42 protein-coding genes (1 of these 42 cut by a window edge) are annotated in these 52,503 nt (G+C 68.8%); 19 read left to right on the top strand and 23 right to left on the bottom strand.

The genetic code is table 11. From position 1 onward, the window contains the following. Window positions 1-66 precede the first annotated feature (66 nt). From ACE3TE_RS03370 to ACE3TE_RS03360, 3 genes are all read right to left on the bottom strand, one after another. The gene (locus tag ACE3TE_RS03370; RefSeq protein WP_374602171.1) at window positions 67-2,247 is read right to left on the bottom strand and encodes a S9 family peptidase; all 2,181 of its coding nucleotides are present in this window, start codon (window positions 2,245-2,247) and stop codon (window positions 67-69) included. Then, window positions 2,248-4,350, bottom strand: coding sequence for a prolyl oligopeptidase family protein (locus ACE3TE_RS03365; protein ID WP_374602169.1), 2,103 nt, complete (start codon window positions 4,348-4,350; stop codon window positions 2,248-2,250). It abuts the gene before it with no gap. Window positions 4,351-4,459: 109 nt separating this feature from the next. After that, entirely contained in the window at window positions 4,460-4,951 is a 492-nt protein-coding gene (locus tag ACE3TE_RS03360) for a GNAT family N-acetyltransferase (protein WP_374602167.1), read from the bottom strand. 66 nt (window positions 4,952-5,017) lie between these two features. Between ACE3TE_RS03360 and ACE3TE_RS03355 the strand changes: the two genes are divergently transcribed. Further along, on the top strand, window positions 5,018-6,517 hold the full coding sequence (locus tag ACE3TE_RS03355; protein ID WP_374602165.1) for a RimK family protein: 1,500 nt from the start codon (window positions 5,018-5,020) through the stop codon (window positions 6,515-6,517). 506 nt (window positions 6,518-7,023) lie between these two features. Continuing rightward, window positions 7,024-7,578, top strand: a complete 555-nt coding sequence (locus ACE3TE_RS03350; protein ID WP_374602163.1) for a lipocalin family protein — start codon at window positions 7,024-7,026, stop codon at window positions 7,576-7,578. A gap of 3 nt (window positions 7,579-7,581) precedes the next feature. On the opposite strand, the gene ACE3TE_RS03345 is transcribed toward ACE3TE_RS03350, so the two are convergent. Both ACE3TE_RS03345 and ACE3TE_RS03340 read right to left on the bottom strand, forming a co-directional pair. After that, window positions 7,582-8,547 (bottom strand): patatin-like phospholipase family protein, encoded by a 966-nt coding sequence (locus ACE3TE_RS03345; protein ID WP_374602161.1) that lies wholly within the window; start codon window positions 8,545-8,547, stop codon window positions 7,582-7,584. After that, entirely contained in the window at window positions 8,537-9,505 is a 969-nt protein-coding gene (locus tag ACE3TE_RS03340; RefSeq protein WP_374602159.1) for a helix-turn-helix transcriptional regulator, read from the bottom strand. The genes ACE3TE_RS03345 and ACE3TE_RS03340 overlap by 11 nt, the downstream gene beginning before the upstream one ends. Before the next feature lie 117 nt (window positions 9,506-9,622). Between ACE3TE_RS03340 and ACE3TE_RS03335 the strand changes: the two genes are divergently transcribed. From ACE3TE_RS03335 to ACE3TE_RS03320, 4 genes are read left to right on the top strand one after another with little or no spacing between them, the layout of a single operon-like run. Continuing rightward, a complete protein-coding gene (locus tag ACE3TE_RS03335; protein ID WP_374602157.1) occupies window positions 9,623-12,529 on the top strand; it encodes a molybdopterin oxidoreductase family protein in 2,907 nt (968 codons plus the stop codon). Between the two features lie 8 nt (window positions 12,530-12,537). After that, window positions 12,538-14,310, top strand: a complete 1,773-nt coding sequence (locus ACE3TE_RS03330) for an SLC13 family permease (RefSeq protein ID WP_374602155.1) — start codon at window positions 12,538-12,540, stop codon at window positions 14,308-14,310. Between the two features lies 1 nt (window position 14,311). Next, complete coding sequence (locus ACE3TE_RS03325; RefSeq protein ID WP_374602154.1) at window positions 14,312-15,070, top strand: 4Fe-4S dicluster domain-containing protein; 759 nt, start codon at window positions 14,312-14,314, stop codon at window positions 15,068-15,070. Between the two features lies 1 nt (window position 15,071). Further along, on the top strand, window positions 15,072-16,037 hold the full coding sequence (locus tag ACE3TE_RS03320; protein ID WP_374602152.1) for a dimethyl sulfoxide reductase anchor subunit family protein: 966 nt from the start codon (window positions 15,072-15,074) through the stop codon (window positions 16,035-16,037). A gap of 99 nt (window positions 16,038-16,136) precedes the next feature. Here the strand turns inward: ACE3TE_RS03320 and hemC are convergent, their stop codons facing one another. The 6 genes from hemC to ACE3TE_RS03290 form a co-directional block, all read right to left on the bottom strand. Continuing rightward, complete coding sequence (gene hemC, locus ACE3TE_RS03315) at window positions 16,137-17,045, bottom strand: hydroxymethylbilane synthase (RefSeq protein ID WP_374602150.1); 909 nt, start codon at window positions 17,043-17,045, stop codon at window positions 16,137-16,139. Between the two features lie 11 nt (window positions 17,046-17,056). Continuing rightward, window positions 17,057-17,788: a LytR/AlgR family response regulator transcription factor gene (locus ACE3TE_RS03310; RefSeq protein ID WP_374602148.1), complete on the bottom strand. Its 732-nt coding sequence runs from the start codon at window positions 17,786-17,788 to the stop codon at window positions 17,057-17,059. 31 nt (window positions 17,789-17,819) lie between these two features. Continuing rightward, complete coding sequence (locus tag ACE3TE_RS03305) at window positions 17,820-19,352, bottom strand: hypothetical protein (protein WP_374602146.1); 1,533 nt, start codon at window positions 19,350-19,352, stop codon at window positions 17,820-17,822. A 21-nt stretch (window positions 19,353-19,373) separates the two neighbouring features. Next, a complete protein-coding gene (locus tag ACE3TE_RS03300) occupies window positions 19,374-20,045 on the bottom strand; it encodes an alpha/beta hydrolase (protein ID WP_374602144.1) in 672 nt (223 codons plus the stop codon). Window positions 20,046-20,116: 71 nt separating this feature from the next. Beyond that, complete coding sequence (locus ACE3TE_RS03295) at window positions 20,117-20,290, bottom strand: hemin uptake protein HemP (RefSeq protein WP_374602142.1); 174 nt, start codon at window positions 20,288-20,290, stop codon at window positions 20,117-20,119. Window positions 20,291-20,360: 70 nt separating this feature from the next. Further along, complete coding sequence (locus ACE3TE_RS03290; RefSeq protein WP_374602140.1) at window positions 20,361-20,768, bottom strand: host attachment family protein; 408 nt, start codon at window positions 20,766-20,768, stop codon at window positions 20,361-20,363. A 135-nt stretch (window positions 20,769-20,903) separates the two neighbouring features. Here ACE3TE_RS03290 and ACE3TE_RS03285 point away from each other — a divergent pair, with 135 nt between their 5' ends. Further along, on the top strand, window positions 20,904-22,916 hold the full coding sequence (locus ACE3TE_RS03285; RefSeq protein ID WP_374602138.1) for an amidohydrolase family protein: 2,013 nt from the start codon (window positions 20,904-20,906) through the stop codon (window positions 22,914-22,916). 11 nt (window positions 22,917-22,927) lie between these two features. Here ACE3TE_RS03285 and ACE3TE_RS03280 read toward each other — a convergent pair whose 3' ends face one another. Genes ACE3TE_RS03280 through ACE3TE_RS03270 form a run of 3 tightly spaced genes read right to left on the bottom strand, consistent with a single transcriptional unit; the run spans window position 22,928 to window position 26,349 of the window. Beyond that, window positions 22,928-23,413 carry a DUF4124 domain-containing protein gene (locus tag ACE3TE_RS03280; RefSeq protein WP_374602136.1) on the bottom strand — a complete coding sequence of 162 codons (486 nt, stop codon included), beginning with the start codon at window positions 23,411-23,413 and terminating at the stop codon, window positions 22,928-22,930. Between the two features lie 35 nt (window positions 23,414-23,448). Next, entirely contained in the window at window positions 23,449-25,755 is a 2,307-nt protein-coding gene (locus ACE3TE_RS03275; protein WP_374602134.1) for a protein kinase, read from the bottom strand. Window positions 25,756-25,764: 9 nt separating this feature from the next. Further along, window positions 25,765-26,349, bottom strand: a complete 585-nt coding sequence (locus ACE3TE_RS03270) for an ECF-type sigma factor (protein ID WP_374602132.1) — start codon at window positions 26,347-26,349, stop codon at window positions 25,765-25,767. A gap of 180 nt (window positions 26,350-26,529) precedes the next feature. On the opposite strand from ACE3TE_RS03270, the gene ACE3TE_RS03265 reads away from it, so the two are divergent. The 3 genes from ACE3TE_RS03265 (at window position 26,530) to ACE3TE_RS03255 (ending at window position 29,607) form a co-directional block, all read left to right on the top strand. Beyond that, window positions 26,530-28,233 (top strand): VWA domain-containing protein, encoded by a 1,704-nt coding sequence (locus ACE3TE_RS03265; RefSeq protein ID WP_374602130.1) that lies wholly within the window; start codon window positions 26,530-26,532, stop codon window positions 28,231-28,233. Further along, entirely contained in the window at window positions 28,230-28,943 is a 714-nt protein-coding gene (locus ACE3TE_RS03260; RefSeq protein WP_374602129.1) for a hypothetical protein, read from the top strand. The genes ACE3TE_RS03265 and ACE3TE_RS03260 overlap by 4 nt, the downstream gene beginning before the upstream one ends. A gap of 67 nt (window positions 28,944-29,010) precedes the next feature. After that, complete coding sequence (locus ACE3TE_RS03255) at window positions 29,011-29,607, top strand: hypothetical protein (protein ID WP_374602127.1); 597 nt, start codon at window positions 29,011-29,013, stop codon at window positions 29,605-29,607. A 953-nt stretch (window positions 29,608-30,560) separates the two neighbouring features. Here ACE3TE_RS03255 and rpoD read toward each other — a convergent pair. Further along, the gene (gene rpoD, locus ACE3TE_RS03250; RefSeq protein ID WP_374602126.1) at window positions 30,561-32,417 is read right to left on the bottom strand and encodes an RNA polymerase sigma factor RpoD; all 1,857 of its coding nucleotides are present in this window, start codon (window positions 32,415-32,417) and stop codon (window positions 30,561-30,563) included. Window positions 32,418-32,514: 97 nt separating this feature from the next. Then, window positions 32,515-32,952 carry a D-aminoacyl-tRNA deacylase gene (dtd, locus tag ACE3TE_RS03245; protein WP_374602124.1) on the bottom strand — a complete coding sequence of 146 codons (438 nt, stop codon included), beginning with the start codon at window positions 32,950-32,952 and terminating at the stop codon, window positions 32,515-32,517. Window positions 32,953-33,027: 75 nt separating this feature from the next. On the opposite strand from dtd, the gene ACE3TE_RS03240 reads away from it, so the two are divergent. The 3 genes from ACE3TE_RS03240 to ACE3TE_RS03230 are packed head-to-tail and all read left to right on the top strand — an operon-like array spanning window position 33,028 to window position 35,961. Continuing rightward, a complete protein-coding gene (locus ACE3TE_RS03240) occupies window positions 33,028-33,948 on the top strand; it encodes a lipid A biosynthesis lauroyl acyltransferase (RefSeq protein ID WP_374602122.1) in 921 nt (306 codons plus the stop codon). Beyond that, window positions 33,945-34,463 carry a PH domain-containing protein gene (locus tag ACE3TE_RS03235; RefSeq protein WP_374602120.1) on the top strand — a complete coding sequence of 173 codons (519 nt, stop codon included), beginning with the start codon at window positions 33,945-33,947 and terminating at the stop codon, window positions 34,461-34,463. Before ACE3TE_RS03240 ends, ACE3TE_RS03235 begins: the two co-directional genes overlap by 4 nt. After that, window positions 34,447-35,961 (top strand): PH domain-containing protein, encoded by a 1,515-nt coding sequence (locus ACE3TE_RS03230; protein ID WP_374602119.1) that lies wholly within the window; start codon window positions 34,447-34,449, stop codon window positions 35,959-35,961. Before ACE3TE_RS03235 ends, ACE3TE_RS03230 begins: the two co-directional genes overlap by 17 nt. Here the strand turns inward: ACE3TE_RS03230 and ACE3TE_RS03225 are convergent. The 6 genes from ACE3TE_RS03225 to def all read right to left on the bottom strand — a co-directional run bounded on the left by ACE3TE_RS03225 (window position 35,936) and on the right by def (window position 43,327). Next, on the bottom strand, window positions 35,936-37,393 hold the full coding sequence (locus ACE3TE_RS03225) for a TrkH family potassium uptake protein (RefSeq protein ID WP_374602117.1): 1,458 nt from the start codon (window positions 37,391-37,393) through the stop codon (window positions 35,936-35,938). The two genes, ACE3TE_RS03230 and ACE3TE_RS03225, sit on opposite strands and share 26 nt — an antisense overlap. Beyond that, complete coding sequence (gene trkA, locus ACE3TE_RS03220; RefSeq protein WP_374602116.1) at window positions 37,390-38,769, bottom strand: Trk system potassium transporter TrkA; 1,380 nt, start codon at window positions 38,767-38,769, stop codon at window positions 37,390-37,392. Before trkA ends, ACE3TE_RS03225 begins: the two co-directional genes overlap by 4 nt. 6 nt (window positions 38,770-38,775) lie before the next feature. Next, on the bottom strand, window positions 38,776-40,467 hold the full coding sequence (locus ACE3TE_RS03215; RefSeq protein WP_374602114.1) for an ArnT family glycosyltransferase: 1,692 nt from the start codon (window positions 40,465-40,467) through the stop codon (window positions 38,776-38,778). Window positions 40,468-40,580: 113 nt separating this feature from the next. After that, complete coding sequence (gene rsmB / locus ACE3TE_RS03210; protein ID WP_374602112.1) at window positions 40,581-41,894, bottom strand: 16S rRNA (cytosine(967)-C(5))-methyltransferase RsmB; 1,314 nt, start codon at window positions 41,892-41,894, stop codon at window positions 40,581-40,583. Further along, window positions 41,891-42,811 (bottom strand): methionyl-tRNA formyltransferase, encoded by a 921-nt coding sequence (fmt, locus tag ACE3TE_RS03205; protein ID WP_374602267.1) that lies wholly within the window; start codon window positions 42,809-42,811, stop codon window positions 41,891-41,893. The genes rsmB and fmt overlap by 4 nt, the downstream gene beginning before the upstream one ends. 9 nt (window positions 42,812-42,820) lie before the next feature. Next, window positions 42,821-43,327 carry a peptide deformylase gene (gene def, locus ACE3TE_RS03200; protein WP_374602110.1) on the bottom strand — a complete coding sequence of 169 codons (507 nt, stop codon included), beginning with the start codon at window positions 43,325-43,327 and terminating at the stop codon, window positions 42,821-42,823. Window positions 43,328-43,497: 170 nt separating this feature from the next. Between def and ACE3TE_RS03195 the strand changes: the two genes are divergently transcribed. From ACE3TE_RS03195 to ACE3TE_RS03170, 6 genes are all read left to right on the top strand, one after another. Further along, window positions 43,498-44,571, top strand: a complete 1,074-nt coding sequence (locus ACE3TE_RS03195) for a LysM peptidoglycan-binding domain-containing protein (protein WP_374602108.1) — start codon at window positions 43,498-43,500, stop codon at window positions 44,569-44,571. A gap of 67 nt (window positions 44,572-44,638) precedes the next feature. Next, window positions 44,639-45,775: a DNA-processing protein DprA gene (gene dprA, locus ACE3TE_RS03190; protein ID WP_374602107.1), complete on the top strand. Its 1,137-nt coding sequence runs from the start codon at window positions 44,639-44,641 to the stop codon at window positions 45,773-45,775. A 36-nt stretch (window positions 45,776-45,811) separates the two neighbouring features. Then, window positions 45,812-46,285 (top strand): DUF494 family protein, encoded by a 474-nt coding sequence (locus tag ACE3TE_RS03185; RefSeq protein ID WP_374602105.1) that lies wholly within the window; start codon window positions 45,812-45,814, stop codon window positions 46,283-46,285. A gap of 91 nt (window positions 46,286-46,376) precedes the next feature. Further along, a complete protein-coding gene (locus tag ACE3TE_RS03180; RefSeq protein ID WP_374602103.1) occupies window positions 46,377-47,546 on the top strand; it encodes an RDD family protein in 1,170 nt (389 codons plus the stop codon). A 148-nt stretch (window positions 47,547-47,694) separates the two neighbouring features. After that, window positions 47,695-50,214 carry a DNA topoisomerase I gene (locus ACE3TE_RS03175; RefSeq protein WP_374602101.1) on the top strand — a complete coding sequence of 840 codons (2,520 nt, stop codon included), beginning with the start codon at window positions 47,695-47,697 and terminating at the stop codon, window positions 50,212-50,214. Window positions 50,215-50,313: 99 nt separating this feature from the next. Beyond that, a complete protein-coding gene (locus tag ACE3TE_RS03170; protein WP_374602099.1) occupies window positions 50,314-52,038 on the top strand; it encodes a serine protease in 1,725 nt (574 codons plus the stop codon). A gap of 81 nt (window positions 52,039-52,119) precedes the next feature. On the opposite strand, the gene ACE3TE_RS03165 is transcribed toward ACE3TE_RS03170, so the two are convergent. Then, a protein-coding gene (locus ACE3TE_RS03165) for an amidohydrolase family protein (RefSeq protein WP_374602098.1) crosses the window boundary here: on the bottom strand, window positions 52,120-52,503 show its 3' portion. The gene runs 1,200 nt beyond the window's last position; only the last 384 of its 1,584 coding nucleotides appear in the window; its start codon lies off the right edge, out of view; it ends in the stop codon at window positions 52,120-52,122.

Genomic DNA, 52,503 nt, shown 5'->3' with positions numbered 1-52,503 from the left:
TGGTGGGCCATGTTGGGGGTCTGTTAAAATTATCCATGTATATTTTACCCTGACCCCCTTCTTTTGCTAGCGGGCGGGAACACCGAGGTGGTGGAGGACGAAGGCGTACTCTTCGGCGCGTTCGCGATAGCGCTGGAAGCGGCCGGACTTGCCGCCGTGGCCGGCTTCCATGTTGGTGCGCAGCAGCAGCGGGTTGTCGCCGGTCTTGCGGTCGCGCAGGCGCGCCACCCATTTGGCCGGCTCGAAATACTGCACCTGGCTGTCCCACAGGCCGGTGGTCACCAGCATCGGAGGGTAAGCCTGCGCGCTGACCTGGTCGTAGGGCGAATACGACAGCATGTAGTCGTAGTAAACCGGGTCCTTGGGATTGCCCCACTCGTCGAACTCGTTGGTGGTCAGCGGGATCGATTCGTCAAGCATCGTCGTCACCACGTCCACGAAGGGCACGTGGGCCACGATGGCCGCGTACTTTTCCGGCGCCATGTTGGCGATCGCGCCCATCAACAGGCCGCCGGCGCTGCCGCCCATCGCGGCCACGCGGTCTTCGTGCGCATAGCCTTCCGCCACCAGGAAATCGGTGACGTCGATGAAGTCGGTGAAGGTGTTGACCTTCCTGAGCAGCTTTCCGTCTTCGTACCACTGCCGGCCCATTTCCTGGCCGCCGCGGATGTGCGCGACGGCGTAGACGACGCCGCGGTCCACCAGGCTGATCACGTTTTCGTTGAAGCGCGGGTCGCTGCTGCTGCCGTAGGACCCGTAGCTGTACAGGTACAGGGGCGCCGTGCCGTCCTTGCTGAAGCCCTTGCGGTACAGCACCGACACCGGCACCTTCGTGCCGTCGCGGGCGGTCGCCCACAGGCGCTCAGTGGCGTAGTTGGCCTTGTCGAAACCGCCCAGCACGGGCTGTTCCTTCAGAAGGCGACGCTCGCCGGTGCGGGTGTTGATCTCGTAGGTCGTCGCCGGCGTGGTGAGCGAGGTGTAGGTGTAGCGCAGCCAGTCGGTGTCCGGCTCGGCGTTCACGGACAGGCCCATGGCGTAGGCCTCCTCGTCGGCTTGCACGAACTCGTTGCGGCCGCCGTCCCAGTCGCGCAGGCGCAGGCGCTGCAGGCCACCGCTGCGCTCGGACACCACCACGAAGTCCTTGAACAGCGTCACGCCCGACACCAGCACCTCCGGCGAATGCGGGATCATCTCGCGCCACAGGTTTCGATCGCCCCAGGGCTGGCCGTCGGCCAGGCTCATGACCCGGAAATTGGTCGCGTCCCAGTTGGTGGTGATCACCCAGCGGCCGTTGAGGTGGTCGGCCTGGTATTCGAAGTCACGCTGGCGCGGGGCCAGCACCCTGAACTCGCCCGGCGCGTCCGCGTCGGTGCAGCGGGTCTCCGAGGACACCGTGCTGCTGACCGAGATGCACAGGTAGTCGTCCGACCGTGTGCGGCCGATGCCCATGTAGAAGGTGTCGTCCTTTTCTTCGTAGACGACCGTGTCGCTGGCCGCCGGCGTTCCCAGCACATGACGCTTCACGCGCTTGCTGAGCAGGGTCTTCGGGTCGTTTTCGATGTAGTAGAGCGTGCGGTTGTCATCGCCCCACATCAGTCCGTTGGACGCGCCGGTGATGCGGTCGGGCAGCACCTCCCCGCTTTCCAGGTCCTTCACCTGGACCACCATCTGCCTGCGGCCGACGTCGTCGTAGGTGAACGCGGCCAGGCGACCGTCCGGACTGACCTCGATGCGGGCGAACTGGAAGAAGCTCTTGCCCTCCGCCATCTGGTTGACGTCGAACATCACCTGCTCGGCCGCGTCCATGCTGCCCTTTCGGCGCGCGTGGATCGGATACTCCTTGCCGGTTTCGTAGCGTGTGTAATACCAGTAGCCGTCGCGCAGGTAGGGCACGCTGGCGTCGTCCTGCTTCACCCGGCCGACCAGTTCGTCGTACAGGCCGTCGCGCAGCGTCGCCAGCGGCGCCATGGCCTGATCGGTCCAGGCGTTTTCGGCCTTGAGGTAGGCCAGCATGTCGGCGTCCTTGCGGGTGTCGTCACGCAGCCAGTAATACTCGTCCTGGCGGGCGGCGCCGTGGGGGGCCGTCACCAGGAAGGGCCGCTTCTGCGCAACGGGCGCCGAAGCAATGGCCGGCGCGGCCGCCGGCACCGCGACGCCGGCCGGCGCCGGGGCCACGGTCGGCTGGCTGGCGCATCCCGCCAGTACGCATGACAGGAATAACGCGGAATACGCCAGCGGTCGCTTCATTTACTTGCCCTTGAACAGCTGCTGCTTGAGGAAGGTGTAGGCCAGCGCGCCCATGTACGCCGACTGGGCGTTGTTGGCGGCGCCGCCGTGGCCACCTTCGATGTTTTCGTAGTAGGTGACGTCGTGGCCCTGCTCCATCATGCGCGCCATCATCTTGCGGGCATGGCCGGGGTGCACGCGGTCGTCGCGGGTGGAGGTGGTGAACAGCACCGGCGGGTAGTCCACGCCCTTTTTCACGTTCTGGTAGGGCGAGTACCTGCGCAGGAATTCCCAGTCCGAGGGCACGTCCGGGTCACCGTATTCGGCCACCCAGGAAGCGCCGGCCAGCAGCTTGTCGTAGCGGTACATGTCCAGCAGCGGCACCTGGCAGACCACGGCGCCGAACAGCTCCGGGTACATCACCGTCATGTTGCCCATCAGCAGGCCACCGTTGCTGCCGCCCTGGATGCCCAGGCGTTCCGGACGGGTGACCTTGCGGGCGATCAGGTCCTGGGCCACGGCCGCGAAGTCCTCGTAGGCCTTGTTGCGGTTCTCGCGCAGGGCCGCCTGGTGCCAGCGCGGGCCGTACTCGCCGCCGCCGCGGATGTTGGCGACCACGTAGACGCCGCCGGCCGACAGCCAGTTCTTGCCGACGCTGGCCGAGTAGCTGGGCGTCAGCGAGACCTCGAAGCCGCCGTAGCCGTAAAGCAGGGTCGGGTTGTCGGCGTCGAGCTGCAGGGCCTTTTCCGACACCATGAAGTAGGGCACGCGAGTGCCGTCCTTGCTGGTCGCGAAATGCTGTTCGATGCGGTAGGGGGAGGCGTCGAAGAAGGCCGGCAGCTGCTTCAGGACTTCCGGCTTCTTGCCGATCTCGCCCATCAGCAGCGAGGTCGGGGTCAGGTAGTCGGCGACGGTCATGAAGTATTCGTTCGACTCATCCGAATCGACCGCGCCGATGCTGACGGTGCCGAACTCCGGCGCACCCACCAGCGGCTCGCGCTTCCATCCGTCCTTGTCCGGAGTCAGCACGTAGATGCGGTTCTTCACGTCCTCGAGGACGTTGATGAAGAAGTAGTCCTTGGTCGCACCCGAGCTGGCCAGCGAGCTGTTCTCGGTCGGCGCGAACACGACTTCGAAGTCGCGGCCGCCCTTCATGAAGTGATCGAAGTTGATCGCCAGCAGCGAACCGGCCGGATGGGTCTTGCCCTCAACTTCCCAGGGCTGGCGCAGCTCGACGGTGAGCCATTCGCGGAACACGCCCTTCTGCGAACCATCGGGCAGGTCGAGCTTGGCCAGCTCGCCGCCGTCCTTACGCAGGTAGAGTTCGTTGGTGTAGAAGGTCAGGCCGCGATAGACGAAATCGCGCTCCCAGCCGGGCGTGTCGTCGTGGTATGCGCCGACCGAAATGTCGGTCTTCGCGCCTTCGTAGACGACCTTCGCGTCGGCCATCGGCGTGCCGCGCTTCCATTCCTTCACCACGCGCGGGTAGCCCGAATCGGTCATCGAGCCATCGCCGAAGTCGGTGCTGACGTACACGGTGTCGATGTCGATCCAGCCGACGTTGCCCTTGGCCTCGGGGCGGCTGAAGCCGCCTTCGACGAAGGCCTTTTCGGAGACGTCGAACTCGCGGGTCACGGTGGCGTCGGCACCGCCGCGGGACAGGTCGACCAGGCAGCGGTCATAGTCCGGGCGCAGGCAGTCGGCGCCGCCCCAGACCCAGTTCACGCCCTCGGCCTTGCCCAGCGCATCGATGTCGAGCAGCACTTCCCACTTCGGATCGTCCTTGCGGTATTCGGCCAGCGTGGTGCGGCGCCAGACGCCCTGCGGGTTCTGCTTGTCGCGCCAGAAGTTGTAGTAGTACTCGCCCTGCTTGGAGACGTAGGGGATACGGGCGTCGGAATCGAGGATGTCCAGGATGTCCTTGCGCACCTTCTCGAAACCCGGGTCCTCGGCCAGCTGCTTTTCGGACACGGCATTGCGGGCGCGGACCCAGTCCAGGGCCTTTTCGCCCTCGACGTCCTCGAGCCACAGGTGGGGGTCGTTGTTCATGTCGGCAGGTTCGGCGGCGGAAGCATTCATGGAAAGGGCGCCGGCAACGAGCCAGGCAAGGGCGGTAATGCGCATCGGTATCCCCGTTGTTGAAGCGATCCTCGACGCTAACATGGCACCCCGTTAAGGGGCCGTAGGCCTGAAGTCATGCCCGGGATCAGTCGCGGCCGTAGCCGAAACCGGGTCAGGGGCACTTTCCGCCGCGCCGTGGGCGCGGCGGAAAGTGCACCTGACCCCTTTCGTAGCGCCAACCGGGGGTGCCGTCGTCGTAGTAGTCCGGCAGGGCCGCCACGCGGCGGTAGCCGGCGGCTTCGTAGAGGGCGGCAGCGGCGCGGTTGTCCTGGCGGACCTCAAGGCGCAGGCCGGTGCGGCCGGCGGCGTGGGCTTGGCGCTCGGCGTCAGCCAGCAGGCGGCGGCCGAGGCCTTGGCCGCGCGCGGCCGGGTCGACGGCGATCGAATACAGCCGGGCCCAGGCGCTGCCCTGGCGCAGCAGGACCAGGTGGTAGCCCAGGAGCCCGCCGGCAGCAACCGCCACCCTCAGGCGGGCCCGGGGATTTCCCAGGTGGTGCCGGAACTGGCGGGCGGAAAGCCGGTCGCCGGGGAAACGGGATTCCAGCGCCAGCAGGGCCGCGAGGTCGGCGGGACGGGCGTCTCGGAGCTTGGCGAGGGAGGACATGGCGGCAGTCTATCCAAGCGCAGGGGGAAGGCTCATGATTCGCGCCGTCGCCCCCAGCCTGCCGCCATGAGCCGCCTCGTCATCGTCGTTGAAAAGCCCTCGGACTGGGGCGCCTTCTATCCGTCCGACAACGTGGTGGCCGCCGCCGACTATCTGCGCGGGGAGGTCGCCGCCGACGGCGAACGCACGCAGGTGATCAACCTGTGCCGCAGCTACAAGTACATGGGCACGGGTTATTACGTGTCGCTGCTGGCCGAGGCCCGCGGGCACAAGGTGATCCCGAGCGTGCGCACCATCAACGACCTGCGCCGGCGCTCGCTGTACGGCATCGACATCGAGGACCTCAACACCCAGCTGGGCAAGTTCCTGCCCGAGGGCTCGCGCGACGCCAGCGACTTCGGGCTGCTGGTGTATTTCGGGCGCACGCATTACGCGCCGCTGGAAGACCTGGCCCAGCAGGTGTTCGAAACCTTCCCCTGCCCGGTGCTTCGCATCGAGTTCGAGCGCCAGCGGGTCTGGCAGATCGCCGCGATCAAGCCGGCCAGCCTGCACATGCTGTCGGACGACCAGGAAACCGCGTTCGCCGACGCGCTGGACGCCTTCAGCAAGAAGATGTGGCGCAAGCCGCGGGCGCGCCGCAAGTACCGCTACGACCTGGCGATGCTGCAGAACCCGGGCGAGGTGATGCCGCCCTCGAACAAAAAGGCCCTTAAGCACTTCATCGAAGCCGGCAAGGAGCTGGACATCGAGGTCGATCCGATCGGCCGGCGCGATTTCGCCCGGCTGGCCGAGTACGACGCGCTGTTCATCCGCGAAACCACGGCGGTGGACAACCATACCTACCGCTTCGCGCATCGCGCCGAGCGCGAGGACATGGTGGTCATCGACGACCCGCAGTCGATCCTGCGCTGCACGAACAAGATCTACCTGCACGACCGCCTCGGCAGCCGGAAACTGCCGACGCCGCGCACCGAAATCGTGTTCCGCGACGACGCCCGAAAACTGGCGGCCCTGCCCGACCTGCTGGGCCTGCCGCTGGTGCTGAAGATCCCGGACGGCAGTTTTTCCCGCGGCATCCACAAGGTTGAAACGCCGGAGCAGCTGAAGCTGGCGGCGGACCAGCTGTTCCAGCAGACCGCGCTGCTGCTGGCCCAAGAGTTCGTGCCGACCGAATTCGACTGGCGCATCGGCGTGCTCGACGGCGAACCGCTGTATGCCTGCCAGTACTTCATGTCGCGCGGGCACTGGCAGATCTACGACCACGCGCCGAAGCCAGGCAGCAAGCCGGGCGCGGTGCGTTCGGGCGGCTTCAGGACCCTGCCGGTGCGCGAGGCACCCTCGGAAGTGGTCCGCCTGGCCACGCGCGCCAGCAACGCCATCGGCAACGGCCTTTACGGGGTGGACCTGAAGGTGGTCAAGGACCGGACGGTGATCATCGAGGTCAACGACAATCCGAGCATCGATGCCGGCGTCGAGGATGCTTATCTGGGCGAGGACCTGTACCGAAGGATCATGGGGGAGTTTCTCAGGCGGCTTGAGCGGAAGAGGCTCGGCGTGCGCGACTAGACCGGGGAAATGGGGTCAGAGCACATTTCCCCGGCGGGGCCACGGGATTTGCCGTGACTGCCTGGGGAAATGTGGTCTGACCCCTGCGCCGGGAGACCGGGGTCAGAGCACACTTCCTCCCGGAATCCTTCGTGATCTTGTGAAAGAGCGAGAGGAAATGTGATCTGACCCCTCGGCGATGCAGCGTGAGCAGGGCCGCGGCAGGAGCCGCCGGCAGCCAGAAGGGCAGGAATCCGAAGGCGGACGCTCCGCCCGGCGCCAGCGGTAGCGCCAGCAGGGCCAGGGAAACCAGCGCCCCCAGCGCCAGCGCCTGCCAGAGCAGGCGCGACAGCACGGGGAATTCCGGTTCAGGGCGGATCGCGAGGGCTTTCAGGCGGGACATGGGGCGCTCCTGCGTTTGGCGTGGAGCCAGCTTCCCAAACGGATGTCTCACGGGCCGAGACGGGATTGACGCGCCCTTCGCCCGGCGCCCGATAGGCTGTTCCGACATTGAACGGAGCCACCCCATGCGCCGTCTCGCCCTGATCCTGCCGCTGCTGCTGCTGGCCGCCTGCGCCAGTACCGGAGGAACCATGCCGCCACTGACCACCGACGCCAACGTCAACCTCGAGCGCTACATGGGCCGCTGGTGGGTGATCGCCAACGTCCCCTACTTCGCCGAGCGCGGCAAGGTCGCCGCCGCCGACGTCTATACGCTGCGCGACGACGGCCGCATCACCAACACCTACGTCTACCGCAAGGATTTCGACCAGCCCGAGAAATCCATGAAAGGCGTCGCCGAAGTCGTGCCCGGCACCAACAACGCCCAGTGGCGCATCGCCTTCTTCTGGGGCCTGGTGAAGGCCGACTACCTGGTGATGGAAGTGGCGCCCGATTATTCTTGGGCGCTGATCGGCCATCCCAAGCGCGAGCTGGCCTGGATCTTTTCGCGCAGCCCGGAGATGGACGAGGCCCTGTACCAGGACCTGCGCCAGCGCTTCGCCACCTGGGGCTACGACCCGGAGACGATCCTGAAGGTGCCGCAGAAGGCCGACCAGGTCGGGCAGCCGGGTTTCCAGTAAGCCCTACAGGCCGGCCGCGTCGAGCGCCTTCTCGGCCACGGCGCGGCCTTCGTCGACCAGTTCGCGCGCGCGCCAGAACTCGTAGAAAGTCGCCGCTTCGCGGGACATCTGGATCAGCAGGTCCGGCGGATCCTGCGCCAGCTGCACGCGCGACATGTGCGCCTGCATGGTGTCGAGCGAACGCGACATCAGGTCCATCACGCCCCGGCTCTTTTCGTGCCCGCGGGCATGGCGCGAAGGCGTGACCGACGAGGCGATGCCGTCCCAGATCGACGCCATGCGCTCGCGCAGGCCAGCGCCGGCGCGCTCGTCGGCGGGTTCCTCGTCGTCCCCGTGGCTGGCGTGGATCTCCTCGTGCCGCGGCTCGAGCGCGGGATTCATCCACGGCACCGGTCCATTCACGTCGACGGCAATGACGCGGTCCACGCGCATCTGCCGGGTGGCGGCGATCGGCACCGGCGCCAGCAGGCCGCCGTCCACCAGTTCGCGGCCGTCGACGTGGGCGGGCGTGAAGATCATCGGAATCGCGATGGACGCGCGGATCGCATCGAACAACCGGCCGCGGGTCAGCCAGACCTCGCGCTGGCTGGCGAGGTCGGTGGCGACCGCGACGTAGGGCATCGGCAGCTCTTCGATGAGATGGTCGCCGACCAGTTCGCGCAGGGCGCCAATGACCCGGTCGCCGCGGATCAGGCCCGGATAGCCGTAGACGAAATCCAGCAGGCGCAGCACGTCGCCGCGCTGCAATCCCCGGGCCCAGTCGGAATACTCCTGCAGGCGACCGGCCGCGTAGATGCCGCCCACCAGCGAGCCCATCGACGCACCGGCGATGCCGGCGATCTCGTAGCCGCGCGCCTCGATCGCCTGGATGACGCCGACGTGGGCGATGCCCCGCGCGCCACCGGCGCCCAGCACCAGCGCGACGCGTTTCCCGCGCGGTGACGGCGGCCGCGAGGGCTCAGCGGTCATAGGCCGACAGCGCCAGCTGCAGCATCGTGCGCGCCTGCGCGCGCAGTGCCGGCGGCTCCATCACCTCGGCGTCGGCGCCATAGCGCATGACGTCCATCAGCAGCTCCTTGGCATTGCTGTAGGGCAGCTTCAGCTCGTAGCGGCCATCGGGCAGGAAGCGGCCTTCCTGCTTGGAATGCCAGTGTTCGTCGGCCACCCAGCGCGCGGCCTTGGGCGAGAACACCAGGGTGGCCATGCCCTTGGGCGCGCCGGAGAAGATGCCGTAGCTCGAGGCCAGGTGCTGGTTGAGCTCCTCGTCCGGGATGTCGCGCGCGGCCGGGTCGAGCAGGCGCGCGTGCTGCACGCGGTCGACGGAAAAGCTGCGCAGGCCTTCGCGGTCGTGGTCCCAGGCGTCGAGGTACCAGTTGTCCTTGTAGTGCGTGAGCCGCTGCGGCGAAACCTTGCGGTGGGTGCGCTCGTTGGTGGAGCGGGCCAGGTAGTCGAACTCAAGCTGCCGGCGCTCGAGCACGGCGCTGGCGACCAGGCGGAAGGCCAGTTCGTCGCGCCGGCGCACGCCCGAGGCGATGACGCGCACGCGCTCGACCGGCCAGCGCTTGCCGCCGGCCTGCTGGGCCAGCAGCGATTCGATGCGGCCCTTGAGCGGCGCGAGCGCGCTGGAAAGCACGCCCTGGCCGGTGCGGTCGAGCAGCTGGTGGGCGGCGAGCAGGGCGTGCAGTTCGTCGGAATTGAGCCACAGGCCGGGCAGCTCGAAGCGTTCGGCTTCCTTCTCGTCGTAGCGGATGCTGCCCTCGCCTTCACTCTCTACCGGTGCGCCCAGGGCGTCGCGCAGGAAGGCGATGTCGCGGTAGAGCGTGGCGCGGGAGCAGGCCAGCTCCTCCATCAGGCGCTTGATAGGCACCGGATAGCGGGCGGTCTTGAGGCTGCGGTGCAGGGCGAGGATGCGCTCGTAGCGGTCCATGGGGGTCGGGTCCGGCGGTTCGCGGCAAGGTCCCTAGGATGGCAGTTCCGGGCCCTGCCCCGCCACCGCGGCCGCCGCCCCTCGCACCCGCCGCCCGCGACCGGCACAATGCGCGCCATGCACGAGCCCGTCCTCGATCTGCAAAAGCCGGTGGGGGACCAGGTCCGCCAGACCACCTGCTACATGTGCGCCTGCCGCTGCGGGATCAACGTGCACCTGCGCGACAACAAGGTGCGCTACATCGAAGGCAACCCGGCGCACCCGGTGAACCGCGGCGTGCTGTGCGCGAAGGGTTCGGCCGGCATCATGCAGCACTACTCGCCGGCGCGGCTGGACAAGCCCCTGCTGCGGGTCGGCGAACGCGGCGAAAACAAGTTCCGCGAAATCGGGTGGGACGAGGCCCTGGAGCTGGCCGCCGGCTGGCTGCGCGAGACCCGCGCGAAGGACCCCGACCGCCTGGCTTTCTTCACCGGCCGCGACCAGAGCCAGGCCCTGACCGGCTGGTGGGCGCAGCAGTACGGCACGATCAACTACGCGGCGCACGGCGGCTTTTGTTCGGTGAACATGGCCGCCGGCGGCCTGTACACGCTGGGCGGCAGCTTCTGGGAATTCGGCGAGCCCGACTGGGAGCACAGCAAGTACCTGATGCTCTGGGGCGTGGCCGAAGACCACGATTCGAACCCGATCAAGCTGGGCCTGGGCCACATGAAGGGCCGCGGCGCCAAGGTCGTGGCGGTGAACCCGGTGCGCAGCGGCTACGGCGCGATCGCCGACGAGTGGGTGGGCATCCGGCCTGGCACCGACGGGCTGCTGGCCTTCGCGCTGATCCACGAACTGCTGAAGGCCGACAAGATCGACCTCGACTACCTGGTGCGCTACACGAATGCGCACTGGCTGGTGGTGCGCGACCCGGGCGGGGCCGAGGATGGCTTGTTTGCGCGGGATGAGCAGGGGCGCGGGCTGTGCTGGGACCGCCGGGCTGGTGTAGGAGCGCCTTCAGGCGCGAATCCCTTCTTGGCCGAAGGCCAAGGTAAAAGATTCGCGCCTGAAGGCGCTCCTACAGGGGCCGTCGCGGCGGCCGAAGCGACGGGAATTCAGCCCGCGGTGATCGGCGAGTTCACCCTGCCCGACGGCCGCAAGGCCGTGCCGGTCTTCCAGCTGGTCGCCGAACGCTACCTCGACCCGAAATACGCGCCCGACGCGGTGGCCGAACGCTGCGGCGTGCCGGCGGCCACGATCCGCCGGCTGGCCGCGGAGCTGGCCGCGGCCGCCTTCGACGACCCCGTGGTCATCGAACAGCCCTGGACCGACGTGCACGGCGTGCGCCACGAGCGCATGGTCGGCCGCGGCGTCTCCTTCCACGCGATGCGCGGCATCAGCGCGCATTCGAACGGCTTCCACACCTGCCGGGCACTGCACCTGCTGCAGCTGCTGCTGGGCGCGGTGGATACGCCGGGCAGTTTCCGCTACCAGCCGCCCTTCCCGCGGCCGATCCCGCCGGCGAACCGGCCCGGCAAGGCCCGCCAGGCCAACGGCACGCTCGATGCGGCGCCGCTGGGCTTCGTGCACGGCCCCGAAGACCTGCTGGTGGACGCCGACGGCCAGCCGCGGCGCATCGACCACGCCTATTCCTGGCGCTACCCGCTGGCCGTGCACGGCATGCTGCACACGGTGATCCGCAACGCCTGGGCGGCCGACCCGGCGCCGGTGGACGTGCTGTTCCTGTTCATGGCCAACATGAGCTGGAACTCGGCCATGAACACCGCCGAGACCATGCACTGGCTGACCGACAAGGACGAAGCCGGCGAGTACCGCATCCCGAAGATCATCTACTCCGACGCCTACGCCAGCGAGATGGTCGCCTACGCCGACCTGGTGCTGCCGGACACGACCTACCTCGAACGCTTCGACGCGATCTCGCTGCTCGACCGGCCGATTTCCGACGCCGACCGCGCCGCCGATGCCATCCGCCATCCGGTGCTCGATCCGAAGACGCAGCGCGAGGGCCGCGACGTGCGCGGTTTCCAGGACGTGCTCCTGGACCTGGGCGCCCGCATCGGCCTGCCTGCCCTGGTGAAGGACGACGGCAAGCCGCGCTACGCGGGTTACGCCGACTACATCGTCAACCACGAACGCGCGCCGGGCGTCGGCCTGCTGGCCGGCTGGCGCGGCGACGGCACGCAGCACGGCAAGGGCGCGCCCAACCCGGAGCAGCTCGACCGCTACCGGGAAAACGGCGGCTTCTGGAGCGCCGAGGTTCCCGCGGCCGGCCGCTATTTCAAGATGGCCAACCGCGACTACCTGGAGTGGTCGCAGCGCATGGGCTTCATCGCCAAGGCCGAGCCGGTGGTGCTGCAGCTGTATTCGGAAACCCTGCAGAAATTCCGCCTCGCCGCACAGGGCCACGGGCCGGTGCAGCCGCCCGCGGCCGAACGCGAACGCGTGGCCACCTATTTCGACCCGCTGCCGACCTGGTACGAACCCTTCGAAGGCAGCCAGCTCGACCTCAGGCGTTACCCGCTGAGCGCCGTCACCCAGCGGCCGCCCTTCATGTACCACGCCTGGGGTTCGCAGAACGCCTGGCTGCGCCAGATCACCGCGCGCAATTTCCTGTACCTGCATCCGGACACCGCGGCGCGGCATGGCCTGGCCAACGACGACTGGGTGCACATGGATTCCCACCACGGCCGCATCACCGTGCAGTGCCGCCTGGCCGGCAACGTGCAGCCCGACACCGTCTGGACCTGGAACGCGATCGGCAAACGCCGCGGCGCCTGGAAGCTGGCCGCGGACGCGCCGGAGGCGACCAAGGGCTTCCTGCTCAACCACCTGATCTCCGACAAGCTGCCCGACGGCGGTTACGCCAACGCCGACCCGGTGACCGGCCAGGCCGCCTGGTTCGACCTGCGCGTGGCGATCCACAGGGCCGACCCGGCCGATGAAAGCCATCCCCAGTTCGCCGCGCTGGGCGGGAACGGCGACAATGCCCCCTTGCGCTACGGCGCCGATTTCAGGAAAGCCTGACGATGGAAATGGATGCCATCCTGACGCTGCTGGTGCTGGTGGGCGCCGTCACGCTGTTCGTCACCGAAAAACTGCCGGTGGACGTGGTCGCGATGCTGGTGCTGGCCAGCCTGCTGGTGCTGGGCCTGGTGACGCCGGTGGAGGCGCTGTCGGGTTTCTCCAGCGAGGCGACGATCACGGTGGCGGCGATGTTCGTGCTCAGTGCGGGCCTGGCGCATACGGGTGCGCTGGCTTCGCTGGGGCGACTGTTCGGACGGGTGAAGAACGGATTCCTGTTCATGCTGCTGCTGATGCTCATCGTCGGGCCGATCTCGGCCTTCGTGAACAACACGGCGGCCGTGGCGGTGCTGCTGCCGCTGGTGCTGGCGGCCTCGGCGGCCAACCAGCAGTCGCCCTCGCAGATCCTGATCCCGATGTCCTATGCCGCGCAGATGGGCGGCGTCTGCACGCTGATCGGCACCTCGACCAACCTGCTGGTCAACTCGCTGGCCAAGGACCTGGGACATCCGGGCTTCGGCCTGTTCGACTTCGCACCGGTGGGCCTGATCACGATGGCCGTGGGTTTCGTCTACCTGCTGCTGATGCGCCGCTGGCTGCTGCCCAGGCACGCGCCGGCGGCGATCACCGAGACCTACGAACTGGGCAAGTACATCACCGAGCTGCGGGTGATGCCGGACTCGCCGCTGATCGGCAAGTCGGTGGCCGAAGCGCAGCTGGGCGAGAAACATTCGGTGTACGTGCTCGAGCTGATGCGCGGCGAGCACAAGCACTGGTCCCCGCGCGCCGAGGAGCTGCGCGAGGGCGACGTGCTCCTGGTGCGCGGCAACCTCGAGAAGATCAAGACGCTCAAGGAAGGCAGCAAGCTCGACTTCGAGCCCGAGTTCAAGCTCCAGGACAGCCAGTTCAGCGGCGACGAGGACGAGCAGTCGCAGGTGCTGGTGGAGGCGATGGTGGCGCCCGGCTCCCGCCTGGTCGGGCACACCCTGCTCGAACTGGACTTCCAGTGGACCTACAACGCAACCGTGCTGGCCGTGCACCGCCGCGGCGAAGTGCTGCGCGAGAAGATCCGGGACGTGAACCTCAACGTCGGCGACGTGCTGCTTTTGCTTTCGCCGAAATCCGAACTCGAAGTTCTGCGCGCCAACCACAACCTGATCGTGCTCAACGAGCGCGAGGAAGCCGCGCCGCCCAAGCGCAAGGCGTGGCTGGCGATGGGCATCATGGTCGCCGCCATCACGGTGGCCGCGGTGGGCTGGCTGCCGATCGTCGCCTCGGCGATCCTGGGCGGCATCGCGCTCGTCGCCACGCGCTGCATCGGCAACGACCAGGCCTACCAGGCCATCGACTGGCGCGTGATCGTGCTGCTGGCCGGCGTGCTGCCGCTGGGCATCGCGATGCAGAAGTCCGGCCTGGCCCAGGGTATCGCCGACTTCTCGGTGAACTGGGTCGGCGGCTTCGGCCCGCTGGCGGTGCTGGCCGTGGTGTACCTGACCACCGCGCTGCTGACCGAGCTGATGAGCAACAACGCCGCGGCGGTGCTGATCACGCCGATCGCCTTCACCACGGCCGTGTCCATGGACGTGAGCCCGACGCCCTTCCTGGTGGCGGTGCTGTTCGCCGCGTCCACCAGCTTCGCCACGCCGGTGGGTTACCAGACCAATACGATGGTCTACAACGCCGGCAACTACCGCTTCGTGGACTTCATGAAGATGGGCATTCCGCTGAACCTGATCTTCTGGGGCCTGGCCGTGTACCTGATCCCGAAGTTCTTCCCGTTCTGAGATGACCTCGCTGCCGCCGCCGTCGAAGAAGAAGCTGGGCCTGGTGATCGACCTCGACACCTGCGTGGGCTGCCACGCCTGCGCGGTGTCGTGCAAGGAATGGAACGCCGGCGGCATCGCCGGCCCGCTGACCGACGAGCGGCCCTACGGCAAGGATCCGAGCGGCGTCTGGTTCAACCGCGTACACAGCTACGACGTGGCCGCCACCGACGCCCAGCCGGCAAGCACCCTGCACTTCCCGCGCAGCTGCCTGCACTGCGAAACGCCGGCCTGCGTCACCGTCTGCCCCACCGGCGCCAGCTACAAGCGCGCCGAAGACGGCATCGTGCTGGTGGACGAGGACAAGTGCATCGGCTGCAAGCTGTGCAGCTGGGCCTGCCCCTACGGCGCGCGTGAGTACAGCGCGGTCGAGGGCGTCATGAAGAAATGCACGCTGTGCGTGGATCGCATCTACAACGAAAGCATTCCCGAGGTTTCGCGCGAACCCGCCTGCGTGCAGGCCTGCCCGACGCGTGCGCGGCATTTCGGCGACCTGGGTGACCCGGACTCGAAGGTTTCGAAACTCGTGGCCGAACGTGGCGGTGTGCCGCTGATGCCCGAACTGGGCTACGCGCCGGTGAACCGCTACCTGCCGCCGCGGCCGCGTCGTGCCGGTCCGCCCGGCGAAGCCGCCGCCGCGCCGGAAGCGCCGCGGGAAACCGTGGACCCGACGCAACTCAACCCGCTGCTGCGCTGGCTCGACCGCGCCCTGAGCCGCTGACATGCATCCCGCCTTCTCCGTGCTCTTTTTCTCCACCCTGTCGGGCGCCGGCTACGGCCTGCTGGCCTGGACGATGCTGCTGCTGGCCTTCGAGCGCCCGGGCGCACTGATGGGCAAGACGCCGGTGCTGTTCCTGGGGCTGCTGGCCGTGGCGATGTTGCTGTTCACCATCGGCCTGCTCAGCTCGCTGGGCCACCTGGGGCAACCGCAGCGCGCGTGGCGGGCGTTTTCGCAGTGGCGTACCTCGTGGCTGTCGCGCGAGGGCGTGATGGCCGTGCTGGTTTACCTGCCGGTGCTGGCGCTGGCCTGGTGGCTGTCGGCGCCGCTGCGCGGCGTGGAGACGGGCGCCGGCCTGCCCGACGAGGTGCGCTGGGTGATCTGGGCGGCGCTGCTGGCCGCGCTGGGTACGGTGGTGTGCACGGCGATGATCTACGCCTCGCTCAAGCCGATTCCCGCCTGGCGGCACCCGCTGGTGCTGCCGGTGTACCTGGTCTTCGCCCTGCTCTGCGGGCTGCTGCTGCTGATGCTCGGCCAGCGCCTGGCCGGCGGCGTGGCCATCGCGCCGCTGCTGGTGGTTGCGGGCGGGCTGGCGGTGTTGCTGGCGCTGATGAAGGGCCTGTACTGGCGAGGCATCGATCGCAAGCCGATGCCCGTTTCGAAAGCCTCCGCGCTGGGACTGCCGGAAGGGCGCGAGGTGGGCGTATTCGAACGCCCGCACACCGAGGCCAATTACCTGACCACCGAGATGGGCTTCGTGCTGGCGCGCAAGCACTCGCGCAAGCTGCGGCTGATCGCGGTGCTGCTGTTCGGGCTGCTGCCGGCGTTGTGCTGCTGGCTGGCGTGGATGTTCCCGGCGGCCGCCTCGCCGGTGCTGGCGGTAGCGGTGCTGGCGTCGCTGCTCGGCGCGCTGGTGGAACGCTGGCTGTTCTTCGCCGAGGCGAAGCACGTGGTGATGCTCTACTACTAGCCGACGCAACTGTAGGAGCGCCTTCAGGCGCGAATCTTTTGACCTCGCTTTGCCTGCGGCAAAGAAGAGATTCGCGCCTGAAGGCGCTCCTACATGTTCTCAGGGCAGCAGCGCGTCGGCGCCGCGGGCGACCAGCATGTCGGCCACCTGCTCGCCCAGCTTGTCCGGCTCGCTGGCGGGGCCGCTGGCGTAACCACGCACCGTCTTGCCGGTTTTCGCATCGCCCACCAGGCCTTCGAGCGACAGCTTGTCGCCCTTGAGCGTGGCGAAGGCGGCGATCGGCACGCGGCAGCTGCCGCCCAGCAGGCGGGTCATGGCGCGTTCGGCGTCCGTGCAGGCGGCGGTGTCGGCGTGGTGCAGCGGCGCGAAAAGCGCGGCGGTGGCCGCGTCGCCGGCGCGCACTTCCACCGCCACCGCGCCCTGGGCCGCGGCGGGGATGAAGCGCGGGGCCTGCAGGCGCTCGCGGATGCGCGCGCCCATGCCCAGGCGTTCCAGGCCGGCGCAGGCCAGCACGATGGCGTCGAAATCGCCGGCGTCGAGCTTGGCCAGGCGCGTGTTGACGTTGCCGCGCAGGTCGCCGATGACCAGGTCCGGCCGGTGCGCGCGCAGCAGCGCCTGCCGGCGCAGCGAGGAGGTACCGACGCGGGCGCCGAAGGGAAGCTCCTCGAAGCCGGCGAAGTTGTTGGACACGAAGGCATCGAAAGGATCGGCGCGTTCGAGCACCGCGGCCAGCGCGAAGCCCGGCTCGAGTTCCATCGGCACGTCCTTGAGCGAATGCACGGCGGCGTCGGCGCGATCTTCCAGCATCGCCACCTCGAGCTCCTTCAGGAACAGGCCCTTGCCGCCGATTTCGGCCAGCGGCTGGTCCAGCACCTGGTCGCCGCGCGTGGTCATCGGCACCAGTTCGACCTGCAGGCCGGGATGGGCCTGGCGCAGGAGCGCGGCCACGTGTTCGGTCTGCCACAGCGCCAGCGCGCTTTCGCGCGTGGCCAGGCGGATCTTTTCCATTCGTCCTTCCCCTAGAGGTGTTTCAGTCGTTCGCGCAGCGTCGGCAGGCAGCGGCGGCTGACCTCGAGCGCGGCGTCGTCGTTGCGCAGGATCGCGCGCACCTGGCCGTCGGTGCCGCGTCGCAGTTCGGCGAATTCGTCGGCGGCGACCAGGCAGTTGCGGTGGATGCGGATGAAACGGTCGCCGAATTCGGTCTCGAGCGACTTCAGCGATTCTTCGATCAGGTCTTCGCCGCGGGCGTGGTGCACGACGACGTATTTTTCCTCGGCCTGCAGGTAGCGGATTTCAACGACCGGGATAAGCCGCAGGCTGCCGCGCAGGCGGGCGCTGAGATGGCTGCGCTGGCGCGCCCGGGCGCCGCCGGGTTCGGGCAGTTGCTGGGCACTGCGGTGGCGGCGGGCGCGTTCCAGCGCTTCGGCCAGGCGCTCGCGGCGTACCGGCTTGACCAGGTAGTCGACGGCGGCGGCTTCGAAGGCCGCCAGCGCGTGCTGGTCGTAGGCGGTGCAGAACACCACGGCCGGCGCGGGCCGCAGGCCGGCCAGGTGGTGTGCGGCCTCCAGGCCGTCCATCACCGGCATTGAAATGTCCAGCAGCACGATGTCCACGCCCAGGGCTTCGGCCTGTTCGACGGCCTCGCGGCCGTTGGCGGCCTCGCCGGCCACGACGTGCCCGCCCAGCTCGCCCACCAGCGCCTTGAGGCGCTCGCGGGCCAGCGGTTCGTCGTCGACGATAAGCAGCTTCATCCCCGAAGTATGCCCCAGAGACGCCGGCGACTCAGCCCGGGCGTGTCACGAGCAGCCTTGCCGGCGCGGATCGCTGGCTGTCGGCGTCGAGCAATACGGCTTCGTAGTCTCCCGGGGCCAGGAAAAGCTGGCAGGACCCACCGGCCGCTTCGATGACGCAGCGGTCGCCGGGCACTGCCTCGGGGTCTTCGCCGACGCGACGGGCCTCGAGCAGGCAAGGAGCGCTTTCGCAGGTAAGCGGTACTTGCGGGGCGGGCACGCGCCAGCCACCCAGGCTTAGCCATGCTGCGTCGGCGGAGCGTGGAGCCGGCGCCGGGATGAAGGCCACGCGGTCGTAGCCCTCGCTGGAATAGGCGCCTTGGTCCGTTTCGGCAAAATAGGGCTGCCCGGCCAGGGCGCCATCCCGCCCGGGATCCAGGTAACCGGCTTCCCCCAGGGTTCCCGGAAGCTCCTCCAGCCGCGACACACGATTGGTGATCGCAAGTGGCTCCACGTCGAGCATGGCCGCCAGGCGCCGTCCCATCATGCCGCCCTCCATGCTTCCGCCCGCCGCCTTGGAGGTGTGGCCGCCCCCGCCGATGACGACGATTCGGGCATCGGGATCGTCCTTGAGAACGCAGGCGATGTTGCGTGCCTGCTCCTGTTCGCGCTGCGGGCTTCGCGGGTCCGGAAAAGAATGTTCGTAGGCGACCAGCGTGTATCCCTCGGCGAGCGCCATTCGCACCAGCTCGCCGTAGACCGGATCGTTGAGGTAGAAGCCAGTGTCCTTGAGCGCATAGCCACGTTGTTGCAGCGCCTCGTCCTTCATCACCGAGCTGCGACAAGGGTCGTCAGTAACGGGTTCGTGGAAGAGGGCCTCCAGCGCCAGATGCGTATACCCGAGCTTGCGCAGTTCACGCACGAACATGAAGTTGGCGGCGCGCTGGTTCGAATGCCCGTGGGATTCGTTCAACATCACGACCTGGCGGCCTTCCACCAGGCTGGCCAGGGCCGGCAACGCGGGATACAGGCGTGTGATGCCTATCCTCATGGCGTCGGCCTTGGGCATGCCGCCGAAATAGTTGGCATGAGCGTAGTCGTAGTCGCCCACCAGGCTGGCGCGCTGGGCCTGCATCTGGCCGAACATCCCCACGGTGTGGGGGGCGGCACCGCGGTTCGGGTGCGGCCCGCTGTCGTCCGCCAGGGCACGCCAACCCGCCGCGTATTCGGTCCACGGCGACTCGGGCCGGTCGCGTTTGAAGTCGATGACGGCGATCCACGGATTGCGGACCTCGAATGCCGTGACCAGCGCCGCCCAGTCCTCACGTTCGCGCAGCGCTGCCAGTGCCGGCTCGTTGCGCAGTGCGTGGTAACCCTGGAAACCGGCGTCGATGGCGTTTCGAAGCGACTTCATGGCGGCGTCGGGCTCGCCCGCATCTGCTTGCGCGACTACCTGCTTGTACAGGGCCAACGGCGTGCTGGTCGCTTCATCCCCGGGATTGGTGGCGACGTCTTCCGCCGCGAAGGCGAACTGCGCCGCGGGCAGCAGGAGGATCAGTACGAATCCATGGAATGCGTGGCGCATGCCGGCTCCTTGGTTTTTGTCTCAGCCGGCCTTGAACCGCCGGTCCATCCACTCACCGAGGTCGCGGATTTCCTCGGCGCAGACGCTGTGCTGCATCGGGTAGCTGTGCCAGTCCACGTCCACGCCCAGGGTCTTGAGCAGGTCGCGGCTGCGGGCGCCGAAGCCTTCGGGCACCACCGGGTCGTGCGAGCCGTGGGCCATGAAGACCGGCGTGGCCAGGGCCTGGGGCGTGGCTTCGGCTTTCGTGGTCGAGCCCATGGGCAGGTAGGTGGACAGGCCGACGAGGCCGGCGACCGCGCGTTCGCGGCGAACGCCGGCGGCCAGGGCGATCGCGCCGCCCTGGGAGAAGCCGGCGAGCAACAGGCGCTCGGGCGGCACGCCGCGGGCGTCTTCGCGCTCGATCAGCGCTTCGACCTGGGCGATGGATTCGCGCACGCCGGTTTCGTCGGCGCGCTGGTCGAGGTCGAGGTTCTTCAGGTCGTACCAGGCGCGCATCGGCACGCCATTGTTAAGCGTGACCGGCCGCACCGGCGCATGCGGGAAGACAAAGCGCAGCGCCGGCCAGCCGGGCCGCAGCAGCTCGGGCACGATGGGTGCGAAGTCGTTGCCGTCGGCGCCCAGGCCGTGCAGCCAGAGGATGGACCAGGCCGGGTTCGGGCCGGTTTGCTGTTCAACGGTTTCAAGCAAGGGCATCAGCGCGGAAATCCCGAGGCGGAAAGCCGCATTATGCCCGGCGCGTGCGCGGCACCGACCGCGCGCAAACGCTACTTGACCAGGATGAGCTTGTCGTTGCGCGTGTGGCGCAGGCGATAGACCTGGTCGCCGTGGCGGATAAGCACTTCCCGGCTGCCGCGCATCAGTTCACGGCTGTCGTGGTCGGCCTGGGAATTGGCGGATTGCGGCGAGTTCGGGGAAACAGGGGGATGCGAGACGTGCATGGCCGGCTCTGGGTGGATTTGGCCTTGATGATAATGATTCGCATTTGCGTGTCAAGCATCCCCCATCCGATCAGGCCGCCAGGGCCTTGAGCGACTTCTCGATGTCCTCGACCGGCGAATTGGTCAGGGTCTTGGCGACCTCGGCCAGCAGGCGCTGCTGGACCTCCTTGTGCAGCTGCGGCCGGATGCGGCCCAGGGTGATCGGGTCGGCGACCAGCACCAGCTGCTCGTAGCGGTGGTTCAGGGCGCCTTCGTTGAGCCCCTTGGCCAGCAGCTTGGCGAAGGTGGCTTCTTCGATCTGCTTGTCGGAGGCCTCGCCGGGCATCGCCCCGCCGGGGCCCTGGTCACCCGTATCCATCAGCTCGATCAGGTCGAACTGGTGCAGGGAGATGGACGTGGGGGTGCCCTGGTTGCGGAACAGGCGGGCGCCTTCGCCATCGGCGACGACGATCAGGGCGTTCTCGGGGATCTTGGTCATGGGCGTCTCCCTTTCGGTCATGGCCCCTGACTGTCTCGCACGCGCCATAAACCTGGGGTGAGTGGCCCGTTATGGCGTTCAGGGGCGGTCGGCAAGTCCTGTATCTTGCACGGACTTGTCCCCGGGAGCTTCGCCATGTGGATCCGGCTGTCCGTACTTCTGGCGATCGCGCCGGCGCTGCAGGCCAACGAGCCCCGGGAGCTGCGCTACGACTGGCTGACCCAGGGCGAGCGCAGCGGTTCGCTGGTGACCCGGGTGGCCGCCGATGGCCAGCGAAGCAGCCATTTCGAGTTCTCGGACCGGGGCCGCGGGCCTGAAATCGACGAAACCATGCGGCTCAACGCCGCCGGCCTGCCCGTGGACCTGAAGGTGCAGGGCAAGAGCTACATGGGCGCGCCGGTGGCGGAGTCGTTCAGCCGGGACGCCGAAACCGCACGCTGGACCTCCACCCTCGACAGCGGCGAACGCCCGGTCGAAGGCCCCGTGTTCTACGCGGCGGTGGACGGTACGCCGGACCAGACAGCCGTGCTGGCCCGGGCGCTGCTAAACGCCAAGGACCAGCGACTGGCCCTGCTGCCCGGCGGCGAAGCCCGGATCGATGCCTTGCAGACCCATACCTTCAAGGTCGGCGGCCAGACCGTGCAGGCGACCTTGCATGCGATCTCCGGCCTGGGGTTCACGCCGACGTTCGTCTGGCTGGACGAGGACGACGAACTGTTCGCACTGAGCTACGGCTGGATGGGACTGGCGCCCGAGGGCGGTTCGGCCGTGCTCGAGCAGGTCGGCCCCCTGCAGGAGGAAGCCGAGGCGGCCTGGCTGCGCCAGCGTGCGGTCGAACTGACCCAGGCGATGCAAGGCCGCTGGTGCCTGCGCGATGCCCGGTGGCTGGACGTGGACGCCGGCGAACTCAATCCGGCGTCGGACATCCTGATCGACGAGGGCGTGATCTCGGCCGTCGGCGCGGCCGGCACGGCCGGGTGTGCCGGCCTGCCCGGCATCGATGCCGGCGGCCGGGTAGTGCTGCCCGGCCTGTGGGACATGCACGTGCACGCGGGGGCATCCGACGGGCTGCTGCACATCGCCAACGGCGTCACCGGTGCCCGCGACCTGGGCAACGATCACGACGAGGTCCTGCGTCTGACGGCGGCCTTCGACAGCGGCAAGCTGATCGGGCCCCGGCTGCAGCGCGCCGGCTTCATCGACAAGAAGAGTCCCTATACCGCGCCGACCGGCATGCCGGTGGATACGCTGGAACAGGCGCTGGCGCAGATCGACGACTACGCCGAGAAAGGGTACCCGCAGGTCAAGATCTATTCGTCCATCCCGCCGGAATGGGTGGCGCCGATGGCCGAACGCCTGCACGGCCATGGCATGCGCCTGTCGGGGCACATCCCGGCATTCATGACCGCCGAACAGGCGGTGCGCCAGGGCTTCGACGAAATCCAGCACATCAACATGCTGTTCCTCAATTTCGTCGCCGATGCCGAAACCGATACGCGCACGCCGGCGCGCTTCATGAAGGTGGCCGAAGAAGCGGGCACGCTGGATCTCGACAGCGCCGAAGTGGGCGCCTTCATTTCGCTGCTCAAGGAACACGACGTCGTGGTGGACCCAACGGTGGCGATCTTCGACCAGATGTTCCGACATCGCTCGGGCGAGCTCGCGCCGATCCTGCGCGACGTCGTCGACCACATGCCGCCCGCCGTGCAGCGTGGCGCCCGCGCGGGTGAGATCGATATCAACGACGACAACGCCGCCACCTACGCGGCCTCGGCCGACGCCCTGCTGGGGCTGGTGCAGCGGCTGCACGCGGCGGGGGTCAGGCTGGTGCCGGGCACCGATGGCCTCGTCGGTTTCACCTTGCACCGGGAGCTGGAGCTCTACGCCCAGGCCGGCATCCCGAATGCCGAAGTCATCCGCCTGGCCACGTCGTCCGCCGCGGACATTGCCGACATGGGCACCCCGGTCGGTCGCATCGCCCCGGGCCAGGCCGCCGACCTGCTGGTGGTCGACGGCGACCCGCTTCAGGACATTTCGGCCCTGCGCCGCGGCGTGCTGGTGGTGCGCGGTGACCGCGTGCATCGACCGGATGCGATCTTCCGCAGCCTCGGGATCAAGCCGTTCGCGGCGTCGATACCGCGGGACTGAAGCCAGGCCGGCTACCTGCAGGCGCGGCTGACCTTCGCTTCCGCTGCGCGCATCGCTGAAACCGAGCGTCCGATGCGGGCGAGCTGCTTTTTCTGCTCGTCCCTGGCCTCCTGGCAGTCGTCGTAGCGCTGGGCCGCCCGGATTTCTTCGTCCTGTTTCTTCTGCTCGGGCGTGCGGGACCGGTTCAGCGGCGAACGTCTCTCCCGCTTGGCCACCCGTGCGTCCTGCTCGGCGGTCCCCAAGCCCGGGTAGTGGCCATCCGGTGCCGGCGTAATCGTGGCCTCCTGCGTCGGCGGCGGGGCGGGCTCCCTGGCGTATTCGCGCACGGCCTGTTCCTGCGACGCCTCCGCGCAGGGCACTTGCTGATAGGTCGCGGCGCCCTTGCCGTCGCTGCACTTGTAGACCTGCTGGGCCAGGGCCGGCGGCGCAAACAGCACCGCGAGCACCAGAAGCGCCGAAGCCGATGGGGCGCAATCGCCGCGATGCGGTTTGTTCATTGGTGGATCTCCTGTGCCCGGCTTGTGCGATCAGCCTAAGGCGCGGTTCGGCCTGGCCCGCCCCGCTGGGCGTCGCGGGCCTGGTCGATGCGTTGTTTCAGCGGCGGCGGCAATCCGGACGCGGACTCGAGTGTTTCAAGCACCTCGTCCGCGTCCGCCAGGCGACCGGTCGAGACCAGCAGTTCAGCACGGGTGATCTTGAGCGACAGCGTCAGCAGGCTGTCGGGCCCGGCGTGGGCCAGCGCCATGGGTTCGGCCTCTTGAATCAGCGCCAGCGCCGCTCCCGTTTCATTTCGCTGCTGCATGACGCGGGCGTAGTTGCCGATAAGCGCGGCCGTGGCAGCTGACGGGCCATAGGCCTGGCGCCTGATCTGCAGCGCCTGCTCGAAACTCGCGCCCGCCTGGTCCAGGTCGCCGCTTCGGAAGTACGCCGCGGCGAGGTTGTTGAGCGTGTTCAGCGCATCGTTGCCGTTGTCGAGCCCAAGCGCCCGCCACAACTTCATCGCCCGCTGCGATGCCTCGATGCCTTCCTCGATGCGCCCGGCCTGGATATAGGCTGCGCCGAGATTGCTGAAAAGCGCGGCGGTTTCGAAGTGCACTTCGCCCGAACGCTGCAGGCGAAGGGGAACCGTGGCTTCCAGGGTCTGGATACCCAGTTCGACGTCGCCGCGCTGGCGCTCGAGCTGCGACTGCAGCATGCGGCTGGTCAACAGCCGGTCCGCGTGCCGCGACGCGTCCGCCTGCCAGAAGCTTTGCGCCGCGTGCAGCAGTTCCACGGCCTCGTCGGCCTGCCCCATCCGGAACAGGGCTTCGGCCAGCGCGGAACGCACGTCGGCGGCGGCCGCCGGGTCGGCGATGGCCTCCTCGCGTTCAAGCCAGTTGCGCAGCAGCGGCTCGGCGCCCGCGTAGTCGTTGAGGTACAGGTGCAGTTCGCCCAGCGCATGCAGCACCTGGCCCGCGGTAGCCGGGTCGTCGCTGAAATCACGGTCGATGCGCTCGGCGGCCTGCGCGAATATCTGTTCGGCGGTCAGCGCCATGCCGTCGCCCGATTGCTGGCCGGCATCGCGGAACATGTGCGCCAGCGCATCGCGAACCGACTTGGCGCGCCTGGCTTCGGTCTGGGCGATGTCGCGTTCGCGTTCGGCCTGGCGCTGGGCCTGCATCACCCCGACACTGCCGGCCAGCGCGCTCGCCACCAGCACGAAGGAAACGGCGGCGGCGAGCCAGTAGCGACGAAGACCACGCCGCAGCCGGTACGAGAACGCATCGCCGCGGGCGCGGACCGGACGCAGCTGGCGGTGGCGCTCCAGTTCTTCGCGCATAGCCTCCACCGAGGCGTAACGTTGGCCGGGTTCGGGCCGCAGCGCCTTGCCGACGATGGCGTCCAGGTCACCTCGCAGGCGGCGGGCAAGGCCTGGCGTGCGCGCCTGCGTGCTGGGCGCCGGCGGCGGCCCGGACATGGCGCGCTGCATGATGGCCATGGCCCCCTGCCCCACCAGGTCGCCCCAGGGCGATCGCCCTGCCAGCAGTTCGTGCAGCAGCAGGCCCAGGCTGTAGACGTCCGTGAGGGTGGACTGTGGCTGGCCGGCCAGCTGTTCGGGCGCGGCGTACTGTGGCGTCAGGCGGATGGTCCGCGTATGCGCTTCACCCGATTCGCCTTCCTCGATATCCACCAGGCGGGCGATGCCGAAATCAAGCAGGGCGACGCGGCCATCGGCGCGCACCAGGATGTTCTGGGGCTTGAGGTCGCAGTGCACGACCAGGTGGCGATGCGCATACGCCACGGCATCGCAGATCTGTTCGAACAGCTCCAGCCGTTGCGCGATCGACAGGCCCGCTGTTTCGCAGTGCTCGACCAGGGTGCGGCCATCGATGTATTCCATGACCATGAAGGGCTGGCCATCGGAAGTGCTGCCGGCGTCGATCAGCCGGGCGATGCCCGGGTGCTCGAGCCGGGCCAGCAGGGCCTGTTCGCGTTCGAAGCGCGTGGCCGTGCCGTCGCCCCAGTGGCGCAGCAGCTTCACGGCTACCTGCTGTTGGTAGCGACCGTCGGCGCGTTCGGCCAGCCACACTTCGCCGGCGCCCCCGCGTCCTAGCAGGCGGACAAGGCGCCAGGGGCCGGCCAGGGTGCCGGCGAGGCCGGATGGTTCCGGCGAAGAAGCACCCGATGGTTCGAGAAAGCCCGCCGATGCGTCGATGGCGGCCAGGAAGCGGCTGGCCTGCTCCAGCAGTTCCGCGTCTTTGCCACAGGCCTCGCGAAGCCAGGCCTGGCGTTCATCGGCGGGGCGTTCAAGGGCCTGGTCGACGAGGTTTTCGATCCGGGCGAAACGGGCGGCGTCCATGGATGAGGCTTACTCCTGGGGCAAGGGGCCGCGGCCAGCGGCGCCTTCGCCGAGTTCCGTGAAGAGCCAGGCGCGTGCCTTGGCCCAGTCGCGCCGCACCGTGCGCGCGGTCAAGCCAAGGGCCTGGGCGGTTTCGTCGTCGCTGAAGCCCGCGAAGTAGCGGCATTCGACCACCTGCGCCAGTCGGGGGCTCAGGGTCGCCAGCTTTTCGACCGCGTCGTTGACGAACAGGATCTGGTCGTCGGTTTCGTCGGGCGCGTCCAACGCGTCGTTCAGCGGCAGCAGCGGGTGTCCGGGGTCGCGTTTTTCGGCCCGGCGGGCCACCACGTCGTTCACCAGCACCTGGCGCATCGCCAGCGCCGCCGTGCCCAGGAAGTGCTGGTGGTTCTGCCAGCCGGCGTTTTTCTGCAGCTTCAGCCAGGCCTCGCTGACCAGCGCCGTGGTGCACAGGGTCGCGCCCGCGCCAAGCCGGAAACGCTCCCGGTGGGCCAGCTTGCGCAGCTCCCCGTAGAGCAGGTCGACCAGCGCCTGCAGGGCGATCGGGTCGCGGGCCGGAAGTGCGCCTGCCGGCGAGGCGCTGATGTCCACGGTCATGCGGCGGAGTTTCGCACAGATGTCCGCGCCCGGCGCCTGATCTTGTTTCTACCGGGGAGCCACCCGCTGCCGCCATCTGGAGAAGCCTGCATGACCCCCCCGAAAGTCCCCGCCCGCCGCCACCAACCGGCCCTTCCCCTGCGCCGCGCACGCCAGGCGGCCTTGCCGGTTGCGCTCGCCATGAGCGCCCTCGCCACCGGCGCCCCGGCTGCCGGCGCGGCCGACGATGCGTCGGCCGACGTCCTGGTCTTCGACGCCTCGGGCTCGATGTGGGGCCAGCTCAAGGGCGGCGAGAACAAGATCGTCGTCGCCCGCGAAGTGATGGCGGATTTCTTCAAACGACGCGACGTCGATACGCCCCTGGCCGTGATCGCCTACGGCCACCGCCGCCGCGGCGACTGCAAGGACATCGAGGTCATCGCCGCCTCGGGCAAGCACGACGCCGGGCGCCTCTCGAGCCAACTCGCCGCAATCAACCCACGCGGCATGACGCCCATCGCCGACAGCCTGCGACAGGCGGCGGCGCAGATACCGCGCACTGCGGAACGTTCGAACATCATCCTGGTCACCGACGGCCTGGAAACCTGCGATGCCGACCCCTGCGCGGTCGCCGCCGAGCTGGCAGCGTCCGGCCACCAGATCCGCGCCCATGTCGTGGGTTTCGGCCTGACGGAGAAGGAAGCCTCGGCACTCTCGTGCGTCACCGAACAGACCGGCGGCCTGTTGCTGCGCCCGCAGTCGGGCGCCGAGCTGGCCGCGGCGCTGGATCAGATTGCCGAGGACGAGCCGGCGCCGGAACCGGTGGTCGAAGAGGCCTTCTTCGACATTGGCGACAAGGCCGAAACCGGGCATACCTATCGGATCAGCTACCAGGGCACCGCCGCGAACACCGACTACGCCGGCTTCACGCCACGTGGCGAGGACAGTCCGACGGTGGGTCCTTCGTTCAACACCATCGGCGGCGGCGCGACGGCAAACAATCCCTTTTCGGTGCGGGCACCGCTGGAGCCGGGTGACTACGACCTGATCCTGTTCTCGAGCACCGGCCGCAAGATCATTGCCCGCCAGCCGATCGAGGTGGTCCCCGCCGCCAACGGTTTCGACCCGGTCGGTTCGGTGCCGCCGGGCAAGCGCTTCGTGTTCACCTGGCGCGGGCCCAACCAGGTGGGGCAACGCGTCGTGATAGCTCGTGCCGGCGACGATCCCGGCACCTACGACAAGAGCGCCTGGGGCTACCCGCTTAGCGGGAAGGGGAAGATGGGACTCAAGGCTCCGGACGAGCCCGGCATGTACCAACTGCGCTATCTCTCCGCCAACGGCAAGTCGGTGATGTTCCATCGCGACTTCGGCGTCGGCGTTCCCTACGAAGACAAGGACCTCACCACCAGCGCGGCACTCGCCGAGCAGGCGGCCATCGCCACCCGTGCCGCGCCGGGCCAGGACGCGTTGCCGCGGGTCCGGGCGACGTTCCGGATTCCCGCTGGCTTCCCCAAAACACCGGTGTGGTGGTCGGCCGTGCCTTTGGACGCCGATGCCACGCCTGATGCCTGGGCCTTGCCCGAGGCGCAAGTCGTCGGCCAAGGCTCGTTCGAACCAGGCCGCTACGAGGTGACCGCCGTGGGGCCGGGCGAAGTCGAGTTCCGCAAGACCGTGGAGATCGCCCCCGGCCAGTCCAACGAGTTCGTGCTCGACCTGGTGCCGGAACCGGACGGCGATTCGGAACCGACACCGGTTCGCAAGCCCGCCGCCAGGCCGGCGCCGGCTGGTGGTGGCGCAGCCTCGCCCCAGGCCGCGATGAAGGCGCTGGGCGGCAAGCCCGTGAAATCGAAGGCGCTCAGCCGCGAACAGATGGACACCCTGCTTTCCACCCGGGACGAGAAATGACCATGCGCACCTATGGCCTGTTGACCCTGCTTTTCGCTGCCTGCTTCGCGGCGCCCGCCCACGCCGAATTCGCCATCGCACAGTGTTCGATAGCGGGCGGCTGCAGCTGCCGGATGGCGGACCTCACCGTGGCGGACTTCGAGCTGTTGACCAACACCACCGCGCCCGACGGGGCACGCGACATGACCCTGGTGCACGTGCCGGGAAGCGACCCGTATTGGACGTCCGCCGACCGCACCCAGATCAACAACACCTACGGCGGCACCGGCCAGTGCGATCTGGAGCTGTTCAACTCCCATGGGCCCGAAGACGGCAACTGGAAGATCACCGCCGGCCAGCCCGACCTGTCCGCCTGCCCGATGCTCAAGGGAAAGATGCCGGCGGGCGGAATGATGCAAAGCGCCACGCGCCGCATCGAATGGGAGGGCACGTTCCATCCTTCCCGCCTGTCCGATGCGGGCCCGCCCGTCGATTGGCGCAAGGTGGGCCGCAACAGCTGGCGGGGCACCCTGTTCAACGACCAGCGCGGGACCTCCGGCGCCAAGGTCGTGCACGGCATGACGCTGGAGAACCCCCGGCTGATCCGTGGCTGGTCGCTCTTCGAGTTCAAGATCGAGGTGCCCGCGGAGGAAGCGGCGATCCTGAGTTCGATGGGCATGCCGATGCAGTGCCGCAGCTATACGCCCTTCGTCGCCAGGCGGACTTCCTGATCCACCCGAACCTCGGCTCCCGCGCCAGCGGCTAGCCATTTTGTCCCTCACACCAGGAGTAGCCTCCATGCACCGCAATACCCAACGCACCCTGCTCGCCGCCCTTCTGCTGCCTGCCCTCGCCGCCTGCGAGAACAAGGACGGTTCCGCGATCGTCGCGGACGGCGGCACCGACCGGATCATCGCGCCGCACGTCGCCAGCGCCGTGGCGGACAAGGTCATGGACGGACCCGGCATCGTCCTGGACGTCGCAGGCCAGCGCCTCCACGCCGGCACCGGCGTGCAAACCGGCTTTCGCAATTCCGGTGACGGCTTCCTGATGATCAGCCTGGAAGCCAGCCGGATCGAAGGCCAGGAAGCCTTCAAGACCGCGGTCGTGGTCCACCGGATGCTGGCCGAGCAGGGCACCCAGGACCTGGGCGATGAAGCCAGCGGACAACCCTATGTCGAAGTGACCGGCGTCCCGGGCCACGACGGCACGCTGCGGTCGATCGACGGCGAACTGGACGTGATTGCGCTGGAGCTGTCCGAGAGCAAGCTCCCCACGTCGGGCCAGGCTGACTTCACTGGCCACTTCGTGCCGGTCAATGCCGACGGGGCCACGCAGCCGTCGGCCACGCCGGTTGAACTGTCGGGCGAGCTTCGCTTCAAGAGCGCCTGGTAAGACACTCGCTGCCGTAGCGGCCGCCGCATGGCGTGCCGCCTACGGCTGCGCGGCGAATCAAGGAATCATGGGCCCACCAGGACTCGAACCTGGAACCAAGGGATTCGCGTGGTTCCGGAGTTTCCCCCGGCGCGGACTATCTCTTCACCCTTCGCCGAAGCGGGTGGGGTGCGGGACGCTCTAGCCTGTGATCAAGGGCACTCAAGCCCCCAGGTAGTCTCTGCACCTTCCGGCGGTGTACCGCCGGCTTGGCTCAGGATTGCCGCCGGCCGTGTCGCCACGCCGCTGCGGTTTCCCTGAATTCATCCCGTTCTCGTCCGCCCATTCCTGGGCGGCGACACCTTTCGATGAGTCCCCTGCTCTAACCATTGAGCTATAGGCCCTTTGAAGCGACGCCATCATAAGGCCGAGGCGTTCTCCTGTACCAGTAGGCATAGCGGACTGCTAGCTTGCCTGGATGGTCAGCCGGGCATGCTCAATCTGCACCAAGCCACTGCGTGGACGCCAACGGAAATTCTGTTCGAGGCACTGCAAGAATTCCGATACGAACAATCGCCACCAGACCTACCTGGCACAAATGGCGAGGGGCCTGAGGAGAAAGGAGGTCCTGATTTCAGCTGCCGGCGGATGCTGCTCCAACTGTGGGTATGACAAGAATCTTGCCGCGCTGACGTGGCACCACCTTGTCCCATCAGAAAAGTCGTTCGAATTGGACCTTCGAGCGCTTTCGAATCGTTGCGATGCTTCGATCATGGCAGAGGTGAGGAAATGTGTACTGCTGTGCGCCAATTGCCACGCCGAGGTGCACTTCCCCCACCTACAGAGGCATAGCCAGCTCGCCAATTGAAAACGGCCGCTTTCGCGGCCGTTTTTCCCTCACCCCGGCCCTCTCCCGCAAGCGGGAGAGGGAGCAAGGGCGTGGCTCTCCCGCAGGCGGGAGAGGGGGGAAGGCTTTACTCGAGGTCGAGGAAGCTGCGCAGCTGTTCCGAGCGGGTCGGGTGGCGCAGCTTGCGCAGGGCCTTGGCTTCGATCTGGCGGATGCGTTCGCGGGTGACGTCGAACTGCTTGCCGACTTCCTCGAGGGTGTGGTCGGTGTTCATGTCGATGCCGAAGCGCATGCGCAGCACCTTGGCTTCGCGCGGGGTCAGGCCGGCCAGCACGTCGCGCACGGTTTCCATCAGGCCCAGGTTCGTGGTCGCATCGATCGGCGACTCGATGCTGATGTCCTCGATGAAATCGCCCAGGTGCGAATCCTCGTCGTCGCCGATCGGAGTCTCCATCGAGATGGGCTCCTTGGCGATCTTGAGCACCTTGCGGATCTTGTCCTCGGGCATCTCCATCTTCTTGGCAAGTTCTTCCGGGGTCGGTTCACGGCCCATTTCCTGCAGCATCTGGCGGGAAATGCGGTTGAGCTTGTTGATGGTCTCGATCATGTGCACCGGGATACGGATGGTGCGCGCCTGGTCGGCGATCGAGCGGGTGATGGCCTGGCGGATCCACCAGGTGGCGTAGGTCGAGAACTTGTAGCCGCGACGGTATTCGAACTTGTCGACGGCCTTCATCAGGCCGATGTTGCCTTCCTGGATGAGGTCGAGGAACTGCAGGCCGCGGTTGGTGTATTTCTTGGCGATGGAGATGACCAGGCGCAGGTTGGCCTCGACCATTTCCTTCTTGGCCTTGCGGGCCTTGGCCTCGCCGTAGGCCATCGCGCGGTTGATTTCCTTGATGTCCGGCAGCGACAGGAACAGGGACTGTTCGATGCCCACCAGCTTCTGCTGCTCGGCGACGATGTCGTCCTTGTGCTCGCGCACGCCCGAGGCCCACTTCTGCTTGCGACGGATGACTTCGTCGGCCCAGTCGAGGTTGATCTCGTTGCCCGGCCAGGCGCGCAGGAAGTCCTTGCGCGGCATGCGGGCGCCGCGCACGCAGATGTCGAGCACCTTGCGCTCGTGTTCCTTGACCGAATTGACCACCTCGCGCAGCTTGCGCACGAAGGCGTCCATCAGCGCCAGCGGGAGCTTGAGGCGCAGGAACTCGGCGGCCATCTCCTCGCGCACCTTGACGGTCTTCTTGTCGGACGCGCCGTACTTGGCGTGGGTCTTCTGGAACTTGGTGTAGAGCGCCTTGAGCGCGTCCATCCGGCGGCCGACCTCGGCCGGGTCCGGACCGGTGTCGACGACGGTTTCTTCTTCGTCGTCGCCGTCGGCGGCGTCATCGTCGTCTTCGGACTCGGTGTCCTCGTCGCTGGCGGTGGCCGCGTCGGGCACCACTTCCTCAGGCTCTTCCATGTCCAGGAAGCCGACCACGACCTCGTTCAGGCGCTTCTTGCCCTCGAGGTGCTGGTCGTAGTCCTCGAGCAGCAGCTGGATCGACCACGGGAAGCTGGCCAGCGAGGCGTGGACCTGGTTCAGGCCTTCCTCGATGCGCTTGGCGATGGCGATCTCGCCCTCGCGGGTGAGCAGTTCGACCGAACCCATCTCGCGCATGTACATGCGCACCGGGTCGGTGGTGCGGCCACCTTCGCTGTCGAGCGCGGTCAGCGCGGCGGCGGCTTCTTCGGCGGCGGTGTCGTCGGAGTCGCGCTGCGAGGACGAATCGGACAGCAGCAGCGTCTCGGCATCCGGCGCAACTTCGTGCACCTCGATGCCCATGCCGTTGATCATGCCGATGATGTCTTCGAGCTGTTCGGCATCGACGATGTCATCGGGCAGGTGATCGTTCACCTCGGCATAGGTCAGGTAACCCTGCTCGAGGCCTTTGCTGATCAGCTGCTTGATTTCGGACTGCTGCGCCGGACGATCGTTGGCCATGAAAACGTGTCCCGAGACGAGGGAAAATGGAACCGCGCAGTATACAGGAGGCTCGCCCGCCTAGCTATCTGTTTGATTAACAGGGAGTTTTGGGCGCCTAGGACTGCAGCCGGAAGGTCACCGGGCCGTCGTTGGCCAGGCTGACCACCATGTGGGCGCCAAACCGGCCGGTTTCAAGCGCCGGGTGCCGGGCCCGGCACAGCTCGACCAGCCGGTCGAAGCCCCGCCTCCCCTCCTCCGGGCTGGCGGCGGTGGTGAAGCTGGGCCGCATGCCGCTGCGGGTGTCGGCCGCCAGGGTGAACTGGCTGACCAGCAGCAGGCCACCGCCGATGTCGGCCAGGGACCGGTTCATCCGGCCCTGGTCGTCGGCGAAGACCCGGTAGCCCAGCAGGCGCTCGGCCATGCGGGCGATGCGGGGCTCGTCGTCCCCGGGCTCCACCGCCACCAGGGCCAGCAGGCCGGGGCCGATGGCGCCGACGAGTTCGCCGTCGACGCGGACACTGGCTTCGAGCACGCGCTGGATGAGGGCGATCATGGGGGGATGGTCGCCGTCGCCGGTGCGGGCGGTCAATCCGCAGGGGCGGTTTGGCGATTCCCTTACACTCCGGCGATGCCTTCCGTGCCCGTCGCCAGCCGTTTCCTTTACGCCGCCGCCTGGCTTCTGGGGCGCCTGCCCCGGCGCCTGCAGCGGGGCCTGGGCACCCGCCTGGGCGAGCTGGCCTGGCGGCTCAACGGCCGCGAGCCCCGCGTGGCCCGCCGCAACCTGGAACTGGCCCTGCCCAACCTGCCGCCCGGTGAACGCGAAGCGCTGGTGCGCGAAGTGATGCGCGACACCGGCCGGACCGCGCTGGAAACCCTGCGCCTTTGGACCGCCCGCCGCGCCGCCACGCTGCGTCTGGTCGCCGGCACCGAGGGCCTGGAACACCTGGAGGCCGCCGAATCCGCCGGCCGCGGCGTGCTGGTCGCCGCCCCGCACTACGGCAGCTGGGAGCTGCTGGTGGAATTCATGGCCGCGCGCGGGCCCTTCAGCCTGGTCTACCGGGTGCCGGAAAGCCCCGCCGGCGACGGTTTCCTGCGCCTGGCCCGCGGCGGCGAAAATGTGCGCCTGGTGCCGGCCGAGGCCACGGCGATGCGCCCCCTGCTGCGCGCGCTGCAGGCCGGCGAAGCGGTGGGCATCACGCCCGACCACCAGCCCAAGCTGGGCGGCGGTGAGTTCGCGCCCTTCTTCGGCGTGCGCGCGCTCACGCTCAGCCTGATCCCGAAACTGGCCGCGCGCACCGGCGCCCCGGTGCTGATGGGCTACGCCGAACGCCACCGGGACGGTCGCTTCACCGTGCATTTCGAGCCGGCGCCGGCGGACATCGCCAGCACCGACCTCGGCGTGGCGACCACCGCCATGAACGCCGCCGTCGAAGCCATCGCACGACGTGACCTGCGGCAGTACCAGTGGACCTACAAACGCTACACACTCAGGCCGCCCGGTTCGGGCGAGCCCAATCCCTACCAGCGTCCCCGCAAGGAATCCGGATGAATCCGACCGATCCCGCCGTCCACCCCTTCCGGCCCTTCGGCCAGGACTGGGAGCCGCTGCCGCCGGCCGCCCGTAAGGTAGGCGTGGGCCTCGGCGTACTGTCGGGCCTGGTGATCGGCGTCGTCGCGGGCGTGCCGCTGGCCGTCGCGCTGGACCTGGGCCTGGCCGCCAAGGTCGGCATCGGCCTGGCCGTGGCCCTGCTGCCGGCGCTGCTGTTGCTGCTGCTGGCCCGGGCCCGCTGGCGGCGCACGCAGTGGCGCCTGGACCCGGGCGGGCTGCGGGTGCGGCGCGGCGTGGTCTGGCACAGCGAAGTGCTGGTGCCGCGCAGCCGCGTGCAGCACCTGGACCTCGAGCGCGGGCCGATCGAACGCCATTTCGGCCTGGCCACGCTGGTGGTGCACACCGCCGGCACGCGCATGCACGCCCTGCGCCAGTCGGGTTTCCTCGACGCCGACGCCGTGGCCCTGCGCGACGCGCTGCTGCCGGAAGCGGACCGCCATGACGACAGCCTCTGAGTCGATCAACCCGGGCGGCGGCGAACGCCGCCTGCATCCGTGGTCCTGGCTGTTCGTGCTGATCCAGCAGCTCAAGAGCTTCGCGCTGCCGCTGCTGGTGCTGCTGTTCACCGGCCGGGGCAACTCCTGGGAGCTCTGGGGCCTGGCCGGCGGCGGCGTGCTGGTGCTGGTGTCGCTGCTGCAGTACTTCTTCTACCGCTTCCGGGTGGAAAACGACGGCATCGTCATCCGCAGCGGCGTGCTGCAAAAGAGCCACCGCCACATCCCCTACCAGCGGGTGCACAACGTCGCGCTGCACCAGTCGCTGCTGCACCGCGTGTTCGGCGTCGCCGAGGTCCGGCTCGAGTCCGCCGGCGGCATGAAGCCGGAAGCCGAGATGCGCGTGCTGTCGCTGGACGACGCCCAGGCGCTGGAGGAACTGGTGCGCGCGCAGGGCGCCGGTGCGCCGGCGATCGCCGATGGCACGACCGACGCGCCCGCCCTGCCGGAAAGCCGCGTGCTGCTGTCGCTGTCCACCGGCGAAGTGGTGCGGCTGGGCCTGATCTCCAACCGGGGCCTGATCGCCGTCGCCGCCGCCTTCGGCCTGCTGGCCCAGGCCGACATGCTGGACGTGCTGATCGCTCCCTGGGCCGCCGATGCGGTGGACTGGGGCCGCAACCAGCACCTGGACTGGATGGGCTGGCTGGTCGGTGCGCTGGCGCTGCTGCTGTTCTTCGTGGTCGCGCTGCGCGTGCTGTCGGTGGTGCTGGCGCTGCTGCAGTTCCACGGCTTCACGCTCACCGAACAGGGCCGGCGGCTCAGCGCCCAGCGCGGCCTGCTGACCCGCCTGCGCGCGAACATGCCGCGCTCGCGCATCCAGGCCTGGAGCCTGCGCGAAGGCCTGCTGCACCGCTGGTTCGGCCGCCAGAGCCTGCGCGTGGACAGCGCGTCTATCGAAACCGCCAACGACCAACGCTCCCTGCGCGAGCTGGCGCCGGTGGCCACGCCGGAAAAAATCAACGAGCTCATCGGTCACCTGCTGCCGGTCGGGCACTGGCCGATGCAGGCCTGGCGCCGGCTGCATCATCGCGCCTGGCGGCGGCAGTTCACCTTCCCGGCGCTGCTGAGCCTGGCGCTGGCCGGCGCGGCGATCTTCCTGCACGGCCCCTTGGGCGGCGTGGCGCTACTGCTGGTGCCGCTGTTCCTGGTGCGCGCCATCGTCTGGGCGCGCCATGCCGGCTGGAGCGAGGAAGACGGCGTGATCGCCGTGCGCGAGGGCTGGCTGGACAAGCGCTGGCGTTTCGCCGAAGTGCGCAAGATCCAGTCGCTGGTGCTAGTGCAGTCGCCGATCGACCGCTACCACGGCATGGCGACGCTGCTGATGGACACCGTCGGCGCCAGCCCCTTCGACGCGCCGCTGCGCATCCGCTACCTGCCGGCCGACGAAGCCATGGCCCTGCGCGACCAGCTGGCCGCGGCGATGGAGGCCGCGGTTACTCCCGCCAGAACGCCGGCGTAAGCAGCACCAGCAGCGAGAACACTTCCAGGCGGCCCAGGATCATGCCCAGGGTGCCCAGCCAGATGGCCGGGTCGCCGGCATAGGCCCAGGTGACGGCGACGCTGCCGAGTCCCGGGCCGAGGTTGGTGAGCGTGGCCACGGCGCCGCCGAAGGACGACTCCAGGTCCAGGCCGGTCATGTTCAGGCCGACCATCAGTGCGACGAAACAGAGCATCCAGATCGCGATGAAGCCACTGACCGACAGCACCACCGACTCGGACACGCGGCGGCCACCCATCTTCACCAGGAACTGCGCCTTCGGGTGCACCAGCTGCTTGATCTCGCGGAAGCCCTGGCGCACCACCATCACCACGCGCGCGACCTTCAGGCCGCCGACGGTCGAGCCGGAACAGCCGCCGATGAAGGCCAGGCCGACGATCAGCAGCGGCGCCGGATGCGACCATTCGTGGAAGGACATCGTGGCGAAGCCGGTGGTGGTCATCGACGACACCACCTGGAAGGTCGCGCGCCGGAAGGACTCACCGAAGCTGTCGAAGGTGCCGCCGGCCCAGGCGACGAAGGAGATCACCACCGCGGCCACGGCCAGGATGCGCAGGTATGAACGCAGCTCGGAATCGCTGCCGTAGACGCTCATCGAAGCACGCCGCCAGGCGACGAAATGCAGGCCGAAATTGATGCCTCCCAGCGTCATGAAGATGATCGCAATCCAGTCGATCAGCGGGCTGTTCCAGTAATCCAGCGCCGCGTCGTGGGTCGAGAAGCCTGCGGTCGATACGGTGGACAGCGAATGGCAGATGGCGTCGAACAGGCTCATGCCCGCCGCCCAGTAGGCGCCGGCGCACAGCACGGTCAGGCCGAAATACACGCCCCAGAGCGCCTTGGCGGTTTGCGCGATGCGCGGGGTCAGCTTGGTGTCCTTGGTCGGGCCGGTGCTTTCGGCGCGGAACAGCTGCGTTCCGCCGATCTTGAGCATCGGCAGGATCGCCACCGCCAGGATCACGATGCCCATGCCGCCGAGGAACTGCAGCAGCTGCCGGTAAAACAGCACGCTGCGCGGCAGTGCATCCAGGTTTGCGATGACCGTGGCGCCGGTGGTGGTCAGGCCGGAGGTGGCCTCGAAGAACGCCTCGGCGAAATCCAGATGCGGCGGCCCGTGCACGAAGGGCAGCGCCGACACCAGGCTGGCAAACAACCAGGTGAAGGTGACGATCAGGAAGCCGTCGCGCAGGCGCAGGTCGTAGTTCACGTGGCGCACCGGCAGCCACAGCGCCAGTCCAACCATGCTGCTGGCGACGAAACTGCCGAAGAACACCGGCGCCGTGCCCTCTTCGCCCCAGGCCAGGGCCAGGACGCCCGGCAGCAGCTTGGTCAGCGACGACAGGACGATGATTACGCCCAGGATGCGCTGGATCGCGCGGAAGCGTTGGCTCACAGCCAGGTCGCCCCGGTCTGGAACAGGGCGCTGACACGCGCCATCTCGCGCTTGTCCATCACGAACAGGATGACGTGGTCGCCCTGTTCGATGACCACGTCGTGGTGGGCGATCAGCAGCTTCTCGCCGCGCACGATGCCTCCGATCGTGGTGCCCGGCGGCAGCTCGAGCTCGTCGAGCGCGCGGCCGATCACGCGCGAAGTGCGGGCGTCGCCGCGCACCACGGCTTCGATCGCCTCGGCGGCGCCGCGGCGCAGCGAATACACCCGCGCCGGTGCGCCTTCGCGGATGTGCGCCAGCAGCGCGCCCAGCGTCACCAGCTGCGGACTGACGGCGATATCGATGCTGCCGCCTTCCACCAGCTCGGCGTAGCTGGGCCGGTTGATCAGCGAGATCACCCGCGGGCAGCCCATGCGCTTGGCCAGCATCGCCGACAGGATGTTGGCCTCGTCGTCGTTGGTCATCGCACAGTAGACGTCGGTCTGGTCGATGTTTTCCTCGCGCAGCAGGTCCTCGTCGGCGCAGTCGCCGACCAGCACGATGGAATTGAGCAGGTCCTCGGCGATGCCGCGGGCGCGTTCGCGCGAGCGTTCGAGCACCTTCACCGAATAGCGTCCTTCCAGGCTGCGCGCGAGGTTGCGGCCGATGTTGCCGCCTCCGGCGATCAGCAGGCGCCGGGCCGGGCGCGCGTCGACGCGGCGCAGTTCGGCCATCACGGTCAGGATGTGCTTGCGCTCGGCCAGGAAGAACACCTCGTCGTCGACCTCGATGACGGTGGTGCCCTCGGGCTGCACCGGCCGGCCCTTGCGGAAGATGGCGGCGACGCGGGCATCCACGCCGGTGGGCAGGTGTTCGCGCAGTTCGCGGATCTCGTGGCCGACCAGGGCGCCGCCGGGCACGGCGCGCACCGCCACCAGCTGCACGCGGCCTTCGGCGAAGTCGAGCACCTGCAGGGCGCCGGGGTATTCGATCAGGCGCTCGACGTGGCGGCAGACCAGCTGTTCGGGGCTGATCGCGGCGCTGACCGCGGAATGTTCCGGGTCGGCCAGCGCGGCCACGTCCAGGTACTGGGCCTCGCGCAGGCGGGCCACGCGGGTGGGCGTGCGGAACTGGTGCTGGGCGACCTGGCAGGCGATGAGGTTCACTTCGTCGCTGGAGGTCACGGCGACCAGCAGTTCGGCCTCTTCGGCGCCGGCCTGGGCCAGCACGTCGGGCAGCGAGGCGTGTCCGACGACGGTGCGGATGTCGAGCTTTTCAGCAAGATCGCGCAGGCGCTGGTGGTCGGTGTCGACGACGGTGATGTCGTTGTTTTCGGACGCCAGCGCCGAGGCCACCGACGTACCGACCTGCCCTGCACCCAGGATGAGGATCTTCATGCGGCGCTAGTCTACTCGCGTGGCTTCGGCGGAACAGCCTTGCAGCGCGGCCTGGCCGAGCAGCCACCATTCGCGCCGGTTGGCCATGCCGACGGGGCGGGCATCGGCCGCGGCGTCGAAGTCCACGCAGGCCAGGGCATCGGTGCGTTGGGCCAGCAACAGGCGCGAGCCCGGGTCGGCCATCAGCCAGGCCCGGGCCCGCTGCAGCTGCAGCGCCGGTGGCGCGCGGAAGCCGAACTCGGCCACCGGGCCGACGGCCTGCAGCAGGTTCTGCTCCTTCCAGTCGACCAGGCCCACGGTGGCCTCCGGACCGGCCAGCACACGGGTCCGCTGCATGAGTTCACGCGCGGAACTTTCGTCGTCGAGCACCGGATGCACGACGAAGCCATAGCCCGACCAGAGCAGCGCCAGCAGCAGCGCGCAGGCCGCGAGCGCCCGGCGCAGCCTCGCCAACGCGACCGCAAGCAGGGACAGGCCGCCTACCGTCGCCAGCATTCCCCAGATCCAGCGCACCTCGTCGCCCAGGCCGCGTTCGGCCACCTGGCGTGCGAACAGGCCGACGTCGCTCCACAGCCCCAGGGCGCCCACCGCCAGCAGCAGCGCGGCCAGCAGGCTGGTGAAGACCATCACTGCAAGCCGCAGGCCGCGCCGTCCCGAGATCGCGTCGAGGAACGGCGCCGCCGCCAGCGCCAGCGCCGGCAGGGCCGGCAGGATGTACATGTCGCGCTTGCCTTCGCTGGCACTGAAGAACAGCAGCACCAGCACGACCCAGGCCAGCGGCAGCCATACCCGCGCATCCCGTTCGCGCCAGGCCCGCGCCCAGGGTTTCGCCAGCCAGGGCAAGGCCAGCGAGAACGGCAGCCAGAACAGCATGATGACCTGGCCGAAGTACCAGAAAGGTTCGCTGTGGTGCCAGGGATCGGCGTAACGCTGCGCAGTCTGCTTGAACAGGATGTTGCGCAGGTATTCGGCGTGTTCGGGATTGCCGCTGGAAAGGCCGACGGCAAGCACCGGCCCCAGCCACAGGCCGATCGCGGCAAAGAACGCCAGCGCACCCGCCGCCCAGCGCCAGCCGTTGCCCGTGCCCATCGGCGCGAGTCCCTGCCAGCCGCGCCGCGCCAACAGCGCGAACGGGACAAGCGCCAGCATCGGCAGGAAGCCCACGCCCTTGGTCACCACGCCCAGACCCGCGGCAAAACAGCCGGCCAGCCACCAGCGCCAGTGCGGTCCGAGCAGCAGGTGCCGGCAAAGTCCGTAGAAGGACAGCGTGGTCAGGAACACCAGCGTCGGGTCGATCTGCGCGCGCTTGGCCTGGTAGACGAACTGCAGCGCGGCCAGCACCGCGATAGCCGCCCACAGCCCGGCGCGCGGTGACCAAAGTCGGCGGCCCAGGTCCCAGGTAAGCGCCAGCGTGCCCATCGCCGATAGCAGCGACGGCAGCAGGAAACTCCAGCGCCAGCTGCCGACCAGGCCGAAGGCCGCCGACAGCAGCCAGAAATAGATCGGCGGTTTGTCGGGGTAGAGCTCCTGGCCGCGATGCGGGAACAGGAAATCACCCGACTCCACCATCTGCTTGGCGACCAGCACGAAGCGCGGCTCGTCGGCGGGCCAGGGATCACGCAGTCCGAAGCCTGCGGCCAGCACGAAGAATGCGATGGCGAAGAAGAAAAGCGCGTGGCGACGGTCGGTGGCGGTCATCGCGCGCACTATAAAGCCCATGGTGGCTGTAGGAGCGCCTTCAGGCGCGAAGCCCTTCTGTGCCAAAGGCAAAGGCAAAGGCAAAGGCAAAAGATTCGCGCCTGAAGGCGCTCCTACACACTCGTCTTTTCCAGGCGCGCGTAGAAGAATCCGTCCATGCCGTCTTCACCCGGCAGGCGCTGGCGGCCGGCGCCGCAGGCGTGACCGAAGCGTTCGGGCAGCTGCGCCGCGCGGGCGTCGGGATGGCGCGACAGGAAGGCGTCGACCTGCGCCTCGTTTTCCTCGCGCAGCACCGAACAGGTGGCGTACACCAGCCGCCCGCCCGGGCGCAGCAGCGGCCAGAGCGCGTCGAGCAGCTGGCGCTGGGTTTCGGCGAGCGCGGCGATGTCGGTGTCGCGCCGGTGCCATTTGATGTCGGGCTGGCGGCGGATGATGCCGGTGGCCGAACACGGCGCGTCGAGCAGGATGGCGTCGAAAGCCCGGCCGTCCCACCACGCGTCGGGCCGGGCCGCGTCGGCGACGCGGACCTGCACGTTCGGCGCTTCCAGCCGCAGCCGGCGCAGCAGCTCGCGCACCTTGTCCAGGCGACGGGCATCGACGTCCAGGGCCAGCAGTTCGCCCTCGCCGAGGTGTTCGGCCAGCTGCGCGGCCTTGCCGCCGGGGGCGGCGCAGGCGTCGAGCAGGCGCTCGCCGGGGCGCGGTTCCAGCGCCAGCACCGCCAGCTGCGCGGCCCCGTCCTGCACGGCCATCGCGCCCTGTTCCCAGCCCGGGAGGCGGTCCACGGGCACCGGGGTTTCCAGGCGCACGGCGCCGGGCACGGTGTCGGGACACTCCGCGGGAAGGCCGGCTTCCTGCAGCGCGGCGGCCAGTGCGCCGGCGCTTCCCTGGCGCGGATTGGCGCGCAGCCACAGGGGTGCGGGCTGGTCGTTCGCGGCCAGGATGTCGTCGGCCTGCCCGGGCCAGTCCTGGCGCAGGCGCTGCACCAGCCAGTCGGGGTGGCTGCAGCGAATCGCCGGGTCGTCGCTCTCGGGCAGCGGCTCGCGGGTGGCGCGGCGCAGCAGCGCGTTCACCAGACCAACAAGACCGGTGCGGCCCAGGTCGCGGGCGGCTTCGGCGGTGGCACCGACGGCCGCATGCGGCGCCAGGCCCAGGCCTTTCACCTGGGCCAGGCCCGCCAGCAGCAGCCAGTGCACGGCCTGGTCACGCTGCGCCAGGGGCCGGGCAAGCCATTGCGACAGGGCGAATTCGTAGCGCCGGCGGTGGCGCAGCGCGTCGAAACAGATCGCCTCGAGCAGCGCGCGGTCGCGCGAATCGGGCACGTCGGGCAGCGCACGGCCCAGCACGGCCTTCAGCGAACGGCCGTCGCCCAGCACCGTGCCCAGCACGCGGGCGGCGGTGGCGCGCAGGGCCGAGCCGGGTGCGCTCATCGACCGGCCAGCGCCGGGCGGGCGTTGAGGTAATCGGCGACCGGCAGCGCGCGGCCGCCGTCACGCTGCACGGTCGTCAGGCGCAGCAGGCCCTCGCCGCAGGCGACGTCGATGCCGTCGCGACTGGCGGACACCACGCTGCCGGGCGGCTTGTCCGTCGTGCCTTCGAGCGCGCAGGCGGCGTGGATGCGCAGGCGTTCGCCGGCCAGCTCCGCCTCGGCGACCGGCCAGGGATTGAAGGCGCGAATCTTGTTGGCCAGTTCGGAGGCGGGGCGCGACCAGTCCAGCCGCGCCTCGGCCTTGTCGAGTTTGTGCGCGTAGGTGACGCCTTCGGCCGGCTGCGGTTGCGGCACCGGACGCATGCCCGCGCGCAGCAGCTTCAGGCCGTCCGACAGCACCTCGGCGCCGAGTCCGGACAGCCGGTCGTGCAGCGAACCGCCGGTGTCGTCGCCGGACACCGGCGTCGAAAGCGACAGCAGGACCGGACCGGTGTCGAGGCCCTTTTCCATCTGCATCAGGCAGACGCCGGACTCGGTGTCGCCGGCCTCGATCGCGCGCTGGATCGGCGCCGCGCCGCGCCAGCGCGGCAGCAGCGAGGCGTGCACGTTCCAGCAGCCCTGGGCGGGGATGTCGAGCACCGACTGCGGCAGGATCAGGCCGTAGGCCACGACCACCATCAGGTCGGGCTCGAGCGCGCGCAGCTGCTCGCGCGCGGCCTGCGACTTGAAGTTTTCCGGCTGGAACACCGGCAGCTGGCGCGCCAGTGCCTCGACCTTCACCGGCGAGGGCGCGAGCTGGCGGCCGCGGCCTGCAGGGCGGTCGGGCTGGGTGTAGACGCCCACCACTTCGCCGCGTCCGGCGGCCGCGCGCAGGCAGGGCACGGCGAAGGCCGGCGTGCCCGCGAAGACGATGCGCAGGGACATTGGCTAGGCGGCGCTGTCGCGCTGCTGCTTGGCGAGCTTCTTGCGGACCTGTTCGCGCTTGAGCGGCGAGAGATAGTCCACGAAGACCTTGCCGGCCAGGTGGTCCATTTCGTGCTGGATGCACACCGCCAGCAGGCCGTCGGCCTCGATCTCGAATTCCTTGCCGTCGCGGTCAAGGGCCTTCACCCGCACCTGGTTGGCGCGCTTGACGTCGGCATAGATGCCGGGCACCGACAGGCAGCCTTCCTGGTAGACCTGGTGGCCTTCGGCGGACAGGATCTCGGGATTGATGAACACCATTGGCCGGCTCTGGTCCTCGCTTACGTCAAGGACGAGGAGGCGCTGGTGTACGTCGACCTGGGTCGCGGCCAGCCCGATGCCCGGGGCCGCGTACATGGTCTCGAACATATCGTCCACCAGGACCCGCAGCGCGTCATCGACGGTTTCGACCGGCTTGGCGACGGTACGAAGGCGGGGATCGGGGAATTCCAGGATAGGGAGCTTGGCCATGGACGGAAAGATGGGGAACAAGGGCCCGGACCTCAAGGGGCCGGCACGACAGTATACCCCCGGCGGGCTTGCAACCCGGGGCCGGATCTGGGCTATAGTCGCCCAACCTGTCCGGGGAAATCAGGTGGATAGCCGCCATGCTTAAACGGCTTCTTGCAGTTACCGCTGCCATGTTGCTCACCTTCGCTGCGGCCGCGCTTGCGGTCGATCTTCGCGAAGACCACCCAACCACGTACGTGGTCAAGAGGGGTGACACCCTCTGGGACATCGCGGGGCGCTTCCTTGCGAAGCCCTGGCTCTGGCCGGAAATCTGGCAGGCCAACCCGCAGGTGGAAAACCCGCACCTCATCTTCCCGGGCCAGGTCCTGAGCCTGGTCTATGTCGACGGCGAGCCGCGCATCCGCGCAGACGGCCCGCAGGTCGGCGAGGCGGTGGACACCATTCCGCTGTCGGATATCGAGGCGCTGCTCAAGCACTTCACCGTGGTGGAAGACCCCAAGGTCCTGCCTTACGTCATCGGCACCGAGGAAGATCGCCTCTACAGCGTCGCCGGCCAGCTGGTCTACGTGCGCGGCCTGCAGGGCGCGGCGCCGGGCATGGTGGTCGACCTGGCCCGTCCGGTCAGCGTCTTCGGCGGCGGCAAGGGCCGCCACCTGCCGGGCGCCACGCCGCTCGACTTCCGCGGCGACCGCCACCACTCGCACTGGTACGTGCCGGACGGCTTCGGCGAAGCGACCGGCGAGAAGCTGGGCTACGAACTGGCGATCCACGCCACGGGTGAAGTCACCCGGGTGCAGGGCGAAGTGGCCACCGTGGTGCTGCGCGACGAAGGCCGCGAGATCCGCGTCGGCGACCGCGTGATGCCCTCCGAGGCCCAGCCCTACGACCTGCAGTTCCTGCCGCGTGCGCCTGACGTGGTGCCCCCGGGCGCCCGCATCCTGGCGGTGGCGGACGGCCTGCAGGCGGGTCCGAACCTGGTGGTCGCGATCTCCGCCGGTGCCCGGGACGGCATTCGCAACGGCCACGTCATGTCGATCTGGAACGAAGGCAGCTGGGTGCCCGACACTGTCGCCCACCGCAGCGGCGCGGCGGCGAAAGCCGACAAGGTGCGCCTGCCGGACGAATTCGTCGGCAACCTGATGGTGTTCCGCACCTTCGACAAGGTCGCCTACGCCCTGGTGATGAACGGCATCCGCCCGGTCCGCCACGGCGACCGGCTCAAGCATCCGGACGCCACCGAATAAGCCGACACCGGCTTCAGCGTTTTGCCTGTATCGCGGCGCCTCCGGGCGCCGCGATGCTGTCCGGGCCATGGAAAACCACGACGCCCTGCTGGTGCTGGCCCGCGCCCGGCTGCCCGACGCCCTGCTCCGGCACCTGCTGGCCAGCCATCCCGAACCCCGCGACGCGCTGGCGGCCGCGCGTCAGGGCGCCGGCCTGCCCCTGGCCTGCCGGGAGGCGCTGGCCCGCCCCTGTCCGCGCCAGCTGGCCAGCGACCGGGCCTGGCTGGACCAGCCCGGCCGGCACCTGCTGGCCTGGGGCTCGCCCGACTACCCGCCCATGCTGCAGCGCACGCCGTGGCCACCGCCGCTGCTGTTCCTGCACGGCGACCCGGACCTGCTCTGGCATCCGCAGGTGGCCCTGGTCGGCAGCCGCCGGCCCAGCCCGGCGGGGCGCCAGCGGGCGCACGACTTCGCCGCCGCGCTGGCGCAGGCCGGCTGGGCGGTCACCAGCGGCCTGGCCGAAGGCATTGATGCGGCGGCGCACGCCGGGGCGCTGGCGGCCGGGGGCCGGACCCTGGCGGTGGTCGGCACCGGCCTCGACCGCAGCTACCCACCCGCCAATGCCGCCCTTATGGCGCGCATCGCCGGCGAGGGCCTGGTGCTGGGCGAACATCCGCCCGGTACGCCGGCAATGGCCAGCCACTTCCCCAGCCGCAACCGGGTCGTGGCCGGCCTGGCCCTGGGCACCGTGGTGCTGGAAGCGGCGCTGCGCTCGGGCGCCCTGATCAGCGCCCGGCTGGCCGGCGAAGCGGGGCGGGAGGTTTTCGCCCTGCCCGGCTCGGTGGACAACCCGATGGCGCGTGGCTGCCACCGCCTCATCCGCGAGGGCGCCACCCTGGTCGAGTGCCCGGACCAGGTGATCGAAGCCCTGGAACCGCTGGCCACCAGCCTGGCCGCGGACCTGCGCCGACGGCTCGGGCCGGCGCCTGAAACAACGGCTCGCGACACCCCTCCAGGCCGCGCCACCCGCTCAGCGGGCGGACAGCCGCCGCAGGCTTCCGACCACAAGCGATTGTGGTTGGCGCTCGGCCACGACCCCACCCCTTTGGATGAACTGGTCCGGCGCACAGGATTGACGGTGGCCGAACTGTCCTCCATGCTGCTGCTCATGGAGTTGGAAGGGCGGGTGGTCGCCGACAATGGCCGCTTCGCCCGGCACCCCTGACCTTCCCATCGCGCCGATTGGCGCAGGCTGAGGGTAATGAAAGAGACCATACTGGATGTCCTGCTGTACCTGTTCGAACACTACTTCTACGACGACCCCGACGCCGTCCGGGACCGCGACTCGCTCCAGAACGGCCTGATCCAGGCCGGTTTCAGCCCTTCCGAGATCAACAAGGCCTTCGACTGGCTCGACGAGCTGGCGCGACAGCGCCCGGCCGTCGCGGCGCCGCGCCTGCAGGTGCCGGTGCGGGTGTATTCGGAACCCGAACTCGACCGCCTCGACGCCGACTGCCGCGGCTTCCTGATGTTCCTCGAGCAAAGCGGCGTGATCGACGCCGACCAGCGCGAGCTGGTGGTCGACCGCGTCATGGCGCTGGACCAGGACGAGGTGGACGTCGACGACATCAAGTGGGTCGTGCTGATGGTGTTGTTCAACCAGCCCGGGTCCGAGGCCGCCTACGCCTGGATGGAAAGCCAGATGTTCGAGGACGAGCCCGAACCCGTTCACTGAACCCCGGTTCGCGATTACCCTGTGAAGACGCCCGGCCTGGCCGGGCGTTTCCATTTGCAGGGCGCGATGCGCGCCGGGGAGAAGGGGCAGGATGAGCACGTGGTACTACGTCGATGCCCGGCACGACCGGCAGGGCCCCGTTTCCGACGAGGAACTGGCCCTGGCTTTCCGCCAGGGCCGCGTCAACCGCGACACGCTGGTCTGGCGCGAGGGCCTGTCGCTGTGGGTGCCGCTCGAAGGCCACCTGGCGAGCCTGCCCCAGCCGCCACCGGTCCTGCCCCCGGCGGGCGCGACCACCGGGCCGGCCAATCCCGCCGCGGTTACGCCCGCCGGGGCCGTCTCCGCGCAGGACTTCGAAGGCGTCGTCGACGCTGGCTTCATCCGTCGCCTGGCCGCCTACCTGATCGACGCGATGCTCATCGGCAGCGCCTTCTACGTGGTGCTTCTGGTCGGCGTGCTGGGGCTGGCGGTCGTGGGCGCCGGGCAGGACATGGGCCAGGACGCGTTCGCCATCGGCTTCGCCGGCCTTTACCTGCTGTACCCGGCGATGAGCCTGGCCTATTTCGCCGGCATGGAGTGCTCCAGCCTGCAGGCCACGGTCGGCAAGCTGGCGCTGGGCATCAAGGTCGTCGACGGCCAGGGCCGGCGGCTTGGCTTTGGCCGCGCCGCCGGACGCTGGGCCGGCAGCATCGTGTCCTACCTGATCCTCTACATCGGCTTCTTCATGGCCGGCTGGACCCGGCGCAAGCAGGCGCTGCACGACCTGATGGCCGGCACCTTCGTCGTGGACAAGTGGGCCTATACCGACCAGCCGGGACGCCAGGTGCGCGAGCTGCATGGCTGCCTGGTCGCGGTGGTCGCGGCGGTCGTGGTGATGAGCGTGCTGGCGGTGGCCGGCATCCTGGCGGCAGTGTCGGTGCCGGCCTACCAGGACTACGTGGTGCGCTCGCGGCTGGTGGCCGCGTATGCCGAAGGCTCGGCCGCCTACCTGCAGGTGGCGCAGTTCCAGGCGCAGACCGACCGCTGCCCCCGGGACGGGGCCGAACTGGGCCTGGCCGCCCCGACCAGCGCCGATATCCAGGAAATCCTGGTCATCGAGAACCCCGACGGAACCTGCGAGATCGCCGTGACCCTTCGCGACCTGGACGCGCTGAAAGGCGCCGCCGGCGGCGTTTTGTACATCGGCCAGGACCCCGACGGCGTCCGGACCTGTAGCGCCGAAGGCGTCCCGGACGGCCTGCTGCCCGGTGCCTGCCACTGAACCGGCCCCCACCCCCGGCCCGGGCCCTTGCTTGACAGGCCCGGCCGGAGTGGTGCCTTAATGAAAAAAGACCCCCCGGCCCGCGTTCCCCGCGGGCCTCGCCATCTGGGCGCCCCGAAAGCGGGCCCGCCCTGGAGCAAGCACCGGCATGGCCAAGAACCTCCTCATCGTCGAATCGCCCGCCAAGGCCAAGACGATCAACAAGTACCTGGGCAAGGACTTCCACGTCCTGGCCTCGTACGGCCACGTCCGCGACCTGGTGCCCAAGGAAGGCGCGGTGGACCCGGAGAACGGGTTCGCGATGCGCTACGACCTGATCGAGAAGAACCTCAAGCACGTCGAAGCCATCGCCAAGGCCGCGAAGTCGGCCGAAGCCATCTACCTGGCCACTGACCCGGATCGCGAGGGCGAGGCGATCAGCTGGCACATCTCCGAGATCCTGAAGGAGCGTGGCCTGCTCAAGGACCGCGCCCTGCACCGCGTGGTGTTCACCGAAATCACGCCGCGCGCCATCAAGGCCGCCGTGGAGAACCCGCGCCAGGTGGCCGGCGACCTGGTCGACGCCCAGCAGGCGCGCCGCGCCCTGGACTACCTGGTGGGCTTCAACCTCTCGCCGGTGCTGTGGCGCAAGGTGCAGCGCGGCCTGTCGGCCGGGCGCGTGCAGTCGCCGGCGCTGCGCATGATCGTCGAGCGCGAGGAAGAGATCGAAGCCTTCGTGCCGCGCGAGTACTGGAGCGTCGAGGCGGAGATGAACCATCCGCAGCAGGCCTTCACCGCGCGCCTGGTGAAGCTCGACGGCAAGAAGTTCGAGCAGTTCACGCTCACCAACACCGAAGACGCCCAGGCCGCCCGCGAGCGCCTGGTCAAGGCGGCCGGCGACGCCCTGCGCGTCACCGACGTCATCAGCAAGGAGCGCAAGCGCCGCCCGGCGCCGCCCTTCATCACCTCCACGCTGCAGCAGGAGGCCGCGCGCAAGCTCGGCTTCACCACCTCGCGCACCATGCGCGTGGCCCAGAAGCTGTACGAAGGCATGGCGATCGGCGAGGAAGGCACGGTCGGCCTGATCAGCTACATGCGTACCGACTCGGTCAGCCTGTCGGTGGACGCGGTGGCGGAAATCCGCGACGTCATCGCGCGCGACTTCGGCACCCAGGCGGTGCCGGACAAGCCCAATGAGTACAAGTCCAAGTCCAAGAACGCCCAGGAAGCCCACGAGGCCATCCGCCCCACCTCCGCGCTGCGCACCCCGGCCTCGGTGGCGAAGTACCTCGACGACGACGGCCGCCGCCTCTACGAACTTATCTGGAAGCGCACCGTCGCCTGCCAGATGGTGCCCGCCACCCTGAACACGGTCTCGGTGGAACTCGCCGCCGGCAGCGAACACGGTTTCCGCGCCAGCGGCACCACCGTCGTCGATCCCGGCTTCCTGGCCGTCTACGAGGAAGGCAAGGACCAGAAGGCCGCCGAGGACGACGACGAGGGCCGCAAGTTGCCGCCGATGAAAACCGGCCAGAGCGTGCCGCTGGGCAACATCCACACCGACCAGCATTTCACCGAGCCGCCGCCGCGTTTTTCGGAAGCGTCCCTTGTGAAGGCGCTTGAGGAATACGGCATCGGCCGTCCGTCCACCTATGCCAGCATCATCCAGGTGCTGCAGGGCCGCGAGTACGTGTACCTGGACAACCGGCGCTTCCGGCCCAGCGACGTCGGCCGCGCGGTGGCCAACTTCCTGACCAGCCACTTCACCCAGTACGTGGACTACGACTTCACCGCCAAGCTCGAGGACGAGCTCGACTCGGTGGCCGCCGGCGAAAGCGCCTGGATCCCGCTGATGGAGCGGTTCTGGAAGCCGTTCAAGACCACGGTGGACGAAAAGAGTGAATCGGTGGACCGCACCGAGGCCACCGGCGCGCGCCAGCTGGGCACCGACCCGAAGTCGGGCAAGCCGGTATCGGTGCGCCTGGGCCGCTACGGGCCCTACGCCCAGATCGGCCACATGGACGACGAGGAAAAACCCAAGTTCGCCTCGCTGCGCCCGGGCACCAGCATGCACACGATCACGCTGGAAGAGGCGCTGCCGCTGTTCGACCTGCCGCGCACCCTGGGCGAGATGGACGGCAAGCCGGTGACGGTGGCGATCGGCCGCTTCGGCCCCTTCGCCAAGCGCGGCGACACCTACGCCTCGCTGGGCAAGGAAGACGACCCGTACAAGATCGGCTTCGAGCGCGCGGTCGAACTGATCCGCGCCAAGGAGGAAATGATCGCCAACCGCACGATCAAGACCTTCGAAGGCACCGACATCCAGGTGCTGAACGGGCGCTACGGCCCCTACATCACCGACGGCGAGAAGAACGGCAAGATCCCCAAGGACCGCGACCCGGCCAGCCTGACCCAGGCCGAGTGCGAGGCCCTGCTGGCCGAGGGCAAGCCGGTGCGCAAGGGCGGCCGCTTCGGCAAGAAGGTGGCCGCGAAAAAGGCCCCGGCGAAAAAGGCCGCGGCGAAGAAGGCGGCCGGCCAGGCCGGGGCGACGGATGGCGCCGTCGCGAAAAAGGCCACGAAGAAGGTCGCGAAGAAGGCGACGAAAAAAGCCGCCAAGAAGGCCGTGAAAAAGGCCCCGGCGAAAAAGGCCGCCAAGAAGGCCGCGAAGAAGGCCGCCTCCCCAGCCTAGGCCGGGCGCCCCGACCGCTGACGCGGCTGAACCGCCCCGTCATTGCATCCGCCCCGGCAGCGACTAAACTGCCGGTTCGAGTCGATGACGGAGCAACACATGAACAGCCGCACCCCCTTGGCGCTCGCGCTGGCACTGGCGATGGGCAGCACCGCCGCCTGGGCCGAAGCCCCCCTGCGCGTGGAGGGCGAGCGCGCCCTGGCCACGAAAGTCGAATCCTCGCCGGCCTGGGTCATGCCCGAGCTGGCCGAATCCCAGCGCGCCGTGGTGACGCTGCCGGCCCTGCCCGCGGAGAAGATCCGCCCGGTGCAGCGCCGCAATGAACGCTCCGATGCCATCTCCACCCAGATCGGCGTGGCCCGCGAGAACGACGTCGCGCCCCGCCCGGCGCTGAAGTGGCTGCCGGCGGCCGGTGGCCAGGTCGCCCGCCTCGACGTGCGTTCGACCGACGCGCTGGCGATGCGCGTTGGCCTCGACATCTCGGCCCTGCCGGACAATGCCACCCTGCGCTTCGCCGGTGACCTGGCGCCGGACCAGCTGCTGGAAGTGTCGGTCGCCCAGGCGAAGTCCCAGCTCGCGGACGGCGTCTACTGGTCGCCCGTCACCGACGGCGAACTGCAGTCGATCGAGATCTTCGTGCCCGCCGGCGTCGCCGTGAAGGACCTGGCGGTCGGCCTGCCGACCATCTCGCACCTGCTGACCAACAGCTTCGAGCGCTTCAACCTGGCCAAGGGCATCGGCACCTCGGGCGCCTGCAACGTCAACGCGATCTGCCGCGTCGGCACGCTGGGCCAGGGCTACGTGAACGCCAAGGACGCCGTCGCGCGCATGGTCTTCACCGAGGGCGGCCAGTCCTTCACCTGCACCGGCACCCTGCTCAACGACACTGCGGCGGGCACCCAGATCCCCTACTTCTACTCGGCAGACCACTGCATCTCGACGCAGACCGTCGCCAGCACGCTCAACACATTCTGGAACTTCGAGTCCACCAGCTGCGGCAGCAACGTCCAGGCCGCCACGGTGCAGCGCAGCGGCGGTGCGACCTACCTGTACTCCTCGGGCACCACCGACGCCCTGCTGCTGCGCCTGAACGACGCGCCGCCCGCCGGCGCCTACTTCGCCGGCTGGGACGCCAACCCGCTGGCCAACAACGCCAATGTCGTCGCCATCCACCACCCGGACAGCGACCTCAAGAAGAGCTCGCTCGGCCAGAAGAAGGGCGAGGACGCCGAGGTGCATTACGTCGGCTGGAGCAGCGGCACCACCGAAGGCGGCAGCAGCGGTTCGGGCCTGTTCGTCGAAGCCGGCGGCGCCTACCTGCTGCGCGGCGGCCTGTGGGGCGGCACGGCGTCCTGCGCCAACAGCGGCACGGTCAGCAATCCCGACAACTCCGACTACTACTCGCGCCTGGACGTGGTCTACCCGAACATCCAGCAGTACCTGTCGCCGGCAGCCCAGGGCAACGGCCCGTCGGCCGGTCGCGACTACACCGGCGCCTGGTACGTGCCGAGCGAGTCGGGCTGGGGCATGACGGTCTACCAGTACGCCGCGCCGACCTACAACCAGTTCGTGCTGTTCTTCATCTACGACGGCACCGGCAAGGCGCAGTGGTTCGAGCTTGATTCGACCTGGACGGCCACCGACGTGCGCTCGGGCACGGTGTACGCGTCCAACGCGGCGCCGTGGACCACCACGTACAACCCGGCCAACCGCGCCTTCACGGCCGCCGGCAACGCCTCGATCACCTACACCTCGGCCACCACGGCGAACCTGCAGCTGACGGTCAATGGCGTCACCCGCAACGTGGCGCTGCAGAAGCTCTGACCGCGCGGAAAAACAAAGGCCCCGGCAGTCTTGCCGGGGCCTTTTTCTTGCCCGGCCGGCCCGGGCACGGGGCCAGGGGGCTTACGGCTGGGGGAGTTCGTCCACGCCCCGCCGCGACTTCTCCGCTGCCACGATCGCACGCACCTCGCGCAGCAGCGCCGGGGCGTCGTACATGATGCCGTCCTTGAGGGTGTAGCGGACGCCACCGACGCGGGTGGGCTCACCGCGCTCGTCGAGGCGGATGTGGCCGGTGCCGTAAAGCACCTTCAGGTTGGCCAGCGGATTCTCCGACAGCACCACCAGGTCGGCCAGCTTGCCGGCTTCGATCGAACCGATGCGGTCGTCGGCGCCCAGCGCTTCGGCGCCCGACAGCGTGGCCGCACGGATCACCTCCAGCGGGTGGAAACCGGCCTCGCGCAGCAGCTCCAGTTCCTCGATGGTGCCAAACCCGTAGGTCTTGTAGAT

The organism is Arenimonas sp., from assembly GCF_041919775.1.
In the GTDB taxonomy this organism is placed as follows: Bacteria; Pseudomonadota; Gammaproteobacteria; order Xanthomonadales; family Xanthomonadaceae; genus Arenimonas.
This window is presented reverse-complemented; position numbering and strand designations above follow the sequence as displayed.

What these genes read in the sequence shown, in the direction of transcription:
- ACE3TE_RS03180 (WP_374602103.1), top strand. Translation starts at nt 46,377, where the DNA reads ATGAGCACGTGGTACTACGTCGATGCCCGGCACGACCGGCAGGGCCCC.
- ACE3TE_RS03290 (WP_374602140.1), bottom strand. Translation starts at nt 20,768, where the DNA reads ATGACCAAGATCCCCGAGAACGCCCTGATCGTCGTCGCCGATGGCGAA.
- ACE3TE_RS03295 (WP_374602142.1), bottom strand. Translation starts at nt 20,290, where the DNA reads ATGCACGTCTCGCATCCCCCTGTTTCCCCGAACTCGCCGCAATCCGCC.
- ACE3TE_RS03370 (WP_374602171.1), bottom strand. Translation starts at nt 2,247, where the DNA reads ATGAAGCGACCGCTGGCGTATTCCGCGTTATTCCTGTCATGCGTACTG.
- ACE3TE_RS03365 (WP_374602169.1), bottom strand. Translation starts at nt 4,350, where the DNA reads ATGCGCATTACCGCCCTTGCCTGGCTCGTTGCCGGCGCCCTTTCCATG.
- hemC (WP_374602150.1), bottom strand. Translation starts at nt 17,045, where the DNA reads ATGGAAAAGATCCGCCTGGCCACGCGCGAAAGCGCGCTGGCGCTGTGG.
- ACE3TE_RS03340 (WP_374602159.1), bottom strand. Translation starts at nt 9,505, where the DNA reads ATGGACCGCTACGAGCGCATCCTCGCCCTGCACCGCAGCCTCAAGACC.
- ACE3TE_RS03240 (WP_374602122.1), top strand. Translation starts at nt 33,028, where the DNA reads ATGCCTTCCGTGCCCGTCGCCAGCCGTTTCCTTTACGCCGCCGCCTGG.
- ACE3TE_RS03235 (WP_374602120.1), top strand. Translation starts at nt 33,945, where the DNA reads ATGAATCCGACCGATCCCGCCGTCCACCCCTTCCGGCCCTTCGGCCAG.
- ACE3TE_RS03255 (WP_374602127.1), top strand. Translation starts at nt 29,011, where the DNA reads ATGCACCGCAATACCCAACGCACCCTGCTCGCCGCCCTTCTGCTGCCT.
- ACE3TE_RS03305 (WP_374602146.1), bottom strand. Translation starts at nt 19,352, where the DNA reads ATGCGCCACGCATTCCATGGATTCGTACTGATCCTCCTGCTGCCCGCG.
- ACE3TE_RS03275 (WP_374602134.1), bottom strand. Translation starts at nt 25,755, where the DNA reads ATGGACGCCGCCCGTTTCGCCCGGATCGAAAACCTCGTCGACCAGGCC.
- ACE3TE_RS03285 (WP_374602138.1), top strand. Translation starts at nt 20,904, where the DNA reads ATGTGGATCCGGCTGTCCGTACTTCTGGCGATCGCGCCGGCGCTGCAG.
- ACE3TE_RS03185 (WP_374602105.1), top strand. Translation starts at nt 45,812, where the DNA reads ATGAAAGAGACCATACTGGATGTCCTGCTGTACCTGTTCGAACACTAC.
- ACE3TE_RS03360 (WP_374602167.1), bottom strand. Translation starts at nt 4,951, where the DNA reads ATGTCCTCCCTCGCCAAGCTCCGAGACGCCCGTCCCGCCGACCTCGCG.
- ACE3TE_RS03350 (WP_374602163.1), top strand. Translation starts at nt 7,024, where the DNA reads ATGCGCCGTCTCGCCCTGATCCTGCCGCTGCTGCTGCTGGCCGCCTGC.
- rsmB (WP_374602112.1), bottom strand. Translation starts at nt 41,894, where the DNA reads ATGAGCGCACCCGGCTCGGCCCTGCGCGCCACCGCCGCCCGCGTGCTG.
- ACE3TE_RS03310 (WP_374602148.1), bottom strand. Translation starts at nt 17,788, where the DNA reads ATGAAGCTGCTTATCGTCGACGACGAACCGCTGGCCCGCGAGCGCCTC.
- ACE3TE_RS03170 (WP_374602099.1), top strand. Translation starts at nt 50,314, where the DNA reads ATGAACAGCCGCACCCCCTTGGCGCTCGCGCTGGCACTGGCGATGGGC.
- ACE3TE_RS03175 (WP_374602101.1), top strand. Translation starts at nt 47,695, where the DNA reads ATGGCCAAGAACCTCCTCATCGTCGAATCGCCCGCCAAGGCCAAGACG.
- rpoD (WP_374602126.1), bottom strand. Translation starts at nt 32,417, where the DNA reads ATGGCCAACGATCGTCCGGCGCAGCAGTCCGAAATCAAGCAGCTGATC.
- ACE3TE_RS03345 (WP_374602161.1), bottom strand. Translation starts at nt 8,547, where the DNA reads ATGACCGCTGAGCCCTCGCGGCCGCCGTCACCGCGCGGGAAACGCGTC.
- ACE3TE_RS03280 (WP_374602136.1), bottom strand. Translation starts at nt 23,413, where the DNA reads ATGAACAAACCGCATCGCGGCGATTGCGCCCCATCGGCTTCGGCGCTT.
- ACE3TE_RS03355 (WP_374602165.1), top strand. Translation starts at nt 5,018, where the DNA reads ATGAGCCGCCTCGTCATCGTCGTTGAAAAGCCCTCGGACTGGGGCGCC.
- def (WP_374602110.1), bottom strand. Translation starts at nt 43,327, where the DNA reads ATGGCCAAGCTCCCTATCCTGGAATTCCCCGATCCCCGCCTTCGTACC.
- ACE3TE_RS03300 (WP_374602144.1), bottom strand. Translation starts at nt 20,045, where the DNA reads ATGCCCTTGCTTGAAACCGTTGAACAGCAAACCGGCCCGAACCCGGCC.
- trkA (WP_374602116.1), bottom strand. Translation starts at nt 38,769, where the DNA reads ATGAAGATCCTCATCCTGGGTGCAGGGCAGGTCGGTACGTCGGTGGCC.
- ACE3TE_RS03270 (WP_374602132.1), bottom strand. Translation starts at nt 26,349, where the DNA reads ATGACCGTGGACATCAGCGCCTCGCCGGCAGGCGCACTTCCGGCCCGC.
- ACE3TE_RS03265 (WP_374602130.1), top strand. Translation starts at nt 26,530, where the DNA reads ATGAGCGCCCTCGCCACCGGCGCCCCGGCTGCCGGCGCGGCCGACGAT.
- ACE3TE_RS03325 (WP_374602154.1), top strand. Translation starts at nt 14,312, where the DNA reads ATGACCTCGCTGCCGCCGCCGTCGAAGAAGAAGCTGGGCCTGGTGATC.
- ACE3TE_RS03195 (WP_374602108.1), top strand. Translation starts at nt 43,498, where the DNA reads ATGTTGCTCACCTTCGCTGCGGCCGCGCTTGCGGTCGATCTTCGCGAA.
- dtd (WP_374602124.1), bottom strand. Translation starts at nt 32,952, where the DNA reads ATGATCGCCCTCATCCAGCGCGTGCTCGAAGCCAGTGTCCGCGTCGAC.
- ACE3TE_RS03330 (WP_374602155.1), top strand. Translation starts at nt 12,538, where the DNA reads ATGGATGCCATCCTGACGCTGCTGGTGCTGGTGGGCGCCGTCACGCTG.
- ACE3TE_RS03335 (WP_374602157.1), top strand. Translation starts at nt 9,623, where the DNA reads ATGCACGAGCCCGTCCTCGATCTGCAAAAGCCGGTGGGGGACCAGGTC.
- ACE3TE_RS03320 (WP_374602152.1), top strand. Translation starts at nt 15,072, where the DNA reads ATGCATCCCGCCTTCTCCGTGCTCTTTTTCTCCACCCTGTCGGGCGCC.
- ACE3TE_RS03215 (WP_374602114.1), bottom strand. Translation starts at nt 40,467, where the DNA reads ATGACCGCCACCGACCGTCGCCACGCGCTTTTCTTCTTCGCCATCGCA.
- ACE3TE_RS03230 (WP_374602119.1), top strand. Translation starts at nt 34,447, where the DNA reads ATGACGACAGCCTCTGAGTCGATCAACCCGGGCGGCGGCGAACGCCGC.
- ACE3TE_RS03260 (WP_374602129.1), top strand. Translation starts at nt 28,230, where the DNA reads ATGACCATGCGCACCTATGGCCTGTTGACCCTGCTTTTCGCTGCCTGC.
- dprA (WP_374602107.1), top strand. Translation starts at nt 44,639, where the DNA reads ATGGAAAACCACGACGCCCTGCTGGTGCTGGCCCGCGCCCGGCTGCCC.